A 53,254-nucleotide genomic window follows, 5' to 3' on the forward strand; every position below is an offset into this window, starting at 1 on the left:
CACTGTACGGGCGGTGAGTGCGGTATTCCGGTGACGAAAGCCGAAGTTCAGGCGCTGTTCAGGGGTGGTTGGGCCGGGCCCTCCCGCCGCACCCTCGCACTCCTCCCTCCCGCTGCCGGCTCAGCCCTGTTTCGTGTACGTCAGTTCGTCGCCGTTGCTCGTGTTCACCCGGCGGAGGCGGCCGTCGGGGAGAACGGTCAACTCCGTTGCCTCGCCCGGGCTGCAGGACGAGGCCGGTTCGCCGACGGTGACCTCGGACGCGCCGATCCGGAGCGGACCGCCGGCGCTCGGAGCCTCGGAGAGCTCCGCCCGGAACACACAGTGGTACGTGCCGCTGCCGGCCGGGCCGTCCGCGGTGAGCGAGAGGACCGTGTCGCCCACCTCGCCCTGCTGGATGGTGAGTTCGCGGGTGTTGTGGCCCGTGTCGTTGTCGATGGACGCGGTCCATGTGCCGAGGTACTTGACGGGGATCGCGCCGTCCGTCGGCGTCTCCTCCGGCGTGGTCGACGGCTGCGTGGGGCCCTCGGTGACCTGGCCCGGGGTGGTGGGCGCGTTCGTCGTCGGGGAGGTGGTGGGGTCGCCGCCCGCGCGGTTGTCTCCGTCGCCCTTCATCAGCGCGTACACGGAGGCGCCGGCGCCGAGCGCGACGATCAGGGCGACGATGATCAGGACTGCGGTGGAGCGGCCGCCTCTTCCCTGCGGGGGGCCGGGGTGTTGCGGAACTCCCGGTCCGTACGGGGGTGTTGGGCCGTAGGGGGGCGTGGGGCCGTAGGGAGGGGTCGAGCCCGGAGGGGGTGGGTAGCCGGCGGGCTGTTGTTGGTAGTGCGGGTAGCCGTAGCCGGCGGGCTGGGGGTGTTGCTGGGGGTAGCCGTAGGCGGGGTGGACGGGTGGGCCTCCCTGCGGTGCTCCCGGCGGGGTGGTCGGTGGGGGTGTGCCGGGCAGGCCCGTGGTCATTGTGGGGAGGTGGTCGAAGGGGGCAGCTCCCGGGGGGCCGGGTGGGGGTGGGGTGGGGCCGTCGGGGGTGGGGGCGTGTTGGTGTTCGGGGGAGGCTTCGGGGATGGGGCTGGGGGTGGGGGTGGGCGCGGCGGCCGGGAGGCCCGGAGTTTCCTCGCCCCCGCCGCCCTTACCCTTCCCGTCCCTGGGGGCTGCCGCCCCCAGACCCACGCTGTCGGCCTGAACGGCCTCGTCCTCAAACGCCGGACGGGCTGAAGGTGTCGGCCCGGGCTGCGAAATCTTCAGCCCCTCCGGCGTTTGAGGAGCGGGGGTTCGGGGGCCGGCCCCCGACGGGGTCTGGGGCTCCGCCCCAGTCACGCTCTCCCTCTCCTTCGAACCCTCCGGACTCTCCGGATCCTCCGTGTCCAGCAACTGCACGGCGTGGCGGCCCAGTTGGGCCACCAGCATTCCCGGCAGCCAGGGGTCACGGCTGCGGCCGTCCGTGACGGTGTCCTCCGCGCCCGTGCGCTCCAGGATGTCGTCGAGGGTCGGGCGGGAGGCGGGGTCCTTGCGCAGGCACTGGCGGACGAGGTCGGCGATGCCCTCCGGGACGCCCTCCAGGTCCGGCTCCTCCTGGGCGATGCGGAACATCAGGGCGTGCACGCCGCTGTTGGCCGTACCGAACGGCAGGTCGCCCGTGGCCGCGTACGACAGGACCGAGCCCAGGCAGAAGACGTCGCACGCCGGCGTAATGCGGTCGCCGCGGACCTGCTCGGGGGCCATGAAACCGGGCGAGCCGACGAGCGCGCCGGTGCGGGTGAGGCCGCCGTCGGTGACCGTCTCCAGGGCGCGGGCAATACCGAAGTCGATGACGCGCGGGCCGTCGATCGTGACGAGGACGTTCGACGGCTTGAGGTCGCGGTGGATCAGCTCCGCCGCGTGGATGTCCTTGAGCGCGTGCGCGAGGCCGGCCGCGAGGATCCGTACGGACCGCTCCGGGAGCGCGCCGTGGTCGTGCCCGACGACCGCTTCGAGCGAGGGCCCTGCCACATAGCCCGTGGCGACCCAGGGGATCGCCGCCTCCGTGTCCGCGTCGAGGACCGGCGCCGTCCAGTACCCGCCCACCCGCCGGGCGGCCCGCACCTCCTGGCGGAAGCGCGCGCGGAACTCCTCCTGCTCGGCGAGTTCCTGGCGTACGAGCTTGACCGCGACCGTCCGCCCCCGGTCGGAACGCGCCAGGAACACCTGTCCCATGCCGCCGGCACCGAGCCGCGCCAGCAGTCTGTACGCGCCGATCCGCTGCGGATCCGCAGGCCCGAGCTTCTCCATGGGTATGCCGCCCTCCCCCGTACTTGTGCGACAGCCCGAGGATAGTGCGGCCGAACGGGGAGGTGGCCGGAGCGGTGTCTACGGTTCCGTAACAGCGGATGCCGTTTCTGTCACGGTTCGCACACCCGAATCCGAGCCCGAATCCGAGCCCTGGCCCGCGCCCGCCTCCGTGACCGTCTCCATCGCGCCGATCAGCCGCTCCAACACCCGTACGGTCTCGGCCAGTTCGGCCTCGCCGAGGGTCTCCGCGAGGCGGTCCGCGAAGGCCGCGTGTCCGGGGGTGATCCGCCGGACGGCCGCGAGGCCCTCCTCCGTCGGGCGGAGGAGCTTGGCGCGACGGTGGGCCGGGTTGGGCACGTACTCCGCGAGGTCCCGCTCGACCAGCAGATCGGCGATCCGCTGCACGCTCTGCCGGGTGATGCCCATGGCCCGGGCGATCCCGGAGACGGGCAGCGGCTCCTTCAGTACGGCCCCGAGCACCTGCCACCAGGCGGCGGTGAGCCCGGCGGGGCGGGCCAGCTCCTCGGCCACGCCCATGAACTGGCCGTTCAGCCGGAAGATGCCGAGCGCGCTCCGGCTGAACAGGTCCTGCCGTGCCCTGCCCGCCGCCCCACTCGCCCCGCTCGTCTCGGTCACTGGCCGGCCGCCTCAAGCACCGCGTACGCCTCCGCGTCCGAGTCATGGAACAGCCGGTACCAGGCGTCGAGCACCTCTCCCTCGTACACGCCGAGCAGTCCGAACACCTCCCGCGCGAACGCGACGGGCTCGGTGGGCCCTGCGGTGATCAGCTTGCCGTCCGTGACCGCGTCGGTGTCGACGTACCGCTCGCCGCCCTTGTATCCCGTGGCCGCCAGGTAGAAGGAGACGGCACTGGTGTGGGCCCGGTCGTCGAGCAGCCCCTCGCGGGCGAGGCCCGCCGTGGCCCCGCAGATCGCGGCGACGGGCACGTCGGCGTCCAGGAACTCGCGCGCCTTGCGGGCGAAGGGGGCGAGGTCGTCGCTCCCCGCCGCGGTAGCGGTTGATGTCACAGTCCACAGATCGGCTCCCGGCAGGATCAGCAGCGAGCTGTCCTCGGGCCGCAGGTCGTCGAGTGTGACGTCGGGCTGGATCCGCAGCCCGCCGACGGACCTCACGGGGGCGGGAGACGCTCCGACCGTCCGGATCTCGTAGCCGCCCCGTGCGAGGTACGCGGTCGTGTGGCCGGTCTCCCAGTCGGCGAGCGTGTCGTAGACGGCGAGGTGTACGGGCTTGCGGTTGCCGTTCATGGTTCCTCCTCGGTCGTGCTGATCGATCCGGCCCTGCGCGTACTTGCGCTCATGTAAGCATGCTGTCATCTGGACAGGATGCTGTCAATTATTCCCCGCAGTCGCGGCCGAGGCTCCCTCTGGTGTCCCTACACACGACAACCTGTCGCGTTCCCGGCCGCACCGCAGACAGGACGCCGATGTCGCGCCCTCGCCCCGGACACCTACGCTCGGCCGCATGACCCCTCAGCCCAATCCCCAGGCCGGCGCCGCCGTGAAGGCCGCGGACCGTGCGCATGTGTTCCACTCCTGGTCGGCGCAGGAGCTCATCGACCCGCTCGCCGTCGCCGGTGCGGAGGGGGCGTACTTCTGGGACTACGACGGCAGGCGGTATCTGGACTTCACCAGTGGGCTCGTCTTCACGAACATCGGCTACCAGCACCCGAAGGTCGTCGCCGCGATCCAGGAGCAGGCCGCGAGCATGACGACGTTCGCGCCGGCCTTCGCCGTGGAGGCCCGGTCGGAGGCGGCACGGCTGATCGCCGAGCGGACGCCGGGGGATCTGGACAAGATCTTCTTCACCAACGGGGGCGCCGAGGCCGTCGAGAACGCCACGCGCATGGCCAGGCTGCACACCGGCCGCCCGAAGGTGCTCTCCGCCTACCGCTCGTACCACGGTGCGACCTCGGCCGCGATCAACCTCACCGGTGATCCGCGCCGCTGGCCGAACGACAGCGGGGCGGCCGGGGTCGTGCACTTCTGGGCGCCGTTCCTGTACCGCTCGCCCTTCCACGCGGAGACCGAGCAGCAGGAGTGCGAGCGCGCGCTCCAGCATCTCGCCGACACCATCGCCTTCGAGGGTCCTGCCACCATCGCGGCGATCATCCTGGAGACGATCCCGGGTACGGCGGGGATCATGATGCCGCCGCCGGGATATCTGGAGGGCGTCCGCTCGCTCTGCGACGAGTACGGGATCGTCTTCGTCCTGGACGAGGTCATGGCGGGCTTCGGACGGACCGGGCACTGGTTCGCCGCCGATCACTACGGGGTCGTGCCGGACCTGATGACGTTCGCGAAGGGTGTGAACTCCGGGTACGTGCCGCTGGGCGGTGTCGCCATCTCGCCCGCCATCGCCGAGACCTTCGCGAAGCGCCCCTACCCCGGCGGGCTCACCTACTCCGGGCACCCGCTCGCCTGTGCCGCCGCCGTCGCGACCCTCAACGTGATGGAGGAGGAGGACATCCTCGGACAGGCCACCCGGATCGGCGCGGCCGTGCTCGGTCCCGGGCTGCGCGAGCTGGCCGAAAGCCACCCGAGCGTCGGCGAGGTCCGCGGCACGGGTGTCTTCTGGGCCCTGGAACTCGTACGGGACAGGGAGACGCGGGAGCCGCTGGTGCCGTACAACGCGTCCGGTGCGGCGAACGCGCCCATGGCAGCGTTCGGTGCCGCGGCGAAGGCGCACGGTCTGTGGCCCTTCATCAACATGAACCGCACCCATGTCGTTCCCCCGTGCAACATCACGGAGGCGGAGGCCAAGGAGGGTCTGGCCGCGCTCGACGAGGCGCTCTCGGTGGCGGACGAGCACACGGTGTAGGGAGGGAGCGGTGCAGTCCGGATGACCCTTTCCCGAACGCGTAAGGTGACTGGCTCGTAGACATGAGCGAGTACTTATCCGCTCGGGGAAGGAACGGACGATGCCCCGCACCGGCAGCGGCAATGGCGCCGTCACCCGCAGCACCCTGCGGCAGCAGATCGCGGACGCGCTCCGCGACGAGGTGCTGGCCGGACGCCTCAAGCCGGGCCAGGAGTTCACGGTCAAGGAGATCGCCGAGCAGTACGGCGTCTCCGCGACCCCCGTCCGCGAGGCCCTGGTCGACCTGTCGGCCCAGGGCCTGCTGGACGCGGACCAGCACCGCGGCTTCCGTGTCCACGAGTACTCGCTGAACGACTACCGGGGCATGATCGAGGCCCGCAGCCTGGTCACGGACAGCATCTTCCGCGGACTGCTCGACGCGGAGGCCACCACCACCCGGGGCGCCCGCGCCGCGCTCGCCACCCGCATCGACGACCCCCGCACCGGTGCCGCGCTCGCCGGGGTGCGGCGGCGCGGCGAGGAGGCCCAGCGGGCGGCCGCCGCCGGTGACCTCAACATCCTCATCGGCTACGACCTGCGCTTCTGGCGCGAGCTCAGCGGGCTGTTCGGCAACCTCTACCTCGCCGACTTCCTGCACCGGCTGCGCGTCCAGTCCTGGGTGTGCGCGGTCCAGCACCTGCGCCGGGTCGACGACCTGCGCGGCCGCCTGTGGTCCGAGCACACGGCCCTCGTGGACGCCCTCACCGAACGCGACGCCCCGACGGCCCACACGATCGTGACCGCGTACGACGCGCACTCGCTGGCGCTGATCGAGCAGTTGGTGGCGGACTAGGGCCGAGGATCCGGCGCGGGGTCGACGATCCGCGGCCGGGGGCCATGGGGCTGCCGCCGAGCCCGGCTCGAAGATCCGGGGCCGGAAGTGGTGGGTGTGGGGGTGGGGCCGTCAGGTGTGGGGTATTCGACGTTCACGGCGGGGCCCGACCGCGCTTGCACCCATTACGCTTTCTTGACCACCGTGCTACGCGAGGAGCTCTCTGTTGGCCTGTGACCTGTGGCTGGTCCCGCTCGTCGACGTGTTGTGCCACACCCCCGACAACCCCTTCGCCGAGGAACTCGCGCTCTACGACAAGGTTCTGGGCGAGGCCGGACTTCCGCCGGTGCCGGTCTACGCCTATATGCCGGGCCTCTCCGGCGATGTGGCACCGGTCGCGGGCTTCGACTACGACGCGCTGCACTTCCTGCGCCGCGCGTATCTGCTGCAGGTGTGCGGGCTCGCGGTGACACCGGTCGACGAACTGGGCGGTGACTACGAGCAGTTGCTGGAGATGTTCGACGCGACGGCCCAGCAGTCCCACCTGGTCTGGCACTACGACCACGCGGGCGCGTACGTACCGGTGGACTTCCCGCACCCGCTGTCGAGCGACGAACTCCTCGCGGGCGGGGGCCCCTTGGGCTCGTCCCAGGCCCTGCTGCGGGAGCTGGAGTTCGTCGCCCCGACGATCGGCATCGACCCCGCTGTGCCTCCCCTCCCGCCGGAGCCCCCCATGGCCCCGACCGAGCTGGAGGAGCCGGCCGCACCCGCGCCCTTCGACTCCAGTCCGTTCGCCCGCGAACGGCACGTATGGCTGGGGCTGCACGCGGCGGCGACACGGAGTCTGGCGCAGGGCTCGATGATCATCTTCAGCTAGCGCTGCCATGTGAGTGTCAGGACGTGCAGACGTCGGTCAGTTCGTCGGCGGCGGCGTCGATCCGGCTGGAGTCCGGAGTGTCACCGTCCAGGATGGCCTTGTTGTAGTCCTTGATGGCGTCGTTGAGGTCGTCGACCGCCTTGCCGACCTTGTCGTCGTTCGTCCTGTCGCCGTCCGTCCTGTCGTTGATCCTGTCGAGGTTCTTCTCGATGGTGTCGATGGACGAGTCGGTCCGCGTGGGATCCTTCACCGCGTCCGCACCGGCCTCATGGATCGCCTTGAGGCTGTCGGCGATCGTGTCGGCGTTCTTGAGGCAGCTCAGCGAGTTGTCGAGGTCGTCGTCCTCGCATCCGGTGAGCAGCCCGGCAGCGAGCGTGACGGCTGCCAGGGTGGTGACGACGGTGACGGTACGGCGTACGGGGCGACGGTTCGCGGCCATGGAATGGGCCTTTCCTGGATCGGCTTGTGATGCCGTCCACGATTCCGTCGCCCATGCGCCGCCACGAGGGACCGGCCCCCCGAGTCCGTGGTGTAGCGGGCTACACCATCGACGCCCCGGCAGTCAGCGCAGCTCGGACAGCCCCTTCTGGAGGTCTTCGCTGTTCATGATCGGGCAGACCTCGACCTCGGCGTTGAACTGGGTGAGGAACGGCTCACCGGTGGGAGGCAGTTCCGAGCTGTCCTTCATGTCGAAGAACAGGAGGCAGGTACGTCGGCCGCCCAAGGGCGCGAAGTACGCCGCCTCGGGCTTGAGGTGGTCCAGGATCTCCTTGATCAGCTCCGGCATCTTGCCGCTGCGGATCGCTTCGTTCGACTTCTCCGTGTCCAGAGTGGCCTTGAGCATGACGCGCATCGCGCTCACCTTCTTCTGATCGACGCACGCACGTTTGCACTCTCAGCCTATGCCCGCTATGTGAGGTACGCCCACTCTTGCGCGTGGAGTGCGATACGCAGGAGCAGCGGGTGCACGAGGTGGTCGGGGACCACCGGCCGGTACCGCCAACTCAGCGGCCAGGTCCGCCCGTCGAGCGCCGGGACCGGGATGTGCGAAACGTGGTCCGGGCCCGCGGTGAGCCGGGTGACTCCGTCGGGCCAGGGGCGGTGTGCCGTGCTGCCGACCGGGACCAGGAAGTCCCTGTGGAGTTGGAGACCGGTGAGGGGAACCCAGTCAGGGGCGAGTGGGGGTTCGTCGAGGTTTAGTTCGTGACTTTCTGTGTCCATGGAGCGACCGACGATAAGCGGCACCAAGCCCCCCGGCTTCGAGGGTCTGCTGGACACCCTCGACGAGCTGAATGTGCCCGCCGGCTACAAGGCCGAGGTCATCAAGGGGAACATCGTCTTGTCGCCGTGGTCCAAGGGCTACTACACCCGCGTCATGAAGCTGGCGTGTGACCAACTCGAGCCGTACCTCCCCGAAGGCCACCTCATCAGTCAGGCTCCCCAGCTGTTCGTCTTCCCGGGGGTCGAGCGTGCGTACGGACCAGACATCCACGCCGCGCACGAGCAAACGTACGAGACGACCGGAAACCACCTGGACGGAGAAGGTCTGTCCTTCGTCGCCGAGCTGACGACAAGCTCCACCCGGGACAACGACCTGACCGACAAGGTCAAGGCCTACGGGAAGGCGGGCGTCCCCGTCTACCTGGCCCTCGACATGCAGGAGGAGCAGGCCACTATTTTGTGGACTCCGTCCGCCAAGGGCTACGAATCTCGCCTCACCGTTCCGTTCGGTGAGAAGCTCAGCATCCCCGAGTCGTTCGACTGCCCCCTCGACACCGCAGGATTCCGGGCACCGAAAAAGCCGTAGGCATCTGACGCGACGAGAACTCAAGGAGGGGCGCCCTGACAAGCTGTCGGGGCGCCCCTTCCTTTCGGTCTGTACTAGATGAACGAGTTGATCTCGATCGTCTCGTCGCGGCCCGGACCGACACCGATCGCTGAGATCGGGGCGCCGGACATCTCCTCCAGCGCCTTCACGTAGTCCTGCGCGTTCTTGGGGAGGTCCGCGAAGGTCTTGGCCTTCGTGATGTCCTCCGACCAGCCCGGCAGGGTCTCGTAGATCGGCTTCGCGTGGTGGAAGTCGGTCTGGGAGTACGGGAGTTCCTCGACGCGCTTGCCGTCGATCTCGTACGCCACGCAGACCGGGATCTCCTCCCAGCCGGTCAGGACGTCCAGCTTCGTCAGGAAGAAGTCCGTCAGGCCGTTGACGCGCGTCGCGTACCGCGCGATGACCGCGTCGAACCAGCCGCAGCGGCGGTCACGGCCGGTGGTGACACCGCGCTCGTTGCCGATGCGGCGCAGGGCCTCGCCGTCCTCGTCGAAGAGTTCGGTCGGGAAGGGACCGGCACCGACACGCGTGGTGTACGCCTTCAGGATGCCGATGACCCGGCTGATCTTCGTGGGGCCGACGCCCGAGCCGGTGCAGGCGCCACCGGCGGTCGGGTTGCTGGACGTCACGAAGGGGTACGTGCCGTGGTCGATGTCCAGCAGCGTGCCCTGGCCGCCCTCGAACAGGACCACCTTGTCCTCTTCGAGCGCCTTGTTGAGCACGAGGACCGTGTCGGCGACGTACGGGCGCAGCTTCTCCGCGTACGTCAGCAGTTCCTCGACGACCTGCTCCGACTCGATGGCGCGTCGGTTGAAGACCTTGGTGAGGAGCTGGTTCTTGCCGTCGAGGGCCGCCTCGACCTTCTGCATCAGGATCGACTCGTCGTACAGGTCCTGGACGCGGATGCCGACGCGGTTGATCTTGTCCGCGTACGTCGGGCCGATGCCGCGGCCGGTCGTGCCGATCTTCCGCTTCCCGAGGAAGCGTTCCGTCACCTTGTCCACCGTCACGTTGTACGGCGTGATGATGTGCGCGTTTCCGCTGATGAGGAGTTTGGAGGTGTCGACGCCTCGCTCGTTCAGTCCGTTCAGCTCGGAGAACAGGACCGACGGGTCGACGACGACTCCGTTGCCGATGACCGGAGTACACCCCGGCGAGAGGATTCCGGAAGGGAGGAGGTGGAGGGCGTACTTCTGATCGCCCACGACTACCGTGTGGCCGGCGTTGTTGCCGCCCTGGTAGCGCACCACATAGTCCACGGAACCACCGAGCAGGTCGGTGGCCTTTCCCTTGCCTTCGTCACCCCACTGAGCACCGAGCAGCACAAGTGCGGGCACGCGCGTACACCCCTTCCGGGCGGGGCATGTCCAAGGTCGGGGACGTACGCGGCTGGTTCTGGTACGGCTGCGTACGCCGGCGACCACCTTTGGCCGCGACCGTCGGACCGGATGCCCCGGAATAGACGAAGCCCCTGGCGCAATAGCGCAAGGGGCTCTTGCACAAAGATGCTACCCGAGGAAGCGAGGCAGGACCGAGGTGTCGACTTCCGACCAGCTCCTTGTGGTCATCGACCCGGTCGCCCGTCACGGTGACGGTGAGGCGGTACGGATCGCAAAAGACGTGCTCAGCGCGGGTGCGACGACGAAAGTGTGCCTTCCTGACGGGCCCGAGGAATTCGATCGGGCACTTGCCCGGAGAGGGTCACGACGACCTGTCGTGATCGGGGACGACCGGGCGCTTTTGCGCGCGGTTTCCGTTTTGTACCGACGGCGGGAGCTGGCCGGATGTGCACTGTCCCTCGTGCCGGTGGGCGTGAGCGGCGGAGCGCTGTCGCTCGCGCGGGCGCTGGGGGTGCCCATAGGGGCTGTCGCGGCGGCCCGTGCCGTGCTCGACGGGGCCGAGCGGCGGCTCGATCTCCTGGTGGACGACAGCGACGGGGTGGTGCTGGGGACGCTGCGGATTCCGCCGTTGGCGGGGGGCAGGTGGGGGGCTGCCGGGGCGGGGGTGGGCTCGGGTGGGGGTTTGGGGGCTGGTTCTGGGGCTGGAGCTGGTGCTGGGAACGGGGTGGGCTCTGGTTCCGGCTCTGGTTCCGGCTCGGGCAATGGCTCTGGTTCCGGGTCCGGGGGTGGCTCGCGGCTGGGGTTGGGGTTCGGTTTGGGTTCCGGGCCCGGGTCCGGGTGGGGGTCCCGTTCCGGTTCCGGGTCCGGTTCCGGGAGTGGTTCGGAGGATGGCGGCGGGCATCACCATCACTGGCTTCGCACCTGCCAGTCCCTCGTACGGACCCTCGCGGCCCGGCCCGCCCGGGTGCCGGCGCCTGCGGTCACCGGGCCCACGCGGCTGCGGATCGAGGTCGACGGGGTGACCCTCGTCGACCTCGACCAGCCACTGGAGTCCGTGTCCGTCACGCCGGGTGAGGTGGGCGGGGGTGCGCGTGTCGAGGTGCGGCCCGCTTCCGTCGGCGCGGAGGCCGCTCTGCTGGAGGCCGTGGCTCGGACGATCACCGTGTCGGGGTCCGACTTCCGGTATCGCGCGGACGCGGTGGTCGGGGGGCCTGTGCGGACGCGGACGTGGACGGTGCGGGAGGGGGCGTGGGGGTTGACGTTGCCGGGGTGACCGGCGGGGGCGAAAAAAGTCCCTACCCCGCCGCCGGCAACCCCACCGCCCCGTCACCCAAGTCGTCCTTGTCGTCCTTCAAGGACACCCCCGTCCGCCCCAACTCCCGCGCTCGGGTCATCAGGGACGTCAGCTTGGCGGCGGCCGTGTCGTAGGACAGGCCCAGCGGGGGCCGGATGTTGGAGAGGCAGTTGCGGTCGGCGTCCGTGGTGTGGCCGGGGCGGGGCGCGTACGTGAGGTACACGCCCAGGGAGTCCGCCGCGGACATCCCGGGCCGTTCGCCGACGAGGACGACGACCATGGCGGCACCCAACGCGTGGGCCACGTCGTCACCGAGCGCCACCCGGGCCTGCTCGGCCAGGACCACCGGCGCGACCCGCCACCCGGCAGGCAGCCCTGCCGTCGTCGCACGGATCACCGGCGCCGCGTGATCGTGGACGGCCCGGCTCGACAGCCCGTCCGCGACGACGAAGACGACGTCCCAGTCGTCCCAGGCACCGCTGGTGTCACGCGGCAGGTGCGCCCGGTCGATGTCGTCGAGCCTGCGGCCGAGGTCCGGGCGCTGGAGGTACGTCAACCGGTCGGGAGCCGCACTCCGGACCCGTACCGTCGGCACACCCGGCAGCGCGGACGCCACCACGTCCGGGTCGAACGGCGAGTGCACCGCGTCCCGCGCCGCGGCATGCGCGGCCTGGAGTTCGAGGCGGTGGCGCGTGGGCAGCGCGGACCCGGCCCGGCCCAGCCCGATCCTCGCCTGGGTGTGCCGCCGCAACCCCGCCCACAGCACGGCGTCCGACGACTCGGGAGCCGCCCCTTCCATCAATTCCCTTACCAACACGGCCAGTTGACGGTCCGTCATGCTGCCAGCTCCTTGCCGATGGCCATCAGGGGGTGGGCGGTGCCGGCGACGGACCGTATCCCGCCCCGTTCGTCGAGCAGGCCGATCCCGTCGAGCCAGGCCTCGAACTCCGGTGCCGGGCGCAGCCCCAGGACCTCGCGGAGGTACAACGCGTCGTGGTAGGAGGCGGATTGGTAGTTGAGCATGATGTCGTCGCCGCCCGGCGTGCAGATGACGAAGGACGCCCCGGCCACGCCCAGCATGGTCAGCATGGTGGCGATGTCGTCGTCGTCCGCGTCGGCGTGGTTCGTGTAGCAGATGTCCAGGCCCATGGGCAGGCCGAGCAGCTTGCCGCAGAAGTGGTCCTCCAGGGCGGCGCGGAGGATCTGGCGGCCGTCGTACAGGTACTCCGGGCCGATGAAGCCCACCACCGTGTTGACCAGCAACGGCTCGTAGCGGCGGGCCACCGCGTACGCGCGTGCCTCGACCGTCTGCTGGTCCACCCCGTGGTGCGCGTCGGCCGAGAGCGCGCTGCCCTGGCCGGTCTCGAAGTACAGGGCGTTGGACCCGACCGTGCCGCGGCCCAGGGCGCGCGCCGCCTCGTACGCCTCGTCGAGGAGGCCGAGGGTGACACCGAAGGACGCGTTCGCGGCCTGCGTACCGGCGATGGACTGGAAGACGAGGTCGACGGGCGCCCCGACGGCCATCAGGTCGATGCTCGTCGTGACGTGGCTGAGCACACAGGACTGGGTGGGGATCGCGTACCGCCGGATCACACCGTCGAGGAGTTCCAGCAGGTCCCGTACGGCCCTGGGGCTGTCCGTCGCCGGGTTGATGCCGATGACCGCGTCGCCGGAGCCGAGGAGGAGTCCGTCGAGGAGCGCCGCGGCGACGCCCGCCGGGTCGTCGGTGGGGTGGTTGGGCTGGAGGCGGGTCGCGAGGCGGCCGGGGAGGCCGATCGTGGAGCGGAAGGCCGTGACGACACGGACCTTGCGGGCGACGGCGACCAGGTCCGCGTTGCCCATGAGCTTGGAGACGGCCGCCGTCATCTCGGGGGTCAGACCGGGGGCCAGCGCGGCCAGGGCGCTCGCGTCCGCCGCGTCCGAGAGCAGCCACTCCCGGAACTCCCCGACCGTGAGACCGGCGACCGGCGCGAAGGCGACCGCGTCATGGGTGTCCACGATGAGCCGGGTGACGTCGTCGTCCTCGTACGGGATCACCGGCTCGGCGAGGAACTGTGCGAGCGGCACGTCCGCCAGCGCCCAGCGGGCCGCGACCCGCGCCTGCGCCGACTCGGCGGCGAGCCCGGCGAGGCGGTCGCCGGAGCGTTCGGGGCTCGCGGCGGCGAGCAGCCGGGCGAGGCCGTCGAAGCGGTGGGTGCGGCCGCCGAGGGTGGAGGTGTACGTGCTCATGCCGGGGACGGTACGAAGCGCGGGCGTACGGGGTCCATGGCCGGGCGGAGAGTTAACGCAGACGTTCGCTGCCGCGGCGATCCACAGGCGTTCTAAAGGTCTGGTTGACAAACATTTAACGCTCGGACCGGCGACACGACTCATTTTCCGTGCAGCATTCCGGTCGACCGAGGACAAGCGCGAAGACATTCGCGAACACGAGCACGAAGACGAGCGGGCGACCGCGGACGACCATGGAGAGGGGCCACCCGATGGCAGTACAGGAGGGCGCAGCCCCCGAGGCGGCGACCGGCGAGGACAGCACCGTCCACCGGCTCAGGCCGAACGCGATCGGTCTGCTGGGCGTGGTCTTCATGGCCGTCGCCACGGCGGCGCCGATCACCGCGATGACGGGCAACGTGCCCTTCATGGTCTCCTCCGGCAACGGCATCGGAGCCCCCGCGAGCTATCTCGTCGCAATGGTCGTCCTGGCGATCTTTGCGGTCGGCTTCACCTCGATGGCGAAGCACATCACGTCCACGGGCGCCTTCTACGGCTTCATCTCGTTCGGCCTCGGCCGGACCGTCGGCCTGGCCTCCGGACTCCTCGCGACCTTCGCGTACGTCGTCTTCGAACCGGCCCTGATCGGCATCTTCTCGACCTTCGCCACGACGACCCTGCACGACCAGACGGGGGTGGACGTCCCGTGGTGGGCGTTCGCGATCCTGATGCTCGCGATCAACGCCACGGGCACGTGGTTCGGGGTGTCGGTCGCCGAGAAGCTCCTCGTGGTGCTGCTGGCCACCGAGGTCACGATCCTCGCGGCGATGGCGATCTCCGTCGCACTGCACGGCGGCGGCCCGGACGGCTTCACGTTCGGCCCGGTCAACCCGGTCAACGCCTTCCAGGGGACCTCGGCCGGTCTCGGACTCTTCTTCGCCTTCTGGTCGTGGGTCGGCTTCGAGTCGACGGCCATGTACGGCGAGGAGTCCCGCGACCCGAAGAAGATCATCCCCAAGGCCACGATGATCTCGGTGCTCGGCGTCGGCGTCTTCTACGTCTTCGTCTCCTGGATGGCCATCACGGGCAACGGCGAGGCGGCGGCCGTCGAGGCTGCCTCGTCCTCCAACCCGCTCGCCCTCTTCTTCAACCCCACCGAGCAGTACGTCGGCCACTGGGCCGTCATCGTCATGCAGTGGCTGATGATCACCGGCTCGCTGGCCTGCGGCATGGCCTTCCACAACTGCGCCGCCCGCTATCTCTACGCCCTCGGCCGCGAGGGGGTGCTGCCGTCACTGCAGCGCACCATCGGGCGCACCCACCCCGAGCACGGCTCCCCGCACGTCGCGGGCCTCGTCCAGACGGTCGTCAGCGCGGTGCTGCTCGGGGCGTTCTGGGCGGCGGGCAAGGACCCGTACACCGGTACGTACGTCCTGCTCGCCATCCTCGGCACGATGGCCATCCTGGTGGTGCAGGCGGTGTGTTCCTTCGCGGTGCTGGCCTACTTCCGCAAGAACCACCCCGAGTCCCGGCACTGGTTCAGGACCTTCACCGCCCCGCTCGTCGGCGGCCTCGCGATGCTCGCCGTCGTGGTCCTGCTGGTGTCCAACATGGGCGTCGCGGCCGGCCCCGAGTCCGGCTCCATCGTCCTGAAGGCGACACCGTGGATCGTCGCGCTGATCGGCGTGGGCGGCCTGGCGTACGCACAGTACCTGAAGCGCCGGCGCCCGGAGGGGTACGCGCTGCTGGGGCGGACGGTCCTGGAGGAGACGAAGGAGCGGTAGGGGCACCCCGTCAACGGTGGGCGCCCTTCAGGGGCGCGGGGAACTGCGCGACCAGCCACGGCGGACCCGCAGTTCCCCACCCACGGTCACCCCACCCACGGCCACCCCCTGGCGACCTCACCCGTCGCCAAACTCCCGCTCCTTGTGGACGCGCCAACGCTCCATCATCTCGGCGATCTCCCCCTCGATGAACTGGAAGAACGCGAGCGTCTCGGCGAGTCGCCGCCCCGCCGGGGTCTCGACGCCCAGGCTGTCGACCCCCTCGCTCAGGGCGAACTGCCACCGTTTGATCACCGCGTCCCGGTTGGTCAGCGCCTCGTACCACTGGTCGCTGTGCACCCGGTACCGCTCGCGCCGGGAGCCGGGTTCCCGCTCGCGCGAGACCATGTGCTGCTGCGAGAGATAGCGCACCGCCCCGGAGACGGCGGCGGGGCTGACCTGGAGCTGTGCACCGATCTCGGCGGAGGACAGCGCCCCGGAGTCGGAGGCGAGCAGGGCGCCGAACACCCGGGCCGGCATCCGCTGCATCCCGGCCTCGACGAGCTGCGCGGCGAAGCTCTCGACGAACTTCGAGACCGCCTCCGGGTCCCGCCCCACCTCACTCGGTTCCGACATCCCTGGATCCTCTCCCCTGCTCAGCGCGCCATGGTCGAGTGTATCCGTGATTTATACGCTTCCTTAACTTCACAAATTTCTGAAGGAAGCGTACGTTCATGAACCATGACGAAGGCAATCACCGTCTCCGGACTGCACAAGTCGTTCGGCAGTACGCACGCCCTGGACGGTCTCGACCTCGACGTCGAGACCGGCGAGGTCCACGGCTTCCTCGGCCCGAACGGCGCCGGGAAGTCCACCACCATCCGCGTCCTGCTGGGCCTCCTGCGCGCCGACTCCGGCGCCGCCCAGCTGCTGGGCGGCGACCCGTGGACCGACGCGGTGGACCTGCACCGCCGCATCGCGTACGTCCCTGGCGACGTCACCCTCTGGCGGAACCTCTCCGGCGGCGAGGTCATCGACCTGTACGGGCGGCTGCGCGGCGGTCTCGACAAGGCGCGCCGGGCGGACCTGATCGAGCGGTTCGAACTCGACCCGACCAAGAAGGGGCGCACGTACTCCAAGGGCAACCGGCAGAAGGTCGCCCTCGTCGCCGCCTTCGCCTCGGACGTCGACCTGCTGATCCTGGACGAGCCGACCTCGGGCCTCGACCCGCTCATGGAGGAGGTCTTCCAGTCCTGCGTCGAGGAGGAACGCGACCGGGGCCGGACCATCCTGCTCTCCTCGCACATCCTCAGCGAGGTGGAGGAACTGTGCGACCGCGTCAGCATCATCCGCAAGGGCCGGACCGTGGAGAGCGGCTCGCTCACCCAGCTGCGCCATCTGACCCGTACGAGCGTCACCGCCGAACTCGCGGGCCCACCCAACGGGCTGGCGGCCCTGCCCGGTGTCCACGACCTCGACATCCAGGGCAGCAGGGTCAAACTCCAGGTGGAGAGCGACAAGCTGAACGCCGTACTGCGCTCGCTCACCGAGTCGGGCGTACGGTCCCTGACCTCGACGCCGCCGACCCTGGAGGAGCTGTTCCTGCGGCACTACCAGGAGGACGTGCGGGCGGAGGCGGTGTCGCGATGACCGCCGTGGCTTCGGGCGCACGTTTCACCGTACGGTCCGGTGGATCGCGTCAACTGGCCGGTACCTGGACCTTGTTGAGGCTCGCACTGCGCCGCGACCGGGTGATGATCCCGCTGTGGGTCGCGGTGATCGGGCTGATGGTGGTCTCCATGCCCGGCTCGCTGGAGAGCGTCTACGCCACGGCCGCCGAACGCGCCGACGTGGCCCGCCAGATGATGACCAACAGCTCCCTGCGCGCCACGTACGGGCCGGTGTTCAGCGACTCGCTCGGCGGCCTCGTGGCGTGGCGCATCGGGGCGTACGCGGCGGTGTTCGCCGGGATCATGAGCCTGCTCGTCGTCGTGCGGCACACCCGGGACGAGGAGGAGAGCGGCCGTCAGGAGATGGTCTCGGCGGGGATGGTGGGCCGTCGCGCCCCGCTGACCGCCGCGCTCCTCGCCGCCCTCGTCGCGAACGCGGGCCTCGCGCTGATCATCACGGGCGGCCTCGCGGGACAGGGCTCCTCGGGCGCGCTGGCGCTCGGACTGGGCACGGCCGGGGTCGGCATGGTCTTCGCGACGATGGCCGCGATCGTCGCCCAGCTCACGGAGAGCGCCCGGCTCGCGAAGGGGCTGACGGGCGGGCTGCTCGGCGCGGCCTTCGTGCTGCGGGCGGCCGGCGACTCGTCCGTGACCGACGGCTCGTCGGTACTGACGTGGCTGTCCCCGGTCGGCTGGCTGGAGAACCTGCGGTCCTTCGCCGACGAACGGTGGTGGGTGCTGCTCCTCTTCGTCGCCGCCGTGGCGCTCCAGGGCATGATCGCGTACGACCTGGCCGGCCGCCGTGACGTCGGCATGAGCTTCCTGCCGACCCGGCCCGGACCCGCGGCCGGCCGCCTCGGTACGGCCTGGTCACTGGCCTGGCGGCTGCAGCGCGGCAGCGTGCTCGGCTGGAGCCTCGGCTTCCTCGCCGCCGGGGCCGCCTTCGGCGGGATCACCACGGGCGCCACGGATCTGGTCGGCGACAACGAACGCACCCGCGAGATCATCGAGCGCATGGGCGGCCAGTCCGGGATCACGGACGCGTTCCTCGCCACGATGGTCGGCATGCTCGGGATGGTCGCCGCGCTGTACGTCGTCCAGTCCGTGCTGCGGCTGCACGCCGAGGAGACCTCCCAGCGTGCGGAACCCGTCCTCGCCAACGCCGTGGGCCGTCTGCGCTGGGCCTCCGGCCATCTGCTGATCGCCTTCGGCGGGGCGACCCTGATCATGCTGGTCGGCGGCCTCGGTCTCGCCCTCGGCTACGGCCAGGACCTCCCGACCATCCTGGGCGCCTGTCTGGTCCAACTCCCCGCGATCTGGACCATCGGCGGCCTGGCCGTCCTCCTCCACGGGGTGTCGCCGCAGGTGGCTCCGGCCGCATGGGGTGTGGCGGGCGCGGTCCTCCTTCTGGGCTGGATCGGCCCGGCCCTCGAACTCCCCGACTCGGTACTGGACCTCTCCCCCTTCGGCCACCTCCCGAAGCTGCCGGGCGGCGAGATGACCTGGACACCGGTACTGGTACTCACGGGCATCGCGGTGGCGCTGGTGGGGGCGGGGTTGGCTGCACTGAGGCGCCGGGACCTGACTACGGGCTGACGGGGGGCCGCCCCCTCAGGGGCGCGGGGAACTGCGCAATCTTTTGGGGGCGCGGGGCGGTGACATTTTGCGGCTCCGCCGCGGGGCGCGACCAGCCCTCACCGACCCGCGCATCACCACCGGCCCCACCCGCCCTCGTCCGTCACACCTCGACAAGCAGCCCCTCCAACCCCCGAATCACGAAGTTCGGCTTCCGCTCGGGCTCGGCAGCGAGCCTGAGCGCAGGAGCCTGGTCCAGCAACGCCCCCATCGACGCGGCCAGTTCGATCCGGGCGAGCGGCGCCCCGATGCAGTAGTGGATCCCCGCGCTGAAGGAGATGTGGGGATTCTCCGGCCGGGACAGATCCAGCGCCTCCGGCTCGGCGAACACCGCCGGGTCATGGTTGGCGGAGCCGAACAGCAACGCCACCTCGCTCCCCCGGGGAATCACCGTCCCGTCCACCTCGATCTCGTCGAGCACCCACCGCTCGAACAGCTGCAACGGCGTGTCGTACCGCATCAGCTCCTCCACCGCCGTACCCACCAGCCCCCAGTCCGCCCGGAGCGCCGCCAGCTGACCGGGGTTCCGGAACAGCGCCCACCACCCGTTCACCGTGGCGTTCACCGTCGCCTCGTGGCCCGCGTTCAGCAGGAGCACGCACGTCGAGATCATCTCCTGCTCACTGAGCCGGTCCCCCTCGTCGTACGCCGCGATCAGCCCCGAGACCAGGTCGTCCCCCGGCTCCTTGCGCCGGACCGCGATCAGCTCCCGCAGGAACTCGGTGAACTCGACCGACGCCCGCACCGCCTTCTGAGCCGTCTCCTCCGACGGGTTCAGCTCGTACATCCCGCAGATGTCCGCCGACCAGGGCCGCAACTGCGCCCGCTCGGACTCCGGGATCCCCAGCATCTCCGCGATGACCGCCACCGGAAGCGGTTCGGCGACGACCGTCAGCAGGTCGCCACCCCCGGCCTCGACTAGCTCGCCGACCAGCTCGGACGCCATCCGGTCCACGTACGGCCGCAGCCGCTCGACCGTCCGCGGGGTGAACGCCTTCGACACCAGCCGCCGGATCCGCGTGTGGTCCGGGGGCTCCAGGTCGAGCATCCCGTGGTCGTTCAGCACGTGGAACGGCTCGTGCTCGGCCGGCGGTGCCGTGCGCCCGAAGTCCTCGTGCGTGAACCGGTGCTGGTATGTCCGGCCCAGGCGCCGGTCCCTGAGCAGCGCCGACACGTCCGCGTGGTGCGGGACCAGCCACTGGTTGGTGGGCTCGTAGTAGTGGACCCGGCCCTGGGCACGGAGGTCCGCGTACGCGGGGTAGGGGTTGGCCAGGAAGGCCTGGTCCCAGGGGTCGAAAGCCGGCGGGGTCTTGGTAGCTGCCATGACCGGACGCTAACCGGAGGTGTCCCTGTCTGACCAGGGCCGTCCCTCTTTCTGAGGCTGTCCACGGGCCGGTGGGGACGTGCGGGTGCGCCGTGACCGATCGCGCCCCGCGGCGGAGCCGCAAATGTCACCGCCCCGCGCCCCTGACGAGCGCCTCTTCGGGGCAGCCCGTCAGCCCGGGGTGACCAAGCGGGCCTCGTAGGCGAACACCGCCGCCTGGGTGCGGTCCCGCAGGCCCAGTTTGACCAGGATGCGGCTCACGTGGGTCTTGATGGTGGACTCGGCCACTACCAGTCGGGTGGCTATCTCGGCGTTGGACAGGCCCTGGGCTATGAGGACCAGGACCTCCGTCTCGCGCTCGGTCAGGTCTCCGTAGGCCGCCTGGGCGGTGGACGACAGCCGGGGCTCCTCGGCCAGCTTCGAGAACTCCGTGATCAGCCGCTTCGTCACCGAGGGCGCCAGCAGTGCCTCGCCGGCCGCGACCACGCGCACCCCGTCCGCGAGCTGCCGGGCGGAGGCGTCCTTCAGGAGGAAGCCGGAGGCTCCGGCGCGCAGCGCCTGGTACACGTACTCGTCGAGGTCGAACGTCGTGAGGACGAGCACCTTCGACGCACCGTTCGCCGCCACGATCTCGCGGGTCGCCTCTATGCCGTTCATCTCGGGCATCCGGATGTCCATCAGGACCACGTCCGGCCCCAGCTCCCGGACCCGGTCCACGGCCTCGCGGCCGTTGACCGCCTCGCCGACGACCTCGATGTCCGGCATCGCGCCGAGCAGCACCGAGAAGCCCTCGCGGACCATCATCTGGTCGTCGGCGATCAGTACGCGGATGGTCATGCGGAGTCCTCCGTCGGTGCCGCCGCCGGGACGGGGAGGAAGACCGCGACCTCGTAGCCCCCGTCGTCCGTCGTCGCCGCCGTCATCTCCCCGTCCAGCATCGACACCCTCTCCCGCATGCCCGTGATGCCGTGCCCGGCGCCCGGTGAGGGCTTGATCAGGCCGGTCGCGGGACCGTTCACGATGCGCAGTCCGAGTCCGCCGAGCACATAGCCGATCTCCACCTTGGCCGCGGCGCCCGGCGCATGCCGCAGGCTGTTGCTCAGCGCCTCCTGGACTATTCGGTACGCCGACAGCTCGACGCCCTGCGGAAGCTCGCGCACCGCCCCGGTGACCGTCTTGTCCACGGCGAGTCCCGCGTCCCGCACGTTCTCCAGGAGCCGGTCCAGATCCGCGAGCGTGGGCTGCGGGGCGTCCGGGGCCTCGTAGTCCTCGGCCCGTACGACACCGAGGACCCGGCGCAGCTCAGAGAGGGCTATGACCGCGTTCTCCCTGATCACCGCGAAGGCGTACTCCAGCTCCGGCGGTGGGTTCTCCACGCGGTAGGGGGCCGCCTCCGCCTGGATGGCGACCACCGACATGTGATGGGCGACCACGTCGTGCAGCTCGCGGGCGATCGTCGTGCGCTCTTCGAGAAGGGTGCGCTTGGAACGCTCGTGCGCGGTCACCGTCTCCTGGGCGGTCACCTTCTGCGCGGCGTCGTGCCGCACATGCCACACCGTGACGACCAGCAGTGCCAGCGCACTCACGAACAGGAAGGGCATGGTGTTGGTGTAGTAGTGGCTGCCTCCGAAGAAGACCTCCGCGAACAGGCCGTACGCCGCGGTCAGCGCCCACATCCAGGCTGCCGTGCGGGGTCTGGTCCTCAGCGCCACGACCGTGAGCACGATCAACTGGGTCGCGAAGGCGCCGGGCAGCCAGGGCCAGTCGCTCCCCCAGTCGTTGCCGAACAGGGCCACGACCGGTGTCACCGCGAGGGAGATCCAGAAGGCGCCGACCGGCCTGAGCAGGGTCAGCAGGATCGTGCCCAGTGCGAGGAGGCCGGTCAGGAGCTGGACGAGATCACCGCCGCCGTTGCCCGCGAGGGAGACGAGCAGCGCCACCAGGCCGGCCAGTCCCACCACTGTGTGCGGGGTCCAGGCCGCCTGCTCCCGCAGGCGCGACGGCAGCCGCCGGGTCAGGCGGCCGTCCACACGCATCCTGGGAAGCGGGCGGACGGCGAAGGCGTCGTGGAAGAGGTCCTGGCGCAGCCCCCGCGACGCGTCCATCGCCAGCTGGAACTCGGGGCTGCGCTGCCTGGCACCGCCTGGCGGTGTCGTCTGCGTCTGCGTCGTCTCGGTCACATACAGAACGGTAGGCGGAGACCGGCGTAGTGGTCGTCACCAGTGAGAAGGGTCATTCAGCCTCCCTCTCAGGTACTACGGGTACGACCGGGTGTCCTTCGGGGCAGTGCCGCCCGTGGCCGCCGGGGCGCTCAGTAGCCGGTGGGGCGCACCAGCCCGCACTCGTACGCGAACACCGCCGCCTGGGTGCGGTCCCGCAGGCCCAGCTTCACGAGGATGCGGCCCACGTGGGTCTTCACGGTCTGCTCGGCGACGAAGAGCCGCTCGGCGATCTCCGCGTTCGACAGGCCCTGCGCGATGAGGGCGAGCACCTCCGTCTCGCGCTCGGTCAGCTCGCCGACGCGCTGCTTGAGCGGGGCACGGGGCGTGGAGTCCAGCCGGGAGAACTCCGCGATGAGCCGCCGGGTGATGCCGGGCGCGAGCAGCGCGTCGCCGGCGGCCACCACCCGGATCGCCTCGGCGAGCTGGTCGGCGGACGCGTCCTTCAGCAGAAAGCCGGAGGCACCCGCGCGCAGCGCGTCGTACACGTACTCGTCGAGGTCGAAGGTGGTCAGCACCAGGACTCTGATCTGCGGGGTCTTCTCGGTGATGCGGCGGGTGGCCTCGATGCCGCCGAGTTCGGGCATGCGGATGTCCATCAGGACGACGTCCGGGGCGAGTTCGGCGACCTTGGCGATGGCGTCCAGGCCGTCGACCGCCTGGCCGACCACGTCGATGTCGGGCTGGGTGTTGAGCAGCACCGTGAAGCCCTGCCTGACCATCTGCTGGTCGTCGGCGATGAGTACGCGGATGCTGCCGCTCGTCATGAAGTGTCTCCTGTGGGGTCCGGTGGGCCCTTGGGGCCGGTCGAGTCGTCGGGACGGGGAGTGGGAGTGCGGGAGGCGGTGGCCGCCGAACGCGGCAGGAACGCTGCCACCGTGAAACCGCCGCAGGCCGTCTCCATGGCCATGAGGGTCCCACCGAGCATCATCGCCCGCTCCCGCATCCCGAGCAGACCGTGCCCGGCACCCGGCGACGGCGGGGCGGGGTGGCTCGGCGAGGAGTTGACGACCCGGATCTGCAGGCCGCGCGGGAAGTGCGTGAGCTCAACCCGCACCACGGAACCGGGCGCGTGCCGCAGCGCGTTGCTCAGCGCCTCCTGGACGATCCGGTACGCGGACAGCTCCACGCCGGGCGGCAACGGGAGCTGCTCGCCGGTGATCTCCGTGGTCACCGCGAGCCCGGCGGCGCGGGTGTTCTCGACGAGCGCGTCGAGGCGGTCGAGGGTGGGCTGGGGAGCGTCGGGCGCGGCGCCGGTGCCGGCGCCGAGGCCGTACGCGTCGTCGGGGTTCTCCGAGCGCAGCACTCCGAGGACCCTGCGCAGTTCGGTGAGCGCCTCCAACGCGTTCTGTCGGATGCCGTCGAGGTTCTCCTTCAGCTCGTCGGAGGGGTTCTCCACCAGGTGCGGGGCCACTTGGGCCTGGATGGAGATGACCGACATGTGGTGGGCGACGACGTCGTGCAGCTCGCGGGCGATGCGGTTGCGCTCCTCCAGCAGGGTGCGGCGGGAACGCTCCTCCGCCGTCAGGTACTCCTGCTCGACCAGCTGGGTGCGTGCCTCGCGGCTGCCGCGCAGGGCGGTGCCGAGGAGGACTGCGACGGCGAACACGGAGACCGACAGCACGCCCGTACCCGAGTACGGACCGCCGCCGAGGCCGCCTTGCACGAAGGCCGTGACCAGTCCGGTCACCGCCAGCACCGCGAGGGCCACGCGGGCGGGCAGCCGCAGGGCGAGCAGGAACAGGATGAGGGCGTGCGCGGCGATCGTGGGCCCGATCCACGGCCAGTTGGGGCCCGGGGGCACCATGTCCGTCATGTTCGACCGCGCGGCCACGGCGGCGATGAACGTCGCGGACAGCGACAGCCACCACGCCGGGAAGGGCCGCCACAGGGCGAGTACGAGCGCCACGCCCTGCGCCGCCCCGGCCAGCAGACCGAACTCGACGCCCAGCCGGTAGCTGGTGCTCAACTCGTCGATGCTGCCGATCGCGACGACGACAGCGATCAGGCAGATCACGACATGCGGCAGCCTGCGCAGCCAACGGGGCCGGGACATCGGCGGCAGCGGCGCGCTGCCGGACGAGAGGCCCGCGAGAAGGGCGGACAGGGAGCGGCGGGCGCGAGGCGCCGAGGCGGGGTCGGCAGGACCGGTGAGGCTGCTGGGGTCGGGGTCGGTGGAGCCGGTAGCGCTGACGGAGCGCTCGGAGCGGGCGGGCAGAGGCACGGCGGGGCGGATCTCCGGAGGTGGGGGCGGGGCCGAGGTGGTGTCGTCCTCTGTCCGGGCGTCCTTGGCGTCGTCCACGCCGTCAACCCTAGGCACGCCGGACCTCGTTCGCTTCCACGGCGACGCGGTGGGTGCGGACGACACGTGACGGACGACGGGCACGACGGCCGCGGCCGCGGTGCCCCTGCTCGTAGGAACGAAAGGCCGCCCAGCACACTGCCAGGGCGAGGGCGAAGACCGGGAGCCAGGCAAGCCGGAACGCCACCCACGCGAGGTCGTCCGGGGTGGTGTGCAGGCCGGGGAGCCGGCCTGCGAGGAGGCCCGTGGCGGTGACCGACATCAGTGCCGTCTGGTGCCACAGGAAGATCGTCATCGCTGAGAGGTTGACGAAGGCGACCCACGCCCAGAGCACCGGCCGGCGCATCGCCCGGCGCAGACGCTCGCGCAGAAGCAGCGCCAGACCGCACTGGGCCAGGCCGAAGGTGACCGCGGCCAGGGTCGGCGGGTTGAGGTTGGAGACCGAGGAGCCGGGGACGCCGACCATGGACGCCGGATAGCCGCCCCACGCGACGAGCCCGGCGGTCACCGCCGCGCCGCCCGTGAGCAGCACCCGGCCCGAACGACGGGTCAGTTCGCCCCGCGTCCAGGCCGCGCCCAGCGTGTACGGCACGAGCCAGCCCGCCGCCACGTTGACCCAGCCCAGCCAGGCCGGGCCGCCGAATCCGAAGCGGATGAGGTCCACATGGAGAACGACGGCCAGCGGCCACAACGGGTTCACCCGGGTCACCAGCGGGGTCACCGCCGTCAGCGCGGCGAAGACCAGCAGGAACCAGAGTGGGGACAGGACCAGCTTCAGCAACGCGTGGACCGTCTTCAGGTCCGCGCCCGTCACGAGCAGGCCGACCGTGGCCACGGTCCACAGCCCGAGGACGGCCGCCACCGGCCTGAAGAGGCGGGACAGGCGCGTACCGAGCCAGTGTCCGTACGTCGTCCCGCGCGACCGTGCCGACGCGTAGCTCTTCGTCGCCACGTGACCGCCCACCAGGAAGAACACGGCGAGCGTCTGGAAGACCCACGAGATCGGCGCAAGCCAGGGCATGTGCGCCAGCGGACTCGACGTGCGCAGCCTGCCGCCGTCCGCGACCAGGGCCGTGACGAGCCAGTGGCCGAGCACGACGCCGAGTATCGCGAAGGTACGCAGGGCGTCGACGGAACGGTCCCGGTCGGCCGGTGTCGCCGCGTCGATCCGCTCGGCGCCGAGGCGCAGTCGGCGTATCACCTCATCCATGGGTCATCTCCGATGTCTCGCCGAGCACGATCCGGGCGAGGTTGGCCAAGGACACCGAACCCGGCTTGAGGTAGTCGCTGTGGCCGCCGTCGCCCGCCGCGAAGACACGGGCGCCGAAGGCCGGGGACACGGGGTCGGTGCCGAAGCCGACCGTCGTGCCGAAGAGGTCGGCCCTGGTGTGCGGGACGTCCGCGATCCAGTCGTCGCCGCCGCGGCCGGCCCAGACGCGCGCCTTCGTGTGCAGGCCGGCCACCGCGTCCACGCCCGTGCCGGGGCTGCCTATGAGCACCAGGTCCGAGATGTCGAGGCCGCTTGCCGCGCGGGCGCCCACGACCGTCCCGTACGAGTGGCACAGCAGGGTGAGCCGGGCGTGCCCGTTCACCGCCCTCAACTCGCCCATGAACTCCCGCAGTTCGGGTGCCGCTTCCTTGGCCAGGCCCGTGGTGAGGACGTCCGGGCCGATCGTGCCGGGCGTGTCGTAGCCGAGCCAGGCGATCACCGCGGCGCGTGGGCCGAGCCGCTGGTGCAGGGCGAGGGCGCCGGCGCGGAAGCGGTCGTACGTGTCCAGGCTCGTGTCGGAGCCGGGCACGAGGACCGCCACGTGGTCGGCCTTCGCCAGGCCGCCGAAGACCTCGGCGGCTCGGCCGGGGCCGCGGGCGTCGAAGGTGAGGAAGTGACGGGCCGGGTCCGCCATGGAGCCGACGGCTGCCGCCCGGCCGCGGTCGCCGTGGGCCGCGGCCATGCGCGAGGCCTCGGCGGCGTTCGCCCGGTTCGCCGCGTAGGCGCTGTCCAGCGTGGTGGCGGTCACCGTGGCGATGCGCGCCGGGGCGGGTGCCGGTATCTCCGGATGTGCGGCCGCGGCGGAGATCGGGGCGACGAGCGCCCCTGTGATCAGGGCGGCAAGCAGGCCGCGACGGGCGCGGGGCCATCGGGGGCGCCTGCCGGGATGGCCTGGCTGGCCCAGATGGCCCAGCAGGTCTGGCTGGCCCGGCAGGTCTGGCTGAACCGGCTGGGCTGGACGGCCCGGCCGAACCGGCTGGCCTGCCTGAACCGGTCGATTCTTCTGGCTCGGCTGGCCTGGATGAACCGGTCCGTCCTTCTGGCTCGGCTGACCTGCCTGAACCGGTCCGTCCTTCTGGCTCGGCTGACCTGCTCGAACCGGTCCGTCCTTCTGGCTCGGCTGACCTGGATGAACCGGCTGACCTGACTGGACCGGCTGGACCGGCCCGCCCGATCGCTGTGGCCGTTTCGGTCGCGCCGCGGTCCGTTCCGCGTTCGCCCTCCCCCGTAGCCCCATCCGTGTGCCCCCGTCTCGGTTTGCCCGTCCATCGGGCCCAACTGAGAAGGAAGTTACGGATCTGGGCTTGTGGTCGGCGTCCCGCCAGGGAGCTCACCTGCGGGGTAGCTCTCAGGTATTACGGGTATCACCGGGGTCGCCTTGGCTCCGCGCCGGAGCGGCCCTGTTCCGGCAGCGGCTCTGTTCCGGCAGCGGCTCTGTTCCCGTCCCAGCCCCGCCCGGAAGTGGCCCGCACCGGTACTGGCCCCGCATCGGTATTTGCCCCGCACCAGCACTGGCCCCGCACCGGCAGCGGCCGTGCGTCGGCGGCCGCCGCGCGTCGGCTTCCGTACCGGCTCCACACCCGTGATTGGCGCACCCGTGATCGGCAGGCTCTCGCCGACGCGTCTGCGGGAGCGTGGGGGCTGGGCGCGCAGTTCCCCGCGCCGCTACCAGGCCAGCTGGGCGATCTCCTCCGCCACCACCGCGCACGCGTCCGCCGCCGGGTCGATCAGGGGGAAGTGGCCCACGTCCTCCAGGAGCGTCAGGCCGACCACCTCGCCGGCCTTGGCCGCCGCGTCCGCGTATGCCTCCGCGACCGCCTGCGGTACGACGACGTCCGTGCGGCCCTGCACCAACGTCGTGGCGATGCCCGTCGGGAGGAGCAGCGCCGGATCGGCGTACGGCTGGCGCTCCCCGAACTTCGCCTCCCCGCCCAGGAGTTGGCGGGACGCGCCGGAGCAGACGTCCAGCTTCTCCGCGACCGTGAAGTCGGCGATCGGGGCGAGTGCGACGACTCCCCGCAGCGGGGCGGGGCGGTCCGTGCGCCACGGTGCGTCGGCCGGCAGCAGGTGGCGGGCCGCGGCCCAGAGAGCCAGCTGACCGCCCGCCGAGTGCCCGGTGACCACCATGCGGCGCGGGTCTGCCTGCGGCAGGGCCTCGCGCAGGAGTCCCGGCATCGCGTCGAGCGCCGCCGCCACGTCGTCGAACGTGTCCGGCCAGCGTCCCGCGACCGGGCCCTCGCCGCCCTGGGCCGGGATGGTGCCGCCGCGCCGGTACTCGACGTTGGCCACGGCGAAACCCCGTCTGGCCAGGAAGTCCGCGAACGGCGTGATGTGCCGCCGGTCGTACGGTGCCCGCCAGGCGCCGCCGTGCAGGACGACGACGAGCGGGGCGCGTTCCTCGCCGCCGCGCGGCGCGTAGAAGTCGACGACCTGGTCGGGGTGGTCGCCGTACGCGGTGGTGGTGTCGGGGTCGACGGGCGGATGCGAGAAGGCCGACTCCTCCTCCGCGGCGTCGCGGGCGTCGTCCGGCATGCTCCAACCTCTCAGCGGTGCGGTGTGCGTTCACCTGCGCGGTCCGCCTGTCAACACGCTCCGGCGGGCGGACCGTTGGCGGGACGGTATCAGGCCGGTGACGTGCCTCAACACGCGGCTGTGACCCTCAGTGAGGGGCAAATGGTTCTATTGTTTCGTTACGCTGGTGGTAGCCGCGCTCCTCCGTTGAATGCCTCGGCGAAGCGCCTCGGCCGCGGCCGCCGTACGTCCATGAAGGAGCCCGCCATGTCCGCTGAGCCCGGCACCGTTCGTCCCGGGGGGCGTACCGCGCGGGTGCGGGCCGCCGTGCTGCGGGCCGCCGGGGACGTGCTCGCCGAGCAGGGGTTCGCCCATCTCGATCTGGCGGATGTCGCGCGGCGGGCCGAGGTGGGCAAGACCACGGTGTACCGGCGGTGGGGGAGCGTGACGGGGCTCGTCGCGGATCTGCTTGCCGAGATGGCCGAGGAGTCGTTGCCGCGTACGGAGACGGGGGCCGTGCTCGGTGATCTTCGGGCCAATGCGCGGCTTGTTCGGGGGACGTTGGCCGATCCCCGGCAGGGGGCGTTGTTTCGGGCGGTGATTGCTGCGGCTACGGGGGACGGGCGTACTGCGGAGGCGTTGCGGCGGTTCTATGAGGTGCGGGTTGGCGAGTGGGCGCCGTGTGTGGAACAGGGGGTTGCTCGGGGGGAGTTGCCGGTGGGGACGGATGCGGGTGAGGTCGTACGGGCCGTCTCGGCGCCCCTCTACTACACGTTGCTCACGACGGGGGTGGCTCCCGGCGTGGCCGCGGCCGATCGGGCGGCGGAGGCCGCGGTTGTGGCCGCGCGGGCCGGGGTGTTCGTTGTGGGGGCGTGAACGCCGGGGGCAACCTCAGCATTCTTCGCCCCCGCCGCCCCTACCCATTCCCGTCCCTTCTGGGGGCTCCGCCCCCAGACCCCCGCATCGCGCTGAACGCGCTCGTCCTCAAACGCCGGACGGGCTGAGAGGTGGGCGGTGGCTGGCGGGGTGGGTGGGAAATCGGCCTGAACAGCCTCGTCCTCAAACGCCGGACAGGCTGAAAAATCAAGCGCCGGCCCAGCCGGAAGCTCGAACCCCGAACCAACCGAGGACCCAAGCACCGAGCCAACCGAAGGCCCAAGCACCGGACCAGCCAAAGCCCCAACCCCCAGCCCCGCTAGAACATCTCCCCCAAAACCCGCGCCGCCCTCTCCACATCCCCGAACCCCACGTACAGCGGTGTGAAGCCGAAGCGCAGTACGTCCGGTTCGCGGAAGTCGCCGATGACGCCCCTGTCGATCAGGCGGCGCATGACGTCGCCGGCGTCGGCGCAGCGGAGGGCCACCTGGCTGCCGCGTTCCGTGTGGGTGGTGGGAGTTACCGACTCCACCGCGCCCTCGGGGACGTATGCCTCGACGCATTCCAGGAAGAAGTCGGTCAGGGCCAGGGACTTGGTGCGGACCGACTCGATCGACACGTCGTCCCAGACCTCCAGTGCCGCCTCCAGGGCGAGCATGGAGAGGATGTCGGGGGTGCCGACGCGGCCGCGGAGGGCGCCGGGGGCCGGGGTGTAGTCCGGGGTCATGCCGAAGGGGTCGGCGTGGGAGTTCCAGCCCGGGAGGGGTGAGTCGAAGCGCGGTTGGAGGTCCTCGCGGACGTAGAGGTACGCGGGTGAACCCGGGCCGCCGTTCAGGTACTTGTAGGTGCAGCCGACCGCCAGGTCCACGCCGTGCTCGTCGAGGCCCACCGGCAGGGCTCCCGCGCTGTGGCACAGGTCCCAGACCGCGACCGCTCCCACCGCGTGGATCGCCGCCGTCAGGGACGGCAGGTCGTGCAGGCGGCCCGTGCGGTAGTCGACGTGGTTCAGCAGTACCGCCGCCGTGCGATTGCTCAGGGCGCCCCGCACCTCGTCCGGCGTCACCGGACGCAGCGTGCAGCCCGTGAGGCGGGCGGCCGACGCGGCGATGTAGCCGTCCGTGGGGAACGTCGTCGCGTCCACCAGGACCTCGTCCCGGCCCGACTCCCCTGCACTCCCGGCCTCCTTTTCGGCCGCCAGGCGCACCGCGCCCACAACAGCCTTGAAGACGTTGACACTTGTCGAGTCGCCGACCACGATCTGCCCCGGCGCCGCGCCCACCAGCGGAGCGATCCGGTCGCCGATCCGCTCCGGCGCGGTCCACCAGCCGCTCTCGTCCCAGGACCGGATCCGCAGCGAACCCCACTGGCGGCGTACGACGTCCTCGACCCGCCCGGGGACCGAGCGCGGCAGCGCGCCCAGTGAGTTGCCGTCCAGATAGACCGCGTCGTCCAACACGAACTGGGCGCGCAGACCGGCAAGTTCGTCCGTCGCGTCCAGTTTCTCGGCCTTCGGCCGCAGCTCGGGCTCAGACATGGGACCGCGCCGTCCACAGCTCGGGGAACACGTTCTTCTGCGCCCGCTTCTCCAGCCAGGCCACCCCGGCGGAACCGCCCGTGCCCGTCTTCGCGCCCATGGCCCGCCGCGTGGCCACCAGGTGGTCGTTGCGCCAGCGCCACACGAGCTCGGCGACATCGGTCAACGCCTCGCCCAGGCGGGCGAGTTCGGCGTCCTCGTCGCCCGAATACAGGTCGGTCCAGACCGTCTCGACCTCCGGTGAGGGGTCGTATCGCAGGGATACGTCACGGTCGGTCACCGACGTCGGAATCGCGTGGCCGCGCCGCGCGAGCAGCCTCAACACCTCGTCGTACAGGCTCGGTTCGTGCAGGGCCTTCTCCAGCTCGGCGTGCACACGGGGCGCGCCCCGGTGCGGTACGAGCATGGACGAGGACTTCTCGCCGAGCAGGAACTCCATGCGGCGGTACATCGCCGACTGAAAGCCGGAACCCTCGCCGAGGGCGCTGCGGTACGAGTTGAACTGGGCCGGAGTGAGCTGGCCGAGGGGCTTCCAGGAGGCGTTCAGCGCCTCCAGTTCCCGTACCGACCGCTTCAGGGCCGCCACCGCGACCGGCACCCGGTCCTCGCGCAGCGCCTTCGCCGCGGTCTCCCACTCGTGGACGATGACGGTGAACCACAGCTCCATGACCTGGGTCGTCACCAGGAAGACCATCTCTCCGGGATCGTCGGAGAGGGTGTGCTGGAGGTGGGTGAGGACGTCCGCCTGGACGTAGTCCTCGTACGGCGTCGTGCCCTGGCTGCTCCAATTTAGTTTTGGGGCGAGATGCGGGGTCTCGGGCTCCGAAGCCTCGTGGGGCTGAGCCTGGTGGGACATCGCTGTCTCCTGTTGTGTACTCCGGGTAGCGGTCCGCCCCTGCCGAATTCGACACGGTGGCCCCGGTCCCCACGGGCATCCTCCACAATCGTGCCCCGGATCCGCAAGGTCCGCCTGGTCACACCAGGCGGACCTGCACAAACGCGACCGTTCGGGGCCGGTCACCGGCCCCGCCGGCTCAGCCGAGGGTCTGGGCCGCCGCCGGGGAGGAGTCCTTCAGGAACTGCGAGCAGCGCTCGTACTCCTCCTGCTCGCCGATCGCCTGCGCGGCACGGGCGAGGCCGTGCAGGGCGCGCAGGAAGCCGCGGTTCGGCTCGTGCTCCCAGGGCACCGGGCCGTGGCCCTTCCAGCCGTTGCGCCGCAGGGAGTCCAGACCGCGGTGGTAGCCGGTACGGGCGTACGCGTACGACTCGACGACGCTGCCGCGCTCGTACGCCTCGTCGGCCAGCTGGGCCCAGGCGAGCGAGGAGGTGGGGTACTTGGCGGCGACATCGGCGGGCGGTGTGCCGTTCGCCAGGAGCTCGCGCGGCTCCGGGTCGTCGGGCAGGTGGGTCGGGGGCGGTCCCCCGAGGAGGTTCTCGTTGATGGCCATGGGTTCCAGTTTGCCTGGCCCTGACGCCCGCGCGCGCACCGCGGGCCCGCTTTACTCCCCCGGCGAACGCGCCGCCCACTCGCCGCACCCACGTGAGGCGTACGCGCGCCCGACTCGTCCCCTCCAGACGCCCCGCGCCCGGCCCCTCTACGCCGGCCGATCCACCCCAGCCGCTCTACTCCAGCCGCTCTACTCCAGCCGCCCGCGCGACTGGTTCGGCTCCAGCGGCGGGGCCGTCACGCTGCCGTGCGTGAGACATTCCGGGCGCAGACAGCCCGGCGGAGGCTTGCGTACGGTCGCGTAGGCGATCACCGCGCCCACGACCAGGATGCCCGCGCACAGGGGCATCGCCCGCCGGAACGCGTCGTCGAAGGCATCCGCCGACCGGTACGCCTCCTCGCTCATCCCCGCCAGCAGCGGGAGCGCGGCCACGGCGACGAGGCCGGCCGCGCGGGCCGCCGCGTTGTTGATACCGCTGGCCAGGCCCGCCCGGCCGGTGTCCACGGAGGCGAGCACGGTCGCGGTGAGGGGCGCGACCAGCGTCACCATGCCGAGCCCGAGCACCAGGACGGCGGGCAGCACGTCGAACGCGTACGAGGCGTCGGTGCCCACCCGCAGCATCAGCAGCATCCCGGCCGCGCACAGCAGCGGGCCCACGGTGAGCGGGATACGGGGGCCGATGCGCTGGGCGAGTTCGCCGGAGCGGGCCGACAGGAACAGCATCAGGACCGTCGTCGGCAGCAGGGCCGTGCCGGCGCCCAGGGCCGAGTACCCGGCCACGACCTGGAGCTGGAGCGCGGAGAGGAAGAAGAAGCCGCTGAAGGCCGCGTACACGCACAGGGTGACGACGTTGACCGCCGTAAACTGGCGGGACGCGAAGATGTCGAGCGGCATCATCGGGTCGGCCCGCCGCCGCTCCACCATCACGAAGGCGACGCCCGCCGCGACCCCCGCGGCCGCCGTCACGGCGACGACGGGCATCGATCCGGCGGACGCCTCGATGAGGGCGTACGTCACCAGGGCCAGCGCCAGCGCGCCGAGGGCCGCGCCGAGCACGTCGAAGCCGCGCCCGTGGATCCGGTCGTCCTTCGACTCCGGTACGTGGCGCAGGGCGATCGGGGCGCAGAGCAGCGCGAGCGGGACGTTGAGGAGGAAGACCCAGCGCCAGCCGGGGCCGTCCACCAGCCAGCCGCCCAGGAACGGGCCGACCGCCGCGCCGATGCCGCCGAAGCCCGACCACAGGCCGACGGCCCTCGCCCGGTCGTCCGGGTGGAACGACGCCTGGATCAGCGCGAGCGAACCGGGCGTGAGCAACGCGCCGCCGATGCCCTGCAGCGCGCGGGCCGCGACGAGGACGCCCGCGCTGGGCGCGAGCCCGCAGAGCAGCGATGCCGCCGCGAACCACACCACACCGACGACGAACACCTTCCGGCGCCCGAAGCGGTCGCCGAGAGCTCCGCCCAGCAGGATCAGGCCCGCGAGGGTCAGCATGTACGCGTTGACGGTCCACTGGAGGCCCGCCAGGTCCGAGTCGAGATCGCGGCCGATCGTCGGCAGCGCGACGTTCACGACGGTCGAGTCCAGCATCGCCATGCTCGACCCGAGCACGGTGGTCAGCAGGATCCACTTCCCGGCGGGGGACGACATTCTGACGGCCGGGGACTCCTTCGGCGGGGCAGCCATACACCGGAGCATACGGACACACGGCGGGGCCCGGCTCTCCGAAGGGAGAACCGGGCCCGAGCCGTACGAAACAGGGTTACTTGATCTTCGTGCCCGTCGAGCGCAGGTTGGCGCAGGCCTCCGTGACGCGCGCGGCCATCGAGGCCTCGGCGAGCTTGCCCCAGGTGCGGGGGTCGTACGTCTTCTTGTTGCCGACCTCGCCGTCGACCTTCAGGACGCCGTCGTAGTTGCGGAACATGTGGTCCGCGACCGGGCGCGTGAACGCGTACTGCGTGTCCGTGTCCAGGTTCATCTTCACGACGCCGTTCTCCAGCGCGGTGGCGATCTCCTCGGCCGTGGAGCCGGAGCCGCCGTGGAAGACGAAGTCGAACGGGGAGGGCTTGCCGTACTTCGCGCCGACGCCCTCGTTCAGCTCCTTGAGGAGCTCGGGGCGCAGGACGACGTTGCCCGGCTTGTAGACGCCGTGCACGTTGCCGAAGGACGCGGCCAGCAGGTAGCGGCCCTTCTCGCCCAGGCCGAGGGCCTCGGCGGTGCGGATGGCGTCGTCGACCGTCGTGTAGAGGGAGTCGTTGATCTCGTGCGAGACACCGTCCTCCTCGCCGCCGGTCGGGGTGATCTCGACCTCAAGGATGATCTTCGCGGCGACGGCGCGGGCGAGCAGCTCCTGGCCGATGGCCAGGTTGTCGGCCAGCGTCTCCGCGGAGCCGTCCCACATGTGGGACTGGAACAGCGGGTTCTCGCCGCGGGCGACGCGCTCCTCGGAGACCGCGATCAGCGGGCGCACGTACCCGTCGAGCTTGTCCTTGGGGCAGTGGTCCGTGTGCAGGGCGACCGTGATGTCGTACTTCCTGGCGACGATGTGCGCGAACTCGGCCAGGGCGACCGAGCCGGTCACCATGTCCTTGTTGTGCTGGCCGCCCAGGAACTCCGCACCACCGGTGGAGATCTGGATGATGCCGTCGCTCTCGGCCTCCGCGAAGCCGCGCAGGGCAGCGTGCAGGGTCTGGGACGAGGTCACGTTGATGGCCGGGTAGGCGAACCTGCCTGCCTTCGCCCGGTCGAGCATCTCGTTGTAGACCTCGGGGGTTGCGATCGGCATCTGTCCGCTCCTTGTGTATGTGCGGGTGGCGTTCTGCTGCTTACGGCCCTGACCTAGGGAGTGACGTCATCGTCGTCCCCATCTTTCCAGACTTGACCGGATGCTCCGGCCTCCGTGTCCAGCCTGTGGATAACTCCCGGCGCGGGCTCGGACCCGGTCCCGGGCCGGCCGGGTCTCGGGCCGGGGATGGGACCAGGGATGGGACCGGGACTCGAAGTGGGCTCAGTCCAGGCCCAGTTCGTCCTTCGAGTACGCGAAGAGGTACGGGACGCCCGCGCCTTCCTGGATCTTCTCGGCGGCACCGGTGGCACGGTCGACGATGGTCGCGACACCGACCACCTCGGCCCCGGCCTCGCGCACGGCCTCGACGGCGGTGAGCGGGGAGCCGCCGGTGGTGGAGGTGTCCTCGACGACGAGCACGCGGCGGCCCGCGATCTCCGGGCCCTCCACGCGTCGCTGCATGCCGTGCGCCTTGGCCGCCTTGCGCACGACGAAGGCATCGAGGCGGCGGCCCCGCGCGGCCGCGGCGTGCAGCATGGCGCCGGCCACCGGGTCGGCGCCCATGGTGAGACCGCCGACCGCGTCGAATTCCAGGTCAGCCGTCAGGTCGAGGAGCACCTGGCCGACCAGCGGGGCGGCCTCGCCGTCCAGGGTGACCCGCCGCAGGTCGACGTAGTAGTCCGCCTCCAGGCCCGAGGAGAGGGTCACCTTGCCGTGCACCACGGCCTTGTCCTTGATCTGCTGCAGCAGCTCGCCGCGTACGTCACTCATGCGGGTCAGCTTAGAGGCGCCACCGGGTCCGTCGCCCTGTCCGGTCGTCCGGTCAGAGGCGCCGCCACGTCCAGGTGGTGGTGGCTTCGAGGGGATCGATGGGGGTGACCAGGCGGGGCAGGGTGTTGAGCCCGTTGGGCGGCCCGGTCTGCGGCTCCACGCAGACGGCGGCCTCCTGCTCGTCGTACACGACGACCCAGTGCTCGCGGCTGGCGACGTTCAGCTCCAGCTGCCCGGGCCAGGTGAGGGTGACGTCGACCCCGTCCGGCATCCCGAAGCAGTCGTCCCAGGGGCCGGGCTTCGGGTCAGTGCGGCGGCCGGTGGGCAGGTGGTCGTCGCCGCGCTCCTCCTGCCAGGCGGCGGTGAAGTCGACCCGCACGTCTTCGGTGCCCTCGCCACCGCCCAGGTTGCGGTTGAACCAGGGGTGCCAGCCGATCTGCGCCGGGAAGGAGTCGTCGTACGTCTCCACCGACATGGTCAGCGTCAGGGTGTCCGCGGTCAGCGCGACGACCTGGGTGACACGGCCGGCGTACGGCCAGGGGTCGACGAGGTCGTACGTGATGACGGCCTCGTTCTCGCTCCTGCGGGCCGTGCGCCAGGCGGCGTCGCGGGCGGTGCCGTGGATGGCGTGGGGTGGGGAGTTGAGGGGGAGCTGGTGGGGGGTGGCACCGTTCAGGAAGCGGCCGTCCCTGGTGCGGCCGCACCAGGGGACCATCGGGAAGCAGCCGAACTTCTTGCCCTGGCGGAGCAGTTCGACTCCGTCGACCTTCAGTCCGCCGATTCGTCCGCCGTTGCCGGGCTGGACGGTCACCTCCGCGTCGGCCGCGGTCAGCGTGATGTCTTCGTTACTCACGCAGGAACCCTACGCGGCGCTCCGCGGGGTTGGGGGACTTGGGTCGTGGCTTGGCTGCGGGTGGGTGGGGGCTGGTCGCGCCCCGCGGCGGAGCCGCAAATGTCACAGCCCCGCGCCCCTGGGTGGGTGGGGGTTGGTGTGGTGTGTCGGGTGCGGGTTCGTTTGGCTGAGCGCGCAGTTCCCCGCGCCCCTAAAAAGCGGGGCTGCGCCCCTGGCTTTTGTCTTTTGTGGGCGCGGGGAACTGCGCGACCAGCCCCCGCCGGGCCCGCAGTCGAGGCATCTACCGGCGTTTGCGGAGGGCTCTGCCCAGTACTACTGCCGAGGCCAGGAGGAAGGCCGCCGCGGGGGCCGCCCAGCGGAGGGTCGCGCGGGTCCCCGTCGCCTCGGGCGCGGGGACCGGGGCGTAACGCCCCCGCGGAGGCGCATGGTCCACCTCCTCCGCGCTGCGGCCGATCATCGTGCGCCGGGCGTGCGCCGCCTCGGCGGGAGCGTCTGACGCCGGGACAGCGTCGTCCTCGAAACCGCCCTCGAAGTCCTCCTCGGCGAACGGTTCGGGAGAGGGAGGCGGAACCTCGGCCTCGTGGATCGAGGAGGTCTCCTCGGCCGGCGGAGGCTCCGGGGCGGACTCTTCGGGCGCAGGGGCGGGCACCTCGGGCTCGGGGGCGGACGCCTCGGGCGCAGGGGTGGACGCCTCGGGTTCGGGGGTCGTCTCCGTCGTCCTCGGCTCACCGCCGGAGGCAGCCGTACCCGCGTCCGGCGCGGCCAGCCCCTCCGCGAAGCGGCTCAGCAGGCGGGTCGTGGCCGAGGTCACCGCGTCCGCCGGGAGTTCCGTGACCCGGCCGTCGGCCGACGCCGTGCCGGTGAAGGTGACGGTCGAGCCACTCGGGTCGTCCTCCCGCGCGCGCAGCGACAACGTGAGGGCGAGCTTCACCGTGCCGCTGCCGCGGGCCTCGGTCGCGTCGGCCTCCACGGCGTACGTGCCGTCGTCGTGCGGGGAGACGGTGAGCGCCCCGCGATACGTGATGGCGTGCCCGCCGACGCGTACCTTCAGGCGGCCGGAGACGGGCGGTGTCCCCGCGTCCTGCTGGAGCCCGGGCACGGCCCGGGCCACCCGCGCGGGATCGGCGAGAGCCTCGCGCAGCGACTCGACGGGAACCGGAACGAACACCTCATGCTCCATGTCGGCCGAGCCTACCCAGCACGGCCCGTACCGCACCTCTGTATGCGGGGGATTCCCCCGGATCCGTCGGCAGAGCGACTCGGTCGGAGTCAATGTCGTGGTCGATACGGCGTCGGGCGGAATCAGTCCGCGTACCTCGGATGCACCAGCGTGGACGGCGGAAGGCCGGTGAGCCGGGTGCGTTCCGCCGCCCGCGCGCCCGCCCGCAGCGACGGTACGTACGGGGCCCCCGGCGGCGTACGCAGCTGCGGCCGGGCACGGGACGCGAGGACGAACCCCCAGTCGTGCGGAGCCCGGGACCGGCTCGCCGCCGCCGAGTCGCGTCCGGGCACGGAGTACGGGGCGGTCCGCAGGCCGGCCGCCCGTACCGTCGTGTCGACCGTCCAGAAGGTCCGCGGCCGCGACGCCACGGGCCCCGCGTGCACGACGAGCCGCCCGCCGCCCGCGAGGACGCCGCGGGCCAGCCCGTAGAACTCCTGCGAGTACAGCTTCGTACTGGACGTGATCCCGGGATCGGGCAGATCGGAGACGACGACGTCGTACGCGCCCCGCGGGGCCCGGCGCAGCCAGCCGAAGGCGTCCGCGGCGACCGCCCGCACCCTCGGGTCCCCGTAGACGTGTCCGTTCAGTTCGGACAGCGCCCGGTCGGTGCGGGCCAGCTCCACGAGCCGGGTGTCGAGTTCGACGACGTCGACCTGTCGTACGCCGCTGTGCCGCAGCACCTCTCGTACGGCGAGCCCGTCGCCGCCGCCGAGGACGAGCACGCGCGCGTGCGGGCCGTTCATCGCGGGGTGGACGAGGGCCTCGTGGTAGCGGCGTTCGTCACTGCCGCTGACCCGCAGGCGACCGTCGAGATAGAGGTCGAGGGGGCGGCCGTCCGTGCCGCCGGTGAGGACGACCTCCTGGACGTCGGTGTGCATCGCCACGCGTACGTCCTTGCCGTACACCGCGTGCCGCGCGGCCCGTTCGAAGTCGTCCACCAGGACCGCGGCCGAGGCGAGCAGCGCGAGCACGACGAGGTTGGCGATGACGAGCAGCCAGCGGCCGCGCCGGGTCAGGTCCTGCCGGAACAGGCCGAGGACGAGGGCGCCGCCCGCGATGGCGTTGACGGTTCCGGTGATCAGCGTCGCGGTCAGCTGGCCGAGCAGGGGCAGCAGCAGGAAGGGGAAGGCGAGGCCGCCGACCAGCGCGCCCACGTAGTCCGCGGCGAACAGGTCCGCGACCGCGCCGCCCGCGTCCTGTCTGCGGATGCGCTGGATCAGCTCCATCAGCAGGGGGACCTCCGCGCCGATGAGCAGTCCGATGGCCAGGGAGAAGGCGACGAGGAGGTAGCTGGAGCCGCCCTCCCAGGCGCCGCCCCAGTCGCCGGTCCAGGCGAAGACGGCGTACAGGGCCATCGCGCTGCAGCCGCCGACGAGGGCGAGCAGCGCCTCGACGGCGCCGAAGCCGGCCGCGGCGCGGCCGCGCAGTCGCTTCGCGACGAGCGAGCCGAGGCCCATCGCGAAGACCATCACGGACAGCACGACGGAGGCCTGGGTGACCGAGTCGCCGATCAGGTACGAGGCGAGGGCGACGAGTTCGAGTTCGTACACGAGTCCGCAGGCCGCGCAGATGAAGACGCCGGCGAGGACGAGGAACCGCCCGGTGGCGGTACTGACCGGCAGAGGCGCCGGGCCCTGGCCGCTCCGGGGCGGCGGGGCCTTGGCCGTGCCGGGCCGGTCCGTGGCCGTACCCGGCCGGTCCGTGGCCGTACCCGGCCGGTCCGTGGCCGTGCCGGGCTGGGCGGGGGCGTGCGGCTCGATCACCCAGCGAACGGTACGTCACCGAACAACTGCGTCCTGTCACCCACACGTGTGGAAACTCGGGCCTGAACGCATACTTTGGCCAGGGCGCGTACGGGCCGTGAACGGCCCTTTCGGGGCTTGCCCCGCGGCTCTGTCCGATTCTCCTGGGGCCAAAGGACTACTGAACGCCGATCACGGCTAGGGTCGAAGTCAGGTAACCACGTGCAATCCTCAGGAGTACCCACCGAATGTCTATCGACCCGTCCTCGATTCCGAACTTCGGGGGCCAGCCCGAGCCGAACCCCGGCGGACCGGCGGGCCCCGTCGTCCCTGATCAGGACCTTGTGAAGCAGCTCCTGGACCAAATGGAGCTGAAGTATGTCGTCGACGACGAGGGTGACCTCGCGGCGCCGTGGGAGCAGTTCCGCACGTATTTCATGTTCCGCGGCGAAGGTGACCAGCAGGTCTTCTCGGTGCGGACGTTCTACGACCGGCCGCACCAGATCGAGGAGAAGCCCCAGCTCCTCGAGTCGATCGACGACTGGAACCGGCGCACCCTGTGGCCGAAGGTCTACAGCCACACGCACGACGACGGCACCGTCCGCCTGATCGGCGAGGCGCAGATGCTGATCGGCACGGGCGTCAGCCTGGAGCACTTCGTGTCGTCCACGGTCAGCTGGGTGCGGGCCGCCATCGAGTTCGACAAGTGGCTCGTCGAGCAGCTCGGCCTGGAGCAGGAGATCGACGAGGCCGACAAGCCCGAAGAGGACGAGTAGGCCTCACTCGGGCACGAGTCCCGCGGGCCACGGCCCCGCGGCGGCTCACAGCGGCTTGTGGGCGAGCACGACGAGGTACGCCCCGTACGCGAACGAGAGCCCGGCCAGGGCGCCGACCACCAGGGTCGCGTGCCACGGTCGGGCTCTCGCCGTCCGGACCAGCGCACACGCCAGCGGCAGCAGCAGCGGGAACGCCGGCAGCAGGAAACGCGGCTTGCACTCGAAGAAGCCGGCGCCGCCGACCGCGACGAGCAGCAGCGCGCCCGCGTAGACCAGCAGCGGCAGGGGTGCGCGGTCGGCGATCAGCAGCCCGTACAGCAGCAGGCCCGCCGCCACGATCACCATCGACATGGGGAAGACCAGCCGGTCGCCGTGGAGCAGCAGATGCTTGACGAAGCGCAGCGCTCCGAGGCCGAAGTCGAAGCGTGAGCCCCACAGCCGCTGCACCTCGAAGTACCCGCCGAGCAGATCGCCCTTGCGCCGCCCGACCCACAGGAAGAACGCGGCCCAGCCGAGGGGTGCGAGCGCCGCGCCCGTCCACAGCCTGTGGGAAACCTTTCCACGCCGCCTGAAGACCTCGTACGCCGCCGCCGCGAGCACGGCCGCCGCCACGGCGAAGCCGTTCGGCCGGGCCAGCCCCGCGCAGGCCGCGAGGGCGCCCGCCCACACCCAGCGGCCGGTGAGGACGGCGTACAGCGACCAGGCGGCGAAGGCGGTGAGGACCGGTTCCGTGTACGCCATCGAGAGCACGACGGAGTGCGGCAGCAGGCCCCACAGGAGGACCAGGGTGGTGGCGACGGCACGGTCGTGCAGCCGGGCGCCGATCGCGTAGATCCCGCAGGCGGCGACCGCGGCGGCCGTCCACGAGATCAGCAGGCCGGCGCCGGGGCCGCTGAGCGGGGTCAGCTCGGTGACGGCCCGCAGCAGCCCCGGGTAGAGCGGGAAGAACGCCAGGTCGCTGTGGACGACGGTGGGGCGGAAGTGCAGGCTGCGTCCGTAGCCGTCGCCGGCGATCCGCAGATACCAGACGGAGTCCCAGGACCGGCCGAGCAGGAGCACCGGGTGCCCGCCGGTCGCCCAGGCGGTCATGGCCACCGCGGCGGCGCCCAGCAGCCGGGCGGCGGCGAACAGCCCGAGGGCGGTACCCATCGCCGCCGCCGGGGACGGACGCGGACGGGAACGGCCCTCGGTGGCGGGCTCTGTGACGGCGGGGGGCGGGGGCGCGAGGGTACTTGCTTGGGTCACACCCGAAGATTGCTGGCAATTCGTATCATTTGCGAGCAACGCGCGGCTGGGCGAGTGCGAATTCCCCCGAGGCGGACGTCCGCCGACGAAGCCGCGGCCATACCGCGGGCGGGTCCGCTCCCGATGCGCCTTGGAAAAAAGCTACGGGCCGCTGTCGATTGGGCCACGTCTCGTTCGACATCATGATGTGCGGCGCCTCGCCACACGATGACGTTGACAGGACCTGACGAGGAAACCCATGGATCAACTGCTGAGAGTCATGAACTTCATGGTCTCGAGTGACGGCATCGGTGCCGGCGAGGACCAGAGCTTCGAGCACCCGTTCGGCCGTGCCATCAATCCCCAGAGGATGTTCGCCTGGGCAGGCGCCACGGCAAGCTGGCCCATGCGCACCGATCCCGGGGGGAGCCGGGGCCTCGATGACTACTTCACGCGAGACTACGAGCGCAACATCGGTGCCGAGATCATGGGCCGCAACAAGTTCGGGCCCCAGCGCGGTCCCTGGCACGACCACGAGTGGCTCGGCTGGTGGGGTGACGAGCCCCCGTTCCGCACCCCGGTGTTCGTCATGACTCACCACAAGCGTCCGTCGTTCACGCTCTCCGACACCACGTTCCACTTCGTCGACGGCGACCCGGCCACGGTCCTCGCGCAGGCACGGGAGGCGGCACAGGGCAAGGACGTCCGGCTCGGCGGCGGGGTTACCACCATCCGGCAGTTCCTTGACGCCGACCTTGTCGACACCATGCACGTGGCGGTCTCGCCGGCAACGCTCGGGTCCGGACTACGACTCTGGGGGTCCCCCGATGAGCTGCTCGACCGGTTCCATCTGGAGGTCGTGCCCAGCCCGAGCGGCGTGACGCACCACCTGTTCTGGCGAAGGTGACGCGAAGCGGTCGGAACTGACGTCACCGCCCATCCGACCGCTCCGACCGCTCCGACCGCCAAGCCGGCGAACCCTCCCGGTCGGAGCACTAAACGACAGTTGATGCCTCGATGGGCACCTCCGCCCATACCGTCTTTCCCACGAGTCGACGAGGCTCGGACCCCTAGCGCACGGCCAGGACGTCCACCAGGAGCAGCCCTCGGCCCGACTCGCCCTCGGGGTACGACGAGGGCGGGGCCGTGGGCGGCCGCACCGCGGAAGCGGCGTCCGCGACCTCGATACGCACCAGGCCCGCAGCCGCGTCGAGGACGAGCCGGAGGCCGAAGTCACGCCCGGGGGCCCGGCCGTGCTGCACGGCGTTCGCGGCGAGTTCGCTGGCAACGAGGGCGACCGTGCACGACGGGTCCGACGCGGGCGTGTGGCCCCACTCCTCCATACGACGGGCGGCGAGCCGCCGTGCGAGCCGCGCACCTCTCGGCGAGGAGACGAACTGCTCGGCGAATGAGGGGAGTTCGCGTGTCGTGTCGGCGAGCTCGACGGTTTGCGCGGCATGGGGCGCGGCGCTCCGCCGTGGCTCGTCTCCCGGGGTGGTCGTTCCTGTCAGCACGGCTTGTCCGTCCTTGTCTTTCGAGCTGGGCAACATCCCGCGACGTACATGAGTCATCACGTTCCGTGCTCAAGAGTCGTTCGATCGCCCTACGCTCAACGGGTGACACGGCCTTACTTTTCAGCCCGTAAGGAACGGAAGTGACGCTGGACACACGTGGTGAGCACGTGGATCACGCAGATCGAGCGAGCGTCCGGAGCGAAGCCGACGCTGGAACTGACGCGTGCGCTGGACGCGGCCCTCGGGGCGGGCGGTGGCCATCGGCGAGTACGCGGCTCATGTGGTGCCCGGCTTGTTGCAGACGGAGGACTACGCGCGGGCGGTGCTGAGTGTCGGTCGAACGCTCGGCAGCGAGGAGCAGTTGGAGGAGCGGGTCGCCTTCCGCATGGGACGACAGGAGCGTCTTGGTACGCCCGATCGTCCCGAGCTGTGGTCCACGTACGCACCCGCCTCACGGCCGACTTCACCGTCATCGCCAACGCCCTCGCACAACGACGCGGCAGCGCGGTCACGGTCGGCGGCGCGGTGTACATCCTCTCCCTGCCCACCGGCGCCCCCGTGACCATCGCCGCCCTGTGCGAACACTTCAGCGAGGGCGAGATCCTCATCTCGCGAGCGCTCAGGGAACTCGAAGAGGCGGGATACCTGGAGCGCCGCCGCGAGCGAACGCCCACCGGGCAGGTCCGAACCCGGACGTACTTCTACGACGTCCCCGGCGGCGATCCAGACCTGAATCCGGACCCGGACGGGTCTCCCGAGCCGCCCAGGCCCCGCCGCCACCGGAAGCAGCCCGCCGCCGCGACAGTGACACCCAAGTCCGCGGCCGTGGAGGAAGGGATGGCCGCGCCCGTACAGGCCGAGGCGGGGACACCCGTCCCGCTCGCCGAAGCAGACCCGCAGGCCATCGCCGTACTCGCCGCTCTGCGCAGGGTCGACCCCCGTCTTGTCCTGTCCGCGCGTGAAGCCGTACGACTCGCACCGGCCGTCTCCCAATGGCTCGCGGCCGGCCTCCTGCCCGCACAGGTCACGGACCACCTCACCTCAGGGCTCCCGGTCGGCCTCCTGATCCGCCCGGCCGGCATCCTCGCCTACTGGCTCAAGGAGACTCCCCTGCCCGCACCGGCCAGAGGCGCAGAACCCGCAGTACGTCCGTCGATCGCGCCCATGCGGAACTGCGACGGCTGCGACCGGGGGTTCCGCTCGGCGGAACCCGGCCGTTGCCGGGACTGCAGGTCGGGGGACCGTCTCCGTGCGGCCGGTTGAGCCCGTGGCTTGGTGTGTGATCCACCCGCAGGTGGGAGTCTTGATGTGCGACGATGCGAAACTCGGTGCCAAGAGGAGGTGGGGCATGGTCGACAGGTTCCAGGACGGGCTTCTGACACCTACGGAAACGGCCTCCTACCTTGAGATCCCGCAGTCGACTCTCACCTCGTGGCTGAAGGGCAAGGCGGCCGGAGCACCACTGGTTCACCAGGTGGAGCCGGTGCGCAAGGGGCAGCCTTCGGTGCCGTTCATCGCGGTGGCCGAGGCACACGTCCTTCGATCTCTGCGTTCCCTGGGGCTCCGCATGAGCGAGATCAGGGAGGCGGCCGCCGCCGTACGGGACGCGTTCGACACCCCCTATGGCCTCGTGTCCAAGCGGATCGCCACGGACGGCGTGGACATCTTCATCGAGCACGGTTGGGGGGATCTCCGCAGAGCCCGCGACGGCCAGGTCCCCATCCAGGAAGTGGTCTCCGACTATCTCCGCTACCTCACCTGGGAACCGGGCGACGACTTCCCCTCCAGCCTGCGACTGAGGCAGTACCCGGACTCCGTCCCCGTCGTGATCGATCCGAGGTTCGGCCACGGTCTCCCCGTGGTGGCCGCCAACCGCGTCACGGTCCGGGCCATCACCGACCTGTGGGAGGCCGGGGAGACCATCGAGGACATCGCGTACGACTACGACATGACGCCTGAGCAGGTGGACGCGCTCTGCCGAGCAGTGGTGCACCTTGCCGCCTGAGTTCTTCCTCGACCGGAATCTCGGTCGTCGTGTCGCCGAGGGGCTGAGAAGCTCCGGATGGACGGTTCACCGCATCGGGGACGTCTTCCCGGACGACGGGCAGGATGTTCCCGACGAGGAGTGGATCACTCACGGTCTCGACCGATCCTGGGTCCCGCTGTCGAAGGACGGGCGGATCAAGACCCGGGACCTGGAGATCCGGCCCGTCCTGGAGCGCGAGGCAGTGCTTTTCTACCTGGACAACCAGCCGTACGGCACGACCGTGTTGAGCTCACCTGGCCCTGACAAGCGGACGGTCCGGACCGGCTTGCCGCCGCCTGGGACGAAGACCGAAGCCCACCCAGCCCTCCGCGTCGAAGGCGAAGGCTCAGCTCCCACCCGTGCAGCACCTCTGGAGTTCCCGCGACCACCGCGCTCTCGCAGAGGAACACATGCACATCACGGTCGCACGGCACCCGCTTCGGCCATACGACGGTCCAGTTCGGCATCCAGTTCGGCCTGCTCGGCATCGTTCGGGTCGTAGCCGTTCCACTCCCGCCGTATCACCCGCGCCTTCTCCGCCCGCTCGGCCGGGGTGAGCAGAGCCTCGGCAAGCCGGTCGCGGGCGTCGGCGGGGATGCGGATGTTGGCGTCCGACATGACGAGGGCTCCCTTTCGTTCGATCTCGCGGGTACGGGTACATCCCCGTACCCGTCGCTCTGACCCGCCCGGTGTGCTGCGGGCAGGTACATCGCGGCAAGCGCCCACAGGGCGGCCCCCGCCCACCGGGCTCACCCCGCGAGCGTCTTGAGGCGCTTCACCGCCTCCTCCAGGACCGACGTCTGCTTGCAGAAGGCGAAGCGGACGAAGGGCGCCCCGGCCTCGCGGTGGTCGTAGAAGACGGCGTTCGGGATGGCGACCACGCCCGCGCGCTCGGGCAGCGCACGGCAGAACGCGAACCCGTCGCTCTCGCCGAGCGGCCGGATGTCGGTGGTGATGAAGTACGTGCCGGCCGGCCTGAACACCCTGAAGCCCGCCTCCGCGAGCCCCGCGCCGAGCAGGTCCCGCTTGGCCCGCATGTCCGCGCCGAACGCCTCGAAGTACGTGTCGGGCAGCGCCAGCGCCTCGGCGACCGCGTACTGGAAGGGCCCCGAGGCCACGTACGTCAGGAACTGCTTGGCCGAGCGCACCGCCGCCACCAGGTCGGGCGCGGCCGTCACCCAGCCGACCTTCCAGCCGGTGAACGAGAAACTCTTGCCGGCGCTCCCGATCGTGACCGTGCGTCCGCGCATCCCGGGCAGCGTCGCGAGCGGGATGTGCTCGGCCTCGTCGAAGACCAGGTGCTCGTACACCTCGTCGGTGACGACCAGCAGGTCCCGCTCGACGGCCAGCTCGGCGATCGCGGTGAGCTCCTCGCGGGTGAGGACCGTGCCGGTCGGGTTGTGCGGGGTGTTGATCAGCAGCAGCCGGGTGTTGTCCGTGACCGCGTCGCGCAGCTCGTCCAGGTCCAGCCGGAAGCGCCGGTGCACGACCCCGTCGTGGGTGTCCTCGTGCGGGCGCAGGGTGACCGGTACGCGCGTACCGCCCGCCATCGCGATGCAGGCGGCGTACGAGTCGTAGTACGGCTCCAGGGCGATCACCTCGTCGCCCGGTTCGAGGAGGGCCAGCAGGGCCGCGGCGATGGCCTCCGTGGCGCCCGCCGTGACCAGGACCTCGGTGTCCGGGTCGAACGTGAGGCCGTAGCGGCGCTCCTGGTGGGCGGTGATCGCGGTGCGCAGCTCGGGCACGCCCGGGCCCGGCGGGTACTGGTTGCCGCGGCCGTCGCGCAGCGCCCGCACCGCCGCCTCGCGGATCTCCTCGGGGCCGTCGGTGTCGGGGAAGCCCTGACCGAGGTTGATCGAGCCGGTACTCAGGGCCAGGGCCGACATCTCGGCGAAGATCGTCGTACCGAACTCTGCGAGGCGGCGGTTGAGGAGCGGGCGGCGTGCACTGGAGGTCATGACCGCCATCCTGCGCTCAACCTCTGGAGTTGCTCAACTCTGCTTTGGTCCGTGAAGCGCGGGGGCATCCCCCTTTCACACAAGAAGCACACGCGGGAAAGCAGCAAGCAGAGCAGCAAGCAGAGCAGCAAGAGGAACAGGCAGAAACAAAGACAAAAGCACCGGCGAGAAGCAGAGCCCACGGGGGGCCGCTTCGGGGGAACGGAAGGAGGGTGGCGCCATGATCGGAGGCATCATCCTGGTGGCATTCATCGCGGTGGCCGTCTTGGCGGTCGTGTCCGGGGCGAGGCGCAGCGGCGCGAGGCGTTCGCGCCGGAACAGGCACAGCTGGTGGGCCGGCGGCTCGGGTTCGGGTTCGGGCGGGGGCGGCGGCTGTTCGACGGGGGGTTCTTCCTGCAGCAGCGGCTCGTCCTGCGGAGGCGGGTCGTCCTGCGGGGGCGGGGGCGGTGGGGGCGGATGCGGCGGAGGCAGCTGACACGGGGCAGCTGAGCTCCGGACGGGGAACCGCGTCCGGGCCGTCCGGCACCACGAGCGTCCGTCGGGAGTCGTCTCCCGGCGGGCGCTTCGCCATGTGTCGGGATTCGTCTCCCGGGGCGGGCGCTCGCCGTGCGAGGTGAGCCGGGCGGGTGTCGAGGAGCGTTGAGGAACGTTGAGGGGCGTTGAGGGGCGTTGAGAGAGCGGGGGGCGTGAAGGCGCACGTGTGAGCCAATGGCGCACTTCCTGCTTGAACAGTTGAGCTGAGGAGCCCTCGGGGGGATGGAAACCCTACGAAGTTGGGTAAAAACGCTGTGGCGGACGCGCCGTTCATGATTCCCTCGTAATCGCCGACGCAGACCCCGGAACATCCTTCTGACCTGGCCGCCCGGGCCCAATCCCCGCCCGGCGCCGACCGGGGTGCGACGGACCGACTCACCGTCACCCTTCACAGACACCGACCCCACCCTTTTGCGTGCAGCGGAGCCGACCCATGCTCACGACCCTCAACACCGCCTACACCGACACGCGTGCGGCCGATCTCGCCTGGGCCCTCGGTCGCGAACCGCTGCCCGCGCTCGCCACACTCGATCTCGAACTCTCGGGTTCGAAGCTTCAGTTGAGACTGCTCGGGGCGTCCCACCAGGTGCTATTGGAGGAGGAGCGGGGCTGTTGTTCGGAGACGGTCGCCTGTATTCCGGGCAGCAGCACGCCGTTGCCGCTCGGCGTCGCCAAGCGGGTGGGCGACTGGGAGTACGAGTTCGCCGCGCGGGTGGAGACGTTGTCGCGCGGCTCGTTCGCGGGGCGCGCGCAGGAGTTGCTCGCGCTGGTGGCCGACCATCCGAACGGTCTGGCGGGGGTCTTCCCCGGCAGCCCGCACGCCTTCACGGCGATGCTCGCCCAGCGGCACGAGGGCCAGGTGCACTGGCGTACCTGGCATGCCTATCCGCAGGACGGCCAACTGGTGGCCACCCGTACGCGGGTTGGGGCGCGGGTTGCTGCGCCGGCTTGAGGGTGGGGTTGGTGGGGCTCGTTGTGCGGGTGCGGGTCGGTCGGGGTTGCTCGCGCAGTCCCCGCGCCCCTGAAAGCCCAGGGGAACCCACCGACCCGCAGGTGAACCCCTGCCTACCTACAGCTCCTTGCCGGAGGCCGCCGGCGTCGTGGGGCCGACGATCAGGCCCTCCCCGAACGCGTCGACGCGAACCGTGTCGCCGTCGTTGACCTCGCCGGAGAGGATCTCCTTGGCGAGCCGGTCACCGATGGCGGTCTGGACGAGCCGCCGCAGTGGCCGCGCCCCGTACGCCGGGTCGTTGCCCTCGTCGGCGAGCCAGGCCAGCGCCGCGTCGGTGACCTCCAGGGTCAGCCGCCGCTCGGCCAGCCGCTTCGCGAGCCGGTCGACCTGGAGCCTGGCGATCCGCTCCAGCTCCGTCTTGTTCAGCGCGGAGAAGACCACCAGGTCGTCGAGCCGGTTGAGGAACTCCGGCTTGAAGGAAGCCCGTACGACCTCCAGGACCTGCTGTTTCTTCTCCTCCTCGGACGTCAGCGGCTCGACCAGATACTGGCTGCCGAGGTTCGAGGTGAGGACCAGGATGGTGTTTCGGAAGTCGACCGTCCGCCCCTGGCCGTCCGTCAGGCGGCCGTCGTCAAGCACCTGGAGCAGGATGTCGAAGACCTCCGGGTGCGCCTTCTCCACCTCGTCGAGGAGCACGACGCTGTACGGACGGCGGCGGACCGCCTCGGTCAGCTGGCCGCCCTCCTCGTAGCCGATGTAGCCGGGCGGCGCGCCGACCAGCCGGGCCACGCTGTGCTTCTCGCCGTACTCCGACATGTCGATGCGGATCATGGCCCGCTCGTCGTCGAAGAGGAAGTCCGCGAGGGCCTTGGCGAGTTCGGTCTTGCCGACGCCGGTGGGGCCGAGGAAGAGGAACGAGCCGGTCGGGCGGTCCGGGTCGGCGATGCCCGCGCGCGTGCGGCGTACGGCGTCCGAGACGGCCTGTACGGCCTCGGTCTGGCCGATCAGCCTGCGGCCCAACTCCTCTTCCATGCGCAGGAGTTTCTGGGTCTCGCCCTCCAGAAGGCGTCCGGCGGGGATGCCGGTCCAGGCGCCGACCACGTCCGCGATGTCGTCCGGGCCGACCTCCTCCTTCACCATCGTGCCCTTGGCGGCCTCCTCCTCGGCCTCGGAGGCTTCCTCCAAGTCCCTTTCCAGGGTGGGGATCTCGCCGTACAGCAGCTTGGAGGCGGTGTCGAAGTCGCCGTCGCGCTGGGCCCGTTCGGCCTGGCCGCGCAGTTCGTCGAGCTTCTCCTTCAGTTCACCGACGCGGTTGAGGGACTGCTTCTCCTTCTCCCAGCGGGCGGTGAGGCCGCGCAGCTCCTCCTCCTTGTCGGCGAGGTCGCGGCGCAGCTTCTCCAGGCGCTGCTTGGAGGCGGGGTCGGTCTCCTTGTCGAGCGCGAGCTCCTCCATACGGAGCCGGTCGACGGCCCGCTGGAGTTCGTCGATCTCGACGGGGGACGAGTCGATCTCCATCCGCAGCCGGGACGCGGACTCGTCGACGAGGTCGATGGCCTTGTCGGGCAGGAAGCGGGAGGTGATGTACCGGTCGGAGAGCGTGGCGGCGGCGACGAGCGCGCTGTCCGCGATCACGACCTTGTGGTGGGCCTCGTACCGTCCCTTGAGTCCGCGCAGGATCGCGATGGTGTCCTCGACGGTCGGCTCGGCGACCAGCACCTGCTGGAAGCGGCGTTCTAGGGCGGGGTCCTTCTCGATCCGCTCGCGGTACTCGTCCAGGGTCGTCGCACCGACCATGCGCAGCTCACCGCGGGCGAGCATCGGCTTCAGCATGTTGCCGGCGTCCATGGAGGAGTCGCCGCCGGCGCCCGCGCCCACGACGGTGTGCAGCTCGTCGATGAACGTGATGATCTGCCCGTCGGAGTCCTTGATCTCGGCCAGGACCGTCTTCAGGCGCTCCTCGAACTCACCGCGGTACTTGGCACCGGCCACCATCGCGCCCAGGTCGAGCGAGACGAGCCGCTTGTTCTTGAGCGACTCCGGGACGTCACCCTTCACGATCCGCTGGGCGAGCCCCTCGACGACGGCGGTCTTGCCGACGCCGGGCTCGCCGATGAGGACGGGGTTGTTCTTGGTGCGCCGGGACAGCACCTGGACGACCCGGCGGATCTCCTGGTCACGGCCGATGACGGGGTCGAGCTTGCCCTCACGCGCGGCCGCGGTGAAGTCCGTACCGAACTTTTCGAGTGCCTTGTACTGGCCCTCGGGATCCGGAGTGGTCACCCGGCGCCCTCCCCTGCTCTTCTGAAAGGCCTCAAGCAGCTTTTTCGCACTGGCCCCGTGCTGGGAGAGTACGTCCCCGCTCCGGCCGCCCTTCGCCGCGATCCCGATGAGCAGGTGCTCGGTGGAGAGGTACTCGTCGCCCAGTTCCTTGGCACGCTCGGAGGCGTCGGCGATGACGGCGAGCAGCTCGCGGTTGGGCTGCGGCGGGGCGACGGTGGAGCCCGTCACGCTGGGCAACGCGCTCAGCACGCGCTCCGCGCCGGTCCGTACGCCCGCCTGGTCGGCCTCGACGGCGGCCAGCAGGTCGGTGATGTTCTCGTTCTCCTGCCCCTCAAGGAGCGCGAGGAGCAGATGCGCGGGGGTGAGATCGGCGTGCCCCCCGGTCACGGCCCGGTTGCTGGCCGCGTTGATCGCGTCCCGGCTCCTGTTGGTCAGCTCGGCGTCCACGTGTCCGTTCTCCTCCTCGTGCTCCAGGTTGGCTGACCCAACCAACGTACACAAAGTTGAGTCTATTCCACTCAAGAAGATGCGGGCGAGGGTCAGCGGCTAAGTTCCGGTCCATGGCCTCGTACCCCGTGAACCCGCACGATCCCGACGACTCGTACCTCGGTTTCTGGCGGGAACGTCACCTGTGCACCCTGACCACCCTCCGTCCCGACGGCACCCCGCATGTGGTGCCCGTCGGGGTTACATACGATCCGGAGGCCGGTCTCGCTCGGGTGATCGCGAACAAGTCCAGCACGAAGGTGCGGAACGTGCTGGCCGGCGGGCCCGACGGCATCCCGGTCGCGGTCTGTCAGGTGGACGGGCGGCGGTGGGCGACGCTGGAGGGGCGCGCGACGGTTTCCACGGATCCGGCGCGGGTCGCGGAGGCGGAGCGGCGGTACGCCGAGCGCTACGGCCGGACCCCGTCACCCAACCCTTCGCGGGTGGTCGTCGAGATCGCTCTGACGTCGGCGCTGGGGCACGGGTGACGCCGGACAGATGTGGGGCCGCTTGCTCCGGGTTTCCACAAGGGGTCAACTACCCGGGACTGAGGTGCCGGGCTTGCACAACGGTCGCCACTGGCGGTGACGTGCCGTTTGCGTCCAGTCCCACCCTTGGGTTTCGGGGTGGGACCGGGGCCGTTGACGGGGCCCCGCGTCGCCACAACTCCCACGCTCTGGCGCGGATGTTGCGGGAGCCGTTCCGATCGGCGTGATCAACGAATCCGCACGACCGGCACGCGAACCAGACCTGGGAGACCCGGTTCGCCTTGTCGATGTGCCCGCACTCGGCGCAGGTGCGCGAGGTGTACGCCGGATCGACGTGCACCACCGGCACCCCGGCCTTGCGGGCCTTGTACGCGATGAACTGCCCCAGCTGGGCGAATCCCCAACTGCTCATGGTGGCCCGTTGGGGCTTCCTCAGCCGTACCCGCTCGCGGATGCCCGTGAGGTCTTCCAGGGCGATTCCGCGACCGGTGCGTTCCGCCTCGGCCACCACACGCTTCGCGATCTTGTGGTTGATGTCCTTCGCCCGCCGGGCCTCCCTGCGCCGCCGCTTCTTCAACCGACGCTTGGCTGACGGGGTGTTCTTCTTCTGCAGTTTGGTACGCAGGCTCCGTTCGCGGACCCGGATGCGGTTGAGGTCGCGTCCGGCCATGATCTCGCCGTCCGAGGTGGTGGCAATGTTCACGATGCCCAGATCGATGCCCAGGAAGTCCACCGGCTCCGAGTTCAGCTCGGCCTCGGGAACCTCGCAGGTGGCGAAGAGGAACCACATGCCGTCCCGCTCCACCAGGTCCGACTCACCCTTGCGGTGCAGGGCCAGGGTGGCCAGCTGTTGGGGAGAGGCGGTGAAGGCCACGTTCTTCATTCGCCCGCCGGTGGTCCAGATCGACACCGTGCGGTCGGTGATCTGCCAGGACAGCATCCGGTCGTCATAGGGCTGGGCACCAGAGGAGCGGAAGGCAACGGGTTTCTCAGCGGCGCGCCGGTAACGTTTCGAGCCGGGGCGGCCCAAACGTCCCGCCTTCAAGTGGGCCCTCAGCGTGGTGTAGGCGTCGCAGGTCTTCTTGATCACGTGCTGGGCGGCCTGCGCCCCCAGGTTCCACCGGCTCTTGACCTGCTCGTAGGTGTGCTTTCGCAGAGCGAAGTTCTTGAACTCGCCACGCGCGAAGGCCACCTCACCCACCCAGCTGGCGGCCTCGTTGCAGGCACGCAGGGTCGCCTCGAGCGCCACCGCCTGCGGAGACGTCGGCAACAGCCTGACCTGCACTACCAGCTTCACAATCACCGAACGTACACATCTGTACGACCCTCCACTGCGCGTTCCCCACTGCTCACCCCATCGAGTGAGCCCGCCATTTGCGGTACGCCACCAGCTCCGGCTAACACGACGCTCGGCCGCCCCACTGTCGAGCAGACGTCAGCGACACCGCCGCGCCTCGCTCGGCGGCCGCGGGAATGCCATTCCCGCGGGACTGCAGACCTGGGGTTCCTCACAAGGATCTGCTGAAATAACCTGGAAACTGCAGCGGGGGGGGGGGGGGGGGGGGGGGGGGGGGGGAGGGGGGGGGGGGGGGGGGGGGGGGGGGGCGGGAGGGAGGAGGGGGGGGGGGGGGAATGC

Annotated in this window: 49 protein-coding genes and 2 pseudogenes; 18 read left to right on the forward strand and 33 right to left on the reverse strand. The window is 70.8% G+C overall.

Going from position 1 to position 53,254, the window contains the following annotated elements; translation table 11 throughout:
- Window positions 1-120 precede the first annotated feature (120 nt).
- The 3 genes from ACZ5VQ_RS35880 to ACZ5VQ_RS35890 all read right to left on the reverse strand — a co-directional run bounded on the left by ACZ5VQ_RS35880 (window position 121) and on the right by ACZ5VQ_RS35890 (window position 3,527).
- The gene (locus tag ACZ5VQ_RS35880) at window positions 121-2,262 is read right to left on the reverse strand and encodes a serine/threonine-protein kinase (protein WP_469108582.1); all 2,142 of its coding nucleotides are present in this window, start codon (window positions 2,260-2,262) and stop codon (window positions 121-123) included.
- A gap of 78 nt (window positions 2,263-2,340) precedes the next feature.
- On the reverse strand, window positions 2,341-2,898 hold the full coding sequence (locus tag ACZ5VQ_RS35885; RefSeq protein WP_469108583.1) for a MarR family winged helix-turn-helix transcriptional regulator: 558 nt from the start codon (window positions 2,896-2,898) through the stop codon (window positions 2,341-2,343).
- The gene (locus tag ACZ5VQ_RS35890; RefSeq protein WP_469108584.1) at window positions 2,895-3,527 is read right to left on the reverse strand and encodes a DJ-1/PfpI family protein; all 633 of its coding nucleotides are present in this window, start codon (window positions 3,525-3,527) and stop codon (window positions 2,895-2,897) included. The genes ACZ5VQ_RS35885 and ACZ5VQ_RS35890 overlap by 4 nt, the downstream gene beginning before the upstream one ends.
- A gap of 217 nt (window positions 3,528-3,744) precedes the next feature.
- Here ACZ5VQ_RS35890 and ACZ5VQ_RS35895 point away from each other — a divergent pair, with 217 nt between their 5' ends.
- The 3 genes from ACZ5VQ_RS35895 to ACZ5VQ_RS35905 all read left to right on the forward strand — a co-directional run bounded on the left by ACZ5VQ_RS35895 (window position 3,745) and on the right by ACZ5VQ_RS35905 (window position 6,788).
- A complete protein-coding gene (locus tag ACZ5VQ_RS35895) occupies window positions 3,745-5,100 on the forward strand; it encodes an aminotransferase class III-fold pyridoxal phosphate-dependent enzyme (protein ID WP_469108585.1) in 1,356 nt (451 codons plus the stop codon).
- Between the two features lie 100 nt (window positions 5,101-5,200).
- A complete protein-coding gene (locus ACZ5VQ_RS35900; protein ID WP_362088199.1) occupies window positions 5,201-5,932 on the forward strand; it encodes a GntR family transcriptional regulator in 732 nt (243 codons plus the stop codon).
- Window positions 5,933-6,137: 205 nt separating this feature from the next.
- Window positions 6,138-6,788 (forward strand): hypothetical protein, encoded by a 651-nt coding sequence (locus ACZ5VQ_RS35905; protein ID WP_200397344.1) that lies wholly within the window; start codon window positions 6,138-6,140, stop codon window positions 6,786-6,788.
- Window positions 6,789-6,804: 16 nt separating this feature from the next.
- Here ACZ5VQ_RS35905 and ACZ5VQ_RS35910 read toward each other — a convergent pair whose 3' ends face one another.
- The 3 genes from ACZ5VQ_RS35910 to ACZ5VQ_RS35920 form a co-directional block, all read right to left on the reverse strand.
- The gene (locus ACZ5VQ_RS35910) at window positions 6,805-7,227 is read right to left on the reverse strand and encodes a YkoF family thiamine-binding protein (RefSeq protein WP_469108586.1); all 423 of its coding nucleotides are present in this window, start codon (window positions 7,225-7,227) and stop codon (window positions 6,805-6,807) included.
- Window positions 7,228-7,350: 123 nt separating this feature from the next.
- The gene (locus ACZ5VQ_RS35915) at window positions 7,351-7,641 is read right to left on the reverse strand and encodes a hypothetical protein (RefSeq protein WP_469108587.1); all 291 of its coding nucleotides are present in this window, start codon (window positions 7,639-7,641) and stop codon (window positions 7,351-7,353) included.
- Between the two features lie 56 nt (window positions 7,642-7,697).
- Complete coding sequence (locus ACZ5VQ_RS35920) at window positions 7,698-8,009, reverse strand: hypothetical protein (RefSeq protein ID WP_469108588.1); 312 nt, start codon at window positions 8,007-8,009, stop codon at window positions 7,698-7,700.
- Here ACZ5VQ_RS35920 and ACZ5VQ_RS35925 point away from each other — a divergent pair.
- Window positions 8,008-8,595: a Uma2 family endonuclease gene (locus tag ACZ5VQ_RS35925; protein ID WP_469108589.1), complete on the forward strand. Its 588-nt coding sequence runs from the start codon at window positions 8,008-8,010 to the stop codon at window positions 8,593-8,595. The genes ACZ5VQ_RS35920 and ACZ5VQ_RS35925 overlap by 2 nt on opposite strands.
- 74 nt (window positions 8,596-8,669) lie before the next feature.
- On the opposite strand, the gene ACZ5VQ_RS35930 is transcribed toward ACZ5VQ_RS35925, so the two are convergent.
- Window positions 8,670-9,953 carry an adenylosuccinate synthase gene (locus ACZ5VQ_RS35930; RefSeq protein WP_469108590.1) on the reverse strand — a complete coding sequence of 428 codons (1,284 nt, stop codon included), beginning with the start codon at window positions 9,951-9,953 and terminating at the stop codon, window positions 8,670-8,672.
- Window positions 9,954-10,152: 199 nt separating this feature from the next.
- Between ACZ5VQ_RS35930 and ACZ5VQ_RS35935 the strand changes: the two genes are divergently transcribed.
- The gene (locus ACZ5VQ_RS35935) at window positions 10,153-11,229 is read left to right on the forward strand and encodes a diacylglycerol kinase family protein (protein WP_469108591.1); all 1,077 of its coding nucleotides are present in this window, start codon (window positions 10,153-10,155) and stop codon (window positions 11,227-11,229) included.
- A 22-nt stretch (window positions 11,230-11,251) separates the two neighbouring features.
- Here the strand turns inward: ACZ5VQ_RS35935 and eutC are convergent, their stop codons facing one another.
- On the reverse strand, window positions 11,252-12,049 hold the full coding sequence (gene eutC, locus ACZ5VQ_RS35940; protein ID WP_469108627.1) for an ethanolamine ammonia-lyase subunit EutC: 798 nt from the start codon (window positions 12,047-12,049) through the stop codon (window positions 11,252-11,254).
- Between the two features lie 35 nt (window positions 12,050-12,084).
- Complete coding sequence (locus ACZ5VQ_RS35945; RefSeq protein ID WP_469108592.1) at window positions 12,085-13,479, reverse strand: ethanolamine ammonia-lyase subunit EutB; 1,395 nt, start codon at window positions 13,477-13,479, stop codon at window positions 12,085-12,087.
- 251 nt (window positions 13,480-13,730) lie between these two features.
- On the opposite strand from ACZ5VQ_RS35945, the gene ACZ5VQ_RS35950 reads away from it, so the two are divergent.
- The gene (locus tag ACZ5VQ_RS35950) at window positions 13,731-15,242 is read left to right on the forward strand and encodes an APC family permease (protein ID WP_469108593.1); all 1,512 of its coding nucleotides are present in this window, start codon (window positions 13,731-13,733) and stop codon (window positions 15,240-15,242) included.
- Window positions 15,243-15,359: 117 nt separating this feature from the next.
- Here the strand turns inward: ACZ5VQ_RS35950 and ACZ5VQ_RS35955 are convergent, their stop codons facing one another.
- Window positions 15,360-15,857 carry a GbsR/MarR family transcriptional regulator gene (locus ACZ5VQ_RS35955; RefSeq protein ID WP_469108594.1) on the reverse strand — a complete coding sequence of 166 codons (498 nt, stop codon included), beginning with the start codon at window positions 15,855-15,857 and terminating at the stop codon, window positions 15,360-15,362.
- A 105-nt stretch (window positions 15,858-15,962) separates the two neighbouring features.
- Here ACZ5VQ_RS35955 and ACZ5VQ_RS35960 point away from each other — a divergent pair, with 105 nt between their 5' ends.
- Together ACZ5VQ_RS35960 and ACZ5VQ_RS35965 are read left to right on the forward strand one after the other, a co-directional pair.
- Entirely contained in the window at window positions 15,963-16,871 is a 909-nt protein-coding gene (locus ACZ5VQ_RS35960) for an ABC transporter ATP-binding protein (protein WP_469108595.1), read from the forward strand.
- Entirely contained in the window at window positions 16,868-18,487 is a 1,620-nt protein-coding gene (locus ACZ5VQ_RS35965; protein ID WP_469108596.1) for an ABC transporter permease, read from the forward strand. Before ACZ5VQ_RS35960 ends, ACZ5VQ_RS35965 begins: the two co-directional genes overlap by 4 nt.
- Before the next feature lie 142 nt (window positions 18,488-18,629).
- On the opposite strand, the gene ACZ5VQ_RS35970 is transcribed toward ACZ5VQ_RS35965, so the two are convergent.
- The 7 genes from ACZ5VQ_RS35970 to ACZ5VQ_RS36000 form a co-directional block, all read right to left on the reverse strand.
- Complete coding sequence (locus ACZ5VQ_RS35970) at window positions 18,630-19,850, reverse strand: cytochrome P450 (protein ID WP_469108597.1); 1,221 nt, start codon at window positions 19,848-19,850, stop codon at window positions 18,630-18,632.
- Window positions 19,851-20,021: 171 nt separating this feature from the next.
- Complete coding sequence (locus tag ACZ5VQ_RS35975) at window positions 20,022-20,687, reverse strand: response regulator (RefSeq protein ID WP_469108598.1); 666 nt, start codon at window positions 20,685-20,687, stop codon at window positions 20,022-20,024.
- Window positions 20,684-22,030 (reverse strand): sensor histidine kinase, encoded by a 1,347-nt coding sequence (locus ACZ5VQ_RS35980; protein ID WP_469108599.1) that lies wholly within the window; start codon window positions 22,028-22,030, stop codon window positions 20,684-20,686. Before ACZ5VQ_RS35980 ends, ACZ5VQ_RS35975 begins: the two co-directional genes overlap by 4 nt.
- A 131-nt stretch (window positions 22,031-22,161) precedes the next feature.
- On the reverse strand, window positions 22,162-22,836 hold the full coding sequence (locus tag ACZ5VQ_RS35985) for a response regulator transcription factor (RefSeq protein ID WP_362071876.1): 675 nt from the start codon (window positions 22,834-22,836) through the stop codon (window positions 22,162-22,164).
- On the reverse strand, window positions 22,833-24,125 hold the full coding sequence (locus tag ACZ5VQ_RS35990) for a sensor histidine kinase (protein WP_469108628.1): 1,293 nt from the start codon (window positions 24,123-24,125) through the stop codon (window positions 22,833-22,835). Before ACZ5VQ_RS35990 ends, ACZ5VQ_RS35985 begins: the two co-directional genes overlap by 4 nt.
- 256 nt (window positions 24,126-24,381) lie before the next feature.
- Window positions 24,382-25,581: an acyltransferase family protein gene (locus tag ACZ5VQ_RS35995; RefSeq protein WP_469108600.1), complete on the reverse strand. Its 1,200-nt coding sequence runs from the start codon at window positions 25,579-25,581 to the stop codon at window positions 24,382-24,384.
- Window positions 25,574-26,545 carry an alpha/beta hydrolase gene (locus ACZ5VQ_RS36000; RefSeq protein ID WP_469108629.1) on the reverse strand — a complete coding sequence of 324 codons (972 nt, stop codon included), beginning with the start codon at window positions 26,543-26,545 and terminating at the stop codon, window positions 25,574-25,576. Before ACZ5VQ_RS36000 ends, ACZ5VQ_RS35995 begins: the two co-directional genes overlap by 8 nt.
- Here ACZ5VQ_RS36000 and ACZ5VQ_RS36005 point away from each other — a divergent pair.
- Window positions 26,528-26,788, forward strand: coding sequence for a hypothetical protein (locus ACZ5VQ_RS36005; RefSeq protein WP_469108631.1), 261 nt, complete (start codon window positions 26,528-26,530; stop codon window positions 26,786-26,788). The two genes, ACZ5VQ_RS36000 and ACZ5VQ_RS36005, sit on opposite strands and share 18 nt — an antisense overlap.
- 518 nt (window positions 26,789-27,306) lie before the next feature.
- Here the strand turns inward: ACZ5VQ_RS36005 and ACZ5VQ_RS36010 are convergent.
- Window positions 27,307-28,173, reverse strand: a complete 867-nt coding sequence (locus ACZ5VQ_RS36010) for an alpha/beta hydrolase (protein ID WP_362071872.1) — start codon at window positions 28,171-28,173, stop codon at window positions 27,307-27,309.
- Between the two features lie 246 nt (window positions 28,174-28,419).
- On the opposite strand from ACZ5VQ_RS36010, the gene ACZ5VQ_RS36015 reads away from it, so the two are divergent.
- Window positions 28,420-29,028, forward strand: a complete 609-nt coding sequence (locus tag ACZ5VQ_RS36015) for a TetR/AcrR family transcriptional regulator (protein ID WP_362071870.1) — start codon at window positions 28,420-28,422, stop codon at window positions 29,026-29,028.
- A gap of 319 nt (window positions 29,029-29,347) precedes the next feature.
- Here ACZ5VQ_RS36015 and kynU read toward each other — a convergent pair whose 3' ends face one another.
- The 9 genes from kynU to ACZ5VQ_RS36060 form a co-directional block, all read right to left on the reverse strand.
- Complete coding sequence (gene kynU, locus ACZ5VQ_RS36020; RefSeq protein ID WP_469108601.1) at window positions 29,348-30,562, reverse strand: kynureninase; 1,215 nt, start codon at window positions 30,560-30,562, stop codon at window positions 29,348-29,350.
- Window positions 30,555-31,418, reverse strand: coding sequence for a tryptophan 2,3-dioxygenase family protein (locus tag ACZ5VQ_RS36025; RefSeq protein ID WP_469108602.1), 864 nt, complete (start codon window positions 31,416-31,418; stop codon window positions 30,555-30,557). The genes kynU and ACZ5VQ_RS36025 overlap by 8 nt, the downstream gene beginning before the upstream one ends.
- A gap of 178 nt (window positions 31,419-31,596) precedes the next feature.
- Window positions 31,597-32,010, reverse strand: a complete 414-nt coding sequence (locus ACZ5VQ_RS36030; RefSeq protein WP_307523418.1) for a DUF3151 domain-containing protein — start codon at window positions 32,008-32,010, stop codon at window positions 31,597-31,599.
- 189 nt (window positions 32,011-32,199) lie between these two features.
- The gene (locus tag ACZ5VQ_RS36035) at window positions 32,200-33,693 is read right to left on the reverse strand and encodes an MFS transporter (protein ID WP_469108603.1); all 1,494 of its coding nucleotides are present in this window, start codon (window positions 33,691-33,693) and stop codon (window positions 32,200-32,202) included.
- Between the two features lie 76 nt (window positions 33,694-33,769).
- Entirely contained in the window at window positions 33,770-34,792 is a 1,023-nt protein-coding gene (fbaA, locus tag ACZ5VQ_RS36040; protein ID WP_469108604.1) for a class II fructose-bisphosphate aldolase, read from the reverse strand.
- A 222-nt stretch (window positions 34,793-35,014) separates the two neighbouring features.
- A complete protein-coding gene (pyrE, locus tag ACZ5VQ_RS36045) occupies window positions 35,015-35,563 on the reverse strand; it encodes an orotate phosphoribosyltransferase (RefSeq protein ID WP_200397321.1) in 549 nt (182 codons plus the stop codon).
- 52 nt (window positions 35,564-35,615) lie between these two features.
- Complete coding sequence (locus tag ACZ5VQ_RS36050; protein WP_469108605.1) at window positions 35,616-36,416, reverse strand: aldose epimerase family protein; 801 nt, start codon at window positions 36,414-36,416, stop codon at window positions 35,616-35,618.
- Window positions 36,417-36,696: 280 nt separating this feature from the next.
- Window positions 36,697-37,596: an SRPBCC domain-containing protein gene (locus ACZ5VQ_RS36055; RefSeq protein ID WP_469108606.1), complete on the reverse strand. Its 900-nt coding sequence runs from the start codon at window positions 37,594-37,596 to the stop codon at window positions 36,697-36,699.
- Window positions 37,597-37,718: 122 nt separating this feature from the next.
- Window positions 37,719-39,401 carry a polyamine aminopropyltransferase gene (locus ACZ5VQ_RS36060; RefSeq protein WP_469108607.1) on the reverse strand — a complete coding sequence of 561 codons (1,683 nt, stop codon included), beginning with the start codon at window positions 39,399-39,401 and terminating at the stop codon, window positions 37,719-37,721.
- A 227-nt stretch (window positions 39,402-39,628) separates the two neighbouring features.
- On the opposite strand from ACZ5VQ_RS36060, the gene ACZ5VQ_RS36065 reads away from it, so the two are divergent.
- Window positions 39,629-40,156: a YbjN domain-containing protein gene (locus tag ACZ5VQ_RS36065; protein ID WP_189843291.1), complete on the forward strand. Its 528-nt coding sequence runs from the start codon at window positions 39,629-39,631 to the stop codon at window positions 40,154-40,156.
- Between the two features lie 45 nt (window positions 40,157-40,201).
- Here ACZ5VQ_RS36065 and ACZ5VQ_RS36070 read toward each other — a convergent pair whose 3' ends face one another.
- Window positions 40,202-41,401 (reverse strand): hypothetical protein, encoded by a 1,200-nt coding sequence (locus tag ACZ5VQ_RS36070; RefSeq protein ID WP_469108608.1) that lies wholly within the window; start codon window positions 41,399-41,401, stop codon window positions 40,202-40,204.
- Between the two features lie 238 nt (window positions 41,402-41,639).
- Between ACZ5VQ_RS36070 and ACZ5VQ_RS36075 the strand changes: the two genes are divergently transcribed.
- Complete coding sequence (locus ACZ5VQ_RS36075; protein ID WP_469108609.1) at window positions 41,640-42,287, forward strand: dihydrofolate reductase family protein; 648 nt, start codon at window positions 41,640-41,642, stop codon at window positions 42,285-42,287.
- Between the two features lie 88 nt (window positions 42,288-42,375).
- On the opposite strand, the pseudogene ACZ5VQ_RS36080 reads toward ACZ5VQ_RS36075, so the two are convergent.
- Window positions 42,376-42,894: pseudogene (locus ACZ5VQ_RS36080) on the reverse strand (ATP-binding protein).
- A 150-nt stretch (window positions 42,895-43,044) separates the two neighbouring features.
- Here ACZ5VQ_RS36080 and ACZ5VQ_RS36085 point away from each other — a divergent pair.
- The 4 genes and pseudogenes from ACZ5VQ_RS36085 to ACZ5VQ_RS36100 all read left to right on the forward strand — a co-directional run.
- Window positions 43,045-43,327, forward strand: a pseudogene (locus tag ACZ5VQ_RS36085) (Scr1 family TA system antitoxin-like transcriptional regulator); the annotation flags it as partial.
- Complete coding sequence (locus ACZ5VQ_RS36090; protein ID WP_469108610.1) at window positions 43,324-44,157, forward strand: hypothetical protein; 834 nt, start codon at window positions 43,324-43,326, stop codon at window positions 44,155-44,157. The pseudogene ACZ5VQ_RS36085 and the gene ACZ5VQ_RS36090, both read left to right, overlap by 4 nt.
- Window positions 44,158-44,242: 85 nt before the next feature.
- Window positions 44,243-44,899, forward strand: a complete 657-nt coding sequence (locus tag ACZ5VQ_RS36095; RefSeq protein WP_469108611.1) for a DUF433 domain-containing protein — start codon at window positions 44,243-44,245, stop codon at window positions 44,897-44,899.
- Complete coding sequence (locus ACZ5VQ_RS36100) at window positions 44,889-45,422, forward strand: PIN-like domain-containing protein (protein ID WP_469108612.1); 534 nt, start codon at window positions 44,889-44,891, stop codon at window positions 45,420-45,422. Before ACZ5VQ_RS36095 ends, ACZ5VQ_RS36100 begins: the two co-directional genes overlap by 11 nt.
- Here ACZ5VQ_RS36100 and ACZ5VQ_RS36105 read toward each other — a convergent pair.
- Both ACZ5VQ_RS36105 and ACZ5VQ_RS36110 read right to left on the reverse strand, forming a co-directional pair.
- Window positions 45,338-45,538 carry a hypothetical protein gene (locus tag ACZ5VQ_RS36105; protein WP_469108613.1) on the reverse strand — a complete coding sequence of 67 codons (201 nt, stop codon included), beginning with the start codon at window positions 45,536-45,538 and terminating at the stop codon, window positions 45,338-45,340. The genes ACZ5VQ_RS36100 and ACZ5VQ_RS36105 overlap by 85 nt on opposite strands.
- A gap of 131 nt (window positions 45,539-45,669) precedes the next feature.
- A complete protein-coding gene (locus ACZ5VQ_RS36110) occupies window positions 45,670-46,887 on the reverse strand; it encodes a pyridoxal phosphate-dependent aminotransferase (protein WP_469108614.1) in 1,218 nt (405 codons plus the stop codon).
- Window positions 46,888-47,845: 958 nt separating this feature from the next.
- Here ACZ5VQ_RS36110 and ACZ5VQ_RS36115 point away from each other — a divergent pair.
- Window positions 47,846-48,364, forward strand: a complete 519-nt coding sequence (locus ACZ5VQ_RS36115; RefSeq protein ID WP_469108615.1) for a DUF2617 family protein — start codon at window positions 47,846-47,848, stop codon at window positions 48,362-48,364.
- Between the two features lie 117 nt (window positions 48,365-48,481).
- Here the strand turns inward: ACZ5VQ_RS36115 and clpB are convergent, their stop codons facing one another.
- Window positions 48,482-51,091, reverse strand: a complete 2,610-nt coding sequence (gene clpB, locus ACZ5VQ_RS36120; RefSeq protein WP_469108630.1) for an ATP-dependent chaperone ClpB — start codon at window positions 51,089-51,091, stop codon at window positions 48,482-48,484.
- 113 nt (window positions 51,092-51,204) lie between these two features.
- Between clpB and ACZ5VQ_RS36125 the strand changes: the two genes are divergently transcribed.
- A complete protein-coding gene (locus tag ACZ5VQ_RS36125) occupies window positions 51,205-51,618 on the forward strand; it encodes a pyridoxamine 5'-phosphate oxidase family protein (protein ID WP_469108616.1) in 414 nt (137 codons plus the stop codon).
- A 49-nt stretch (window positions 51,619-51,667) separates the two neighbouring features.
- On the opposite strand, the gene ACZ5VQ_RS36130 is transcribed toward ACZ5VQ_RS36125, so the two are convergent.
- Window positions 51,668-52,915 (reverse strand): RNA-guided endonuclease InsQ/TnpB family protein, encoded by a 1,248-nt coding sequence (locus ACZ5VQ_RS36130; protein WP_469108617.1) that lies wholly within the window; start codon window positions 52,913-52,915, stop codon window positions 51,668-51,670.
- Between the last annotated feature and the right edge of the window lie 339 nt (window positions 52,916-53,254).

Source organism: Streptomyces sp. NPDC033178 (genome assembly GCF_055577685.1).

Coding starts and splice junctions, on each gene's coding strand:
- ACZ5VQ_RS35880 (WP_469108582.1), bottom strand. CDS start 2,262: ATGGAGAAGCTCGGGCCTGCGGATCCGCAGCGGATCGGCGCGTACAGA.
- ACZ5VQ_RS35890 (WP_469108584.1), bottom strand. CDS start 3,527: ATGAACGGCAACCGCAAGCCCGTACACCTCGCCGTCTACGACACGCTC.
- ACZ5VQ_RS35895 (WP_469108585.1), top strand. CDS start 3,745: ATGACCCCTCAGCCCAATCCCCAGGCCGGCGCCGCCGTGAAGGCCGCG.
- ACZ5VQ_RS35900 (WP_362088199.1), top strand. CDS start 5,201: ATGCCCCGCACCGGCAGCGGCAATGGCGCCGTCACCCGCAGCACCCTG.
- ACZ5VQ_RS35910 (WP_469108586.1), bottom strand. CDS start 7,227: ATGGCCGCGAACCGTCGCCCCGTACGCCGTACCGTCACCGTCGTCACC.
- ACZ5VQ_RS35915 (WP_469108587.1), bottom strand. CDS start 7,641: ATGCGCGTCATGCTCAAGGCCACTCTGGACACGGAGAAGTCGAACGAA.
- ACZ5VQ_RS35925 (WP_469108589.1), top strand. CDS start 8,008: ATGGAGCGACCGACGATAAGCGGCACCAAGCCCCCCGGCTTCGAGGGT.
- ACZ5VQ_RS35920 (WP_469108588.1), bottom strand. CDS start 8,009: ATGGACACAGAAAGTCACGAACTAAACCTCGACGAACCCCCACTCGCC.
- eutC (WP_469108627.1), bottom strand. CDS start 12,049: ATGGAAGGGGCGGCTCCCGAGTCGTCGGACGCCGTGCTGTGGGCGGGG.
- ACZ5VQ_RS35945 (WP_469108592.1), bottom strand. CDS start 13,479: ATGAGCACGTACACCTCCACCCTCGGCGGCCGCACCCACCGCTTCGAC.
- ACZ5VQ_RS35950 (WP_469108593.1), top strand. CDS start 13,731: ATGGCAGTACAGGAGGGCGCAGCCCCCGAGGCGGCGACCGGCGAGGAC.
- ACZ5VQ_RS35955 (WP_469108594.1), bottom strand. CDS start 15,857: ATGTCGGAACCGAGTGAGGTGGGGCGGGACCCGGAGGCGGTCTCGAAG.
- ACZ5VQ_RS35960 (WP_469108595.1), top strand. CDS start 15,963: ATGACGAAGGCAATCACCGTCTCCGGACTGCACAAGTCGTTCGGCAGT.
- ACZ5VQ_RS35965 (WP_469108596.1), top strand. CDS start 16,868: ATGACCGCCGTGGCTTCGGGCGCACGTTTCACCGTACGGTCCGGTGGA.
- ACZ5VQ_RS35970 (WP_469108597.1), bottom strand. CDS start 19,850: ATGGCAGCTACCAAGACCCCGCCGGCTTTCGACCCCTGGGACCAGGCC.
- ACZ5VQ_RS35975 (WP_469108598.1), bottom strand. CDS start 20,687: ATGACCATCCGCGTACTGATCGCCGACGACCAGATGATGGTCCGCGAG.
- ACZ5VQ_RS35985 (WP_362071876.1), bottom strand. CDS start 22,836: ATGACGAGCGGCAGCATCCGCGTACTCATCGCCGACGACCAGCAGATG.
- ACZ5VQ_RS35990 (WP_469108628.1), bottom strand. CDS start 24,125: ATGTCCCGGCCCCGTTGGCTGCGCAGGCTGCCGCATGTCGTGATCTGC.
- ACZ5VQ_RS35995 (WP_469108600.1), bottom strand. CDS start 25,581: ATGGATGAGGTGATACGCCGACTGCGCCTCGGCGCCGAGCGGATCGAC.
- ACZ5VQ_RS36005 (WP_469108631.1), top strand. CDS start 26,528: ATGGCCTGGCTGGCCCAGATGGCCCAGCAGGTCTGGCTGGCCCGGCAG.
- ACZ5VQ_RS36010 (WP_362071872.1), bottom strand. CDS start 28,173: ATGCCGGACGACGCCCGCGACGCCGCGGAGGAGGAGTCGGCCTTCTCG.
- ACZ5VQ_RS36015 (WP_362071870.1), top strand. CDS start 28,420: ATGTCCGCTGAGCCCGGCACCGTTCGTCCCGGGGGGCGTACCGCGCGG.
- kynU (WP_469108601.1), bottom strand. CDS start 30,562: ATGTCTGAGCCCGAGCTGCGGCCGAAGGCCGAGAAACTGGACGCGACG.
- ACZ5VQ_RS36025 (WP_469108602.1), bottom strand. CDS start 31,418: ATGTCCCACCAGGCTCAGCCCCACGAGGCTTCGGAGCCCGAGACCCCG.
- ACZ5VQ_RS36030 (WP_307523418.1), bottom strand. CDS start 32,010: ATGGCCATCAACGAGAACCTCCTCGGGGGACCGCCCCCGACCCACCTG.
- ACZ5VQ_RS36035 (WP_469108603.1), bottom strand. CDS start 33,693: ATGGCTGCCCCGCCGAAGGAGTCCCCGGCCGTCAGAATGTCGTCCCCC.
- fbaA (WP_469108604.1), bottom strand. CDS start 34,792: ATGCCGATCGCAACCCCCGAGGTCTACAACGAGATGCTCGACCGGGCG.
- pyrE (WP_200397321.1), bottom strand. CDS start 35,563: ATGAGTGACGTACGCGGCGAGCTGCTGCAGCAGATCAAGGACAAGGCC.
- ACZ5VQ_RS36055 (WP_469108606.1), bottom strand. CDS start 37,596: ATGGAGCATGAGGTGTTCGTTCCGGTTCCCGTCGAGTCGCTGCGCGAG.
- ACZ5VQ_RS36065 (WP_189843291.1), top strand. CDS start 39,629: ATGTCTATCGACCCGTCCTCGATTCCGAACTTCGGGGGCCAGCCCGAG.
- ACZ5VQ_RS36075 (WP_469108609.1), top strand. CDS start 41,640: ATGGATCAACTGCTGAGAGTCATGAACTTCATGGTCTCGAGTGACGGC.
- ACZ5VQ_RS36095 (WP_469108611.1), top strand. CDS start 44,243: ATGGTCGACAGGTTCCAGGACGGGCTTCTGACACCTACGGAAACGGCC.
- ACZ5VQ_RS36105 (WP_469108613.1), bottom strand. CDS start 45,538: ATGTCGGACGCCAACATCCGCATCCCCGCCGACGCCCGCGACCGGCTT.
- ACZ5VQ_RS36110 (WP_469108614.1), bottom strand. CDS start 46,887: ATGGCGGTCATGACCTCCAGTGCACGCCGCCCGCTCCTCAACCGCCGC.
- ACZ5VQ_RS36115 (WP_469108615.1), top strand. CDS start 47,846: ATGCTCACGACCCTCAACACCGCCTACACCGACACGCGTGCGGCCGAT.
- ACZ5VQ_RS36125 (WP_469108616.1), top strand. CDS start 51,205: ATGGCCTCGTACCCCGTGAACCCGCACGATCCCGACGACTCGTACCTC.